42 protein-coding genes and 2 pseudogenes (1 of these 44 running past the window's edge) are annotated in these 57,671 nt (G+C 44.4%); 14 read left to right on the top strand and 30 right to left on the bottom strand.

The window, feature by feature from the left end; all coding sequences use genetic code 11:
• Nucleotides 1-593 (top strand): annotated as a pseudogene (locus tag RMZ42_RS28590) (hypothetical protein); the annotation flags it as partial.
• A 303-nt stretch (nucleotides 594-896) separates the two neighbouring features.
• On the opposite strand, the gene RMZ42_RS28595 reads toward RMZ42_RS28590, so the two are convergent.
• From RMZ42_RS28595 to RMZ42_RS28720, 26 genes are all read right to left on the bottom strand, one after another.
• The gene (locus RMZ42_RS28595; protein ID WP_322674587.1) at nucleotides 897-1,844 is read right to left on the bottom strand and encodes an L-lactate dehydrogenase; all 948 of its coding nucleotides are present in this window, start codon (nucleotides 1,842-1,844) and stop codon (nucleotides 897-899) included.
• A 19-nt stretch (nucleotides 1,845-1,863) separates the two neighbouring features.
• The gene (locus RMZ42_RS28600) at nucleotides 1,864-3,318 is read right to left on the bottom strand and encodes a mercuric reductase (protein ID WP_322674588.1); all 1,455 of its coding nucleotides are present in this window, start codon (nucleotides 3,316-3,318) and stop codon (nucleotides 1,864-1,866) included.
• 159 nt (nucleotides 3,319-3,477) lie between these two features.
• Nucleotides 3,478-3,969 (bottom strand): hypothetical protein, encoded by a 492-nt coding sequence (locus tag RMZ42_RS28605; protein WP_322674589.1) that lies wholly within the window; start codon nucleotides 3,967-3,969, stop codon nucleotides 3,478-3,480.
• Nucleotides 3,970-4,183: 214 nt separating this feature from the next.
• Nucleotides 4,184-4,588 carry a DUF302 domain-containing protein gene (locus RMZ42_RS28610; protein WP_322674590.1) on the bottom strand — a complete coding sequence of 135 codons (405 nt, stop codon included), beginning with the start codon at nucleotides 4,586-4,588 and terminating at the stop codon, nucleotides 4,184-4,186.
• 290 nt (nucleotides 4,589-4,878) lie between these two features.
• Complete coding sequence (locus tag RMZ42_RS28615) at nucleotides 4,879-5,022, bottom strand: hypothetical protein (RefSeq protein ID WP_322674591.1); 144 nt, start codon at nucleotides 5,020-5,022, stop codon at nucleotides 4,879-4,881.
• 366 nt (nucleotides 5,023-5,388) lie between these two features.
• Entirely contained in the window at nucleotides 5,389-5,784 is a 396-nt protein-coding gene (locus tag RMZ42_RS28620; RefSeq protein WP_322674592.1) for a DUF6130 family protein, read from the bottom strand.
• Between the two features lie 82 nt (nucleotides 5,785-5,866).
• A complete protein-coding gene (locus RMZ42_RS28625; protein WP_322674593.1) occupies nucleotides 5,867-6,895 on the bottom strand; it encodes an alpha/beta hydrolase in 1,029 nt (342 codons plus the stop codon).
• A 235-nt stretch (nucleotides 6,896-7,130) separates the two neighbouring features.
• Nucleotides 7,131-8,036 (bottom strand): alpha/beta hydrolase, encoded by a 906-nt coding sequence (locus RMZ42_RS28630; protein ID WP_322674594.1) that lies wholly within the window; start codon nucleotides 8,034-8,036, stop codon nucleotides 7,131-7,133.
• Nucleotides 8,037-8,288: 252 nt separating this feature from the next.
• Nucleotides 8,289-9,728 carry a SidA/IucD/PvdA family monooxygenase gene (locus RMZ42_RS28635; RefSeq protein ID WP_322674595.1) on the bottom strand — a complete coding sequence of 480 codons (1,440 nt, stop codon included), beginning with the start codon at nucleotides 9,726-9,728 and terminating at the stop codon, nucleotides 8,289-8,291.
• A gap of 437 nt (nucleotides 9,729-10,165) precedes the next feature.
• Nucleotides 10,166-11,035 carry an alpha/beta hydrolase gene (locus RMZ42_RS28640; RefSeq protein ID WP_322674596.1) on the bottom strand — a complete coding sequence of 290 codons (870 nt, stop codon included), beginning with the start codon at nucleotides 11,033-11,035 and terminating at the stop codon, nucleotides 10,166-10,168.
• 38 nt (nucleotides 11,036-11,073) lie between these two features.
• Nucleotides 11,074-11,823, bottom strand: a complete 750-nt coding sequence (locus RMZ42_RS28645; protein ID WP_322674597.1) for a glucose 1-dehydrogenase — start codon at nucleotides 11,821-11,823, stop codon at nucleotides 11,074-11,076.
• A 41-nt stretch (nucleotides 11,824-11,864) separates the two neighbouring features.
• Nucleotides 11,865-11,993, bottom strand: a complete 129-nt coding sequence (locus tag RMZ42_RS28650; protein ID WP_322674598.1) for a hypothetical protein — start codon at nucleotides 11,991-11,993, stop codon at nucleotides 11,865-11,867.
• 31 nt (nucleotides 11,994-12,024) lie between these two features.
• Nucleotides 12,025-12,486 carry a cupin domain-containing protein gene (locus tag RMZ42_RS28655; protein ID WP_322674599.1) on the bottom strand — a complete coding sequence of 154 codons (462 nt, stop codon included), beginning with the start codon at nucleotides 12,484-12,486 and terminating at the stop codon, nucleotides 12,025-12,027.
• A 123-nt stretch (nucleotides 12,487-12,609) separates the two neighbouring features.
• Nucleotides 12,610-14,187 (bottom strand): GMC family oxidoreductase, encoded by a 1,578-nt coding sequence (locus RMZ42_RS28660; protein ID WP_322674600.1) that lies wholly within the window; start codon nucleotides 14,185-14,187, stop codon nucleotides 12,610-12,612.
• A 145-nt stretch (nucleotides 14,188-14,332) separates the two neighbouring features.
• A complete protein-coding gene (locus tag RMZ42_RS28665; RefSeq protein ID WP_322674601.1) occupies nucleotides 14,333-15,145 on the bottom strand; it encodes an alpha/beta hydrolase in 813 nt (270 codons plus the stop codon).
• A gap of 114 nt (nucleotides 15,146-15,259) precedes the next feature.
• On the bottom strand, nucleotides 15,260-15,817 hold the full coding sequence (locus tag RMZ42_RS28670; protein WP_322674602.1) for a DsbA family protein: 558 nt from the start codon (nucleotides 15,815-15,817) through the stop codon (nucleotides 15,260-15,262).
• Nucleotides 15,818-16,104: 287 nt separating this feature from the next.
• The gene (locus RMZ42_RS28675) at nucleotides 16,105-16,386 is read right to left on the bottom strand and encodes a hypothetical protein (protein WP_322674603.1); all 282 of its coding nucleotides are present in this window, start codon (nucleotides 16,384-16,386) and stop codon (nucleotides 16,105-16,107) included.
• Between the two features lie 271 nt (nucleotides 16,387-16,657).
• The gene (locus RMZ42_RS28680) at nucleotides 16,658-17,287 is read right to left on the bottom strand and encodes a response regulator transcription factor (RefSeq protein ID WP_322674604.1); all 630 of its coding nucleotides are present in this window, start codon (nucleotides 17,285-17,287) and stop codon (nucleotides 16,658-16,660) included.
• A gap of 12 nt (nucleotides 17,288-17,299) precedes the next feature.
• Nucleotides 17,300-20,074, bottom strand: a complete 2,775-nt coding sequence (locus RMZ42_RS28685) for a PAS domain-containing protein (protein ID WP_322674605.1) — start codon at nucleotides 20,072-20,074, stop codon at nucleotides 17,300-17,302.
• Between the two features lie 274 nt (nucleotides 20,075-20,348).
• Entirely contained in the window at nucleotides 20,349-20,954 is a 606-nt protein-coding gene (locus tag RMZ42_RS28690; RefSeq protein ID WP_322674606.1) for a DsbA family protein, read from the bottom strand.
• Between the two features lie 251 nt (nucleotides 20,955-21,205).
• Entirely contained in the window at nucleotides 21,206-21,835 is a 630-nt protein-coding gene (locus tag RMZ42_RS28695) for a response regulator transcription factor (protein WP_322674607.1), read from the bottom strand.
• 6 nt (nucleotides 21,836-21,841) lie between these two features.
• Entirely contained in the window at nucleotides 21,842-28,750 is a 6,909-nt protein-coding gene (locus tag RMZ42_RS28700) for a protein kinase domain-containing protein (RefSeq protein WP_322674608.1), read from the bottom strand.
• A gap of 122 nt (nucleotides 28,751-28,872) precedes the next feature.
• A complete protein-coding gene (locus RMZ42_RS28705; protein ID WP_322674609.1) occupies nucleotides 28,873-29,112 on the bottom strand; it encodes a hypothetical protein in 240 nt (79 codons plus the stop codon).
• Between the two features lie 343 nt (nucleotides 29,113-29,455).
• Nucleotides 29,456-30,358 (bottom strand): phytanoyl-CoA dioxygenase family protein, encoded by a 903-nt coding sequence (locus RMZ42_RS28710; RefSeq protein ID WP_322674610.1) that lies wholly within the window; start codon nucleotides 30,356-30,358, stop codon nucleotides 29,456-29,458.
• Nucleotides 30,359-30,716: 358 nt separating this feature from the next.
• Nucleotides 30,717-31,007 (bottom strand): HNH endonuclease, encoded by a 291-nt coding sequence (locus RMZ42_RS28715; RefSeq protein ID WP_322674611.1) that lies wholly within the window; start codon nucleotides 31,005-31,007, stop codon nucleotides 30,717-30,719.
• Nucleotides 31,008-31,516: 509 nt separating this feature from the next.
• The gene (locus RMZ42_RS28720) at nucleotides 31,517-32,413 is read right to left on the bottom strand and encodes an SDR family oxidoreductase (RefSeq protein ID WP_322674612.1); all 897 of its coding nucleotides are present in this window, start codon (nucleotides 32,411-32,413) and stop codon (nucleotides 31,517-31,519) included.
• A 484-nt stretch (nucleotides 32,414-32,897) separates the two neighbouring features.
• Between RMZ42_RS28720 and aroF the strand changes: the two genes are divergently transcribed.
• The 12 genes from aroF (at nucleotide 32,898) to RMZ42_RS28780 (ending at nucleotide 48,473) form a co-directional block, all read left to right on the top strand.
• Complete coding sequence (gene aroF / locus RMZ42_RS28725) at nucleotides 32,898-34,007, top strand: 3-deoxy-7-phosphoheptulonate synthase (RefSeq protein WP_322674613.1); 1,110 nt, start codon at nucleotides 32,898-32,900, stop codon at nucleotides 34,005-34,007.
• 58 nt (nucleotides 34,008-34,065) lie between these two features.
• The gene (locus RMZ42_RS28730; protein ID WP_322674614.1) at nucleotides 34,066-35,763 is read left to right on the top strand and encodes an aromatic amino acid ammonia-lyase; all 1,698 of its coding nucleotides are present in this window, start codon (nucleotides 34,066-34,068) and stop codon (nucleotides 35,761-35,763) included.
• A gap of 65 nt (nucleotides 35,764-35,828) precedes the next feature.
• Nucleotides 35,829-37,265 (top strand): cytochrome P450, encoded by a 1,437-nt coding sequence (locus RMZ42_RS28735; protein ID WP_322674615.1) that lies wholly within the window; start codon nucleotides 35,829-35,831, stop codon nucleotides 37,263-37,265.
• A gap of 47 nt (nucleotides 37,266-37,312) precedes the next feature.
• A complete protein-coding gene (locus tag RMZ42_RS28740) occupies nucleotides 37,313-38,833 on the top strand; it encodes a long-chain fatty acid--CoA ligase (protein WP_322674616.1) in 1,521 nt (506 codons plus the stop codon).
• 60 nt (nucleotides 38,834-38,893) lie between these two features.
• Nucleotides 38,894-40,750, top strand: coding sequence for a ScyA-related TPP-binding enzyme (locus RMZ42_RS28745; RefSeq protein ID WP_322674617.1), 1,857 nt, complete (start codon nucleotides 38,894-38,896; stop codon nucleotides 40,748-40,750).
• Between the two features lie 408 nt (nucleotides 40,751-41,158).
• Complete coding sequence (locus RMZ42_RS28750) at nucleotides 41,159-42,304, top strand: 3-oxoacyl-ACP synthase III family protein (protein ID WP_322674618.1); 1,146 nt, start codon at nucleotides 41,159-41,161, stop codon at nucleotides 42,302-42,304.
• A gap of 175 nt (nucleotides 42,305-42,479) precedes the next feature.
• Complete coding sequence (locus RMZ42_RS28755) at nucleotides 42,480-43,133, top strand: PEP-CTERM sorting domain-containing protein (protein ID WP_322674619.1); 654 nt, start codon at nucleotides 42,480-42,482, stop codon at nucleotides 43,131-43,133.
• A gap of 64 nt (nucleotides 43,134-43,197) precedes the next feature.
• Nucleotides 43,198-43,830, top strand: a complete 633-nt coding sequence (locus tag RMZ42_RS28760; protein ID WP_322674620.1) for a hypothetical protein — start codon at nucleotides 43,198-43,200, stop codon at nucleotides 43,828-43,830.
• Nucleotides 43,831-44,223: 393 nt separating this feature from the next.
• Nucleotides 44,224-44,661, top strand: coding sequence for a chorismate mutase (aroH, locus tag RMZ42_RS28765; RefSeq protein ID WP_322674621.1), 438 nt, complete (start codon nucleotides 44,224-44,226; stop codon nucleotides 44,659-44,661).
• Nucleotides 44,662-44,727: 66 nt separating this feature from the next.
• Nucleotides 44,728-45,963: a bifunctional chorismate mutase/prephenate dehydrogenase gene (gene tyrA / locus RMZ42_RS28770; RefSeq protein WP_322674622.1), complete on the top strand. Its 1,236-nt coding sequence runs from the start codon at nucleotides 44,728-44,730 to the stop codon at nucleotides 45,961-45,963.
• A gap of 119 nt (nucleotides 45,964-46,082) precedes the next feature.
• The gene (locus RMZ42_RS28775) at nucleotides 46,083-47,816 is read left to right on the top strand and encodes a multicopper oxidase family protein (protein ID WP_322674623.1); all 1,734 of its coding nucleotides are present in this window, start codon (nucleotides 46,083-46,085) and stop codon (nucleotides 47,814-47,816) included.
• Nucleotides 47,817-47,918: 102 nt separating this feature from the next.
• Nucleotides 47,919-48,473: a hypothetical protein gene (locus RMZ42_RS28780; RefSeq protein ID WP_322674624.1), complete on the top strand. Its 555-nt coding sequence runs from the start codon at nucleotides 47,919-47,921 to the stop codon at nucleotides 48,471-48,473.
• Nucleotides 48,474-48,695: 222 nt separating this feature from the next.
• Here the strand turns inward: RMZ42_RS28780 and RMZ42_RS34830 are convergent.
• From RMZ42_RS34830 to RMZ42_RS28805, 4 genes and pseudogenes are all read right to left on the bottom strand, one after another.
• Nucleotides 48,696-48,894 (bottom strand): annotated as a pseudogene (locus tag RMZ42_RS34830) (transposase); the annotation flags it as partial.
• Between the two features lie 44 nt (nucleotides 48,895-48,938).
• Nucleotides 48,939-50,666 carry a ShlB/FhaC/HecB family hemolysin secretion/activation protein gene (locus RMZ42_RS28795; protein WP_322674625.1) on the bottom strand — a complete coding sequence of 576 codons (1,728 nt, stop codon included), beginning with the start codon at nucleotides 50,664-50,666 and terminating at the stop codon, nucleotides 48,939-48,941.
• 356 nt (nucleotides 50,667-51,022) lie between these two features.
• Nucleotides 51,023-51,601 carry a hypothetical protein gene (locus RMZ42_RS28800; protein ID WP_322674626.1) on the bottom strand — a complete coding sequence of 193 codons (579 nt, stop codon included), beginning with the start codon at nucleotides 51,599-51,601 and terminating at the stop codon, nucleotides 51,023-51,025.
• Nucleotides 51,602-51,852: 251 nt separating this feature from the next.
• Nucleotides 51,853-56,727: a filamentous hemagglutinin N-terminal domain-containing protein gene (locus RMZ42_RS28805; protein WP_322674627.1), complete on the bottom strand. Its 4,875-nt coding sequence runs from the start codon at nucleotides 56,725-56,727 to the stop codon at nucleotides 51,853-51,855.
• Nucleotides 56,728-57,145: 418 nt separating this feature from the next.
• On the opposite strand from RMZ42_RS28805, the gene RMZ42_RS28810 reads away from it, so the two are divergent.
• A protein-coding gene (locus RMZ42_RS28810) for a CHAT domain-containing protein (RefSeq protein ID WP_322674628.1) crosses the window boundary here: on the top strand, nucleotides 57,146-57,671 show its 5' end (the start). It continues 2,345 nt past the right edge of the window; 526 of the gene's 2,871 nt are visible here — the first part of the coding sequence; it begins with the start codon at nucleotides 57,146-57,148; its stop codon lies beyond the right edge, outside the window.

Here is a 57,671-nt window from a genome sequence, read left to right on the forward strand (position 1 = left end):
ATGGAGCGTTTATATCCAAATTTAACCTAGCAAAGTTGGCTTGGCAGACTACTAGTACCCTTGGTTATCGAGAGTGGGGCCTGTTGTTTTTTGGAGGAGGGCTGTTTTCGTGGCTAGCACTGGAGTCGATGATTATGCAGCGCCTCTACTTGTTAGAAGCATTGCCTAAACCACTACGTCCAACGCTGGGCATTCAACTTGCCCCCCCTGCCGTTGGCTGTGTTGCTTATTTGAGTATCACCAGTGGTCAACCCGATGCCTTTGCTCAGTTTCTCTTCGGCTATGGACTGTTGCAAGGACTGATTCTACTGCGGCTGCTACCGTGGTTGTTTCAACAACCCTTTACAGCTACCTACTGGGCATTCACCCTCGGCATTGCCGCCTTGTCGCTGGCATCCTTGCGCCTTGTTGAACGCGGCATGACTGGAATGATGCAAGAATTGGCACTACTGCTATTCATTGGCGCAAATATTGCGATCGAGCAGTATTGCTCTAGGGACAGTGTGGCTCTTGCTGCGGGGCAAATTACTAAGCTAACGATCGTTCATTTTCCAGAACATATTGGGAGTAGAACTTATGGCTGCAACAACTAAGCAAAATGACACTAAATCGTTCGTTTACTCAACTCGAATTTGCTGTATTCCTGTAACGTGAGTTCGACAAGCCCTTTTTTGACCTCTCCCCCAACCCCTCTCCGACATGGAGAGGGGAGCCAAAACTCTAATTTCTCGTTGCTCCTCTCTTTCCCCGTGGGAGAGGGAGGTTGGGAGGGAGAGGTTCATCGAACTCACGTTCCTGTAGAAATCCGATAAGTTCAAAGGTTCGGTTCGTGACAGCTAATTGCGAACCAACCCCCTTTTCCACATCCCGTGAAAAGTCAGGGGTTCAATTTGATTTTAATTATGCAAAAAATTATAGGCTTCATTGAGTTTGTTGGCTGATTCTTCTAATAAGCGTTGTTCCTGAGCATTTCTTGATAACAGCAGTTGGCGCTCAATACCTGTTGAGCCAATGATACATGGAAGTCCAAAAACAACTTCACGGCCAACTCCATAGTTAGAATCTGCTCTGGCCGATACTGGAAATATCTGCTTTTCATCTCGCAGGATGGTATCAACTAACTGACAAACTACTGTTGATATACCATAGCTTGTATTTCCTTTGCGTTCAAAAATGTTATGGCCTCGTTTACGAGTTAACTGTGCGTACTCTTGCTGAATTTGTTCTAGCGTTGCTCCTTGTGGTATGGGAAATTCAGTTAACAAAATTCCCCCAATAAATGCACTAGACCAAACGACAAATTGACTGTCTCCATGCTCTCCAATCACATAAGCATGAATGTCTTGTTTTGCAACATTCAGTTGCTTTCCAAGTTGATATCTCAGTCTAGCAGTATCAAGAACGGTTCCTGAACCGAAAATTAGGTTTTCTGCTCTGCTGGAAGTAGCGATTGCAATCCGCGTTAGTACATCCACTGGATTGCTAATGATAATTACGATTGAGTTTGGTGCAACTCGATCCAATTCTTTGATTGTCAAACGTATAATCTCTGCATTGTCGCTCAATGTATCTAATCGCGTCTGTCCAAGTTTCGGCTGCACCCCAGCAGTCACAACAATGATATCTGAATCAGCTAAGTCTTCATACTGATTTGATGGTATGATTTCCATCTCTTTAAGTAGGGGAATGCTGTCTTCAATGTCCCATACTTGTCCTTCAGCTTTTGATAAGGTTCGGTCAAAAAGAACAACCCTTACACATCTACCGAGTAGAACTAAAGCATTTGCAACGTCTGCACCTACATTACCTGCACCAATAATACCGACTTTAGATGTTTTACTCATGATGCTATATCTACTTTTTTCAAGAGTGAAATGTCGTTTGTTTGGTAAATCCTTGGGTCTGCAATTGCTGTCTCCTTACAACTTGGAAAACAATATATTTATTTAATCCTTCGGTCATCGTGGGATGAGTCAAAATACCATCGCGCAGAACGGTGTAGGGCATCTGAGCTTGCATTACCATCTGCACTGTTGAAATCACTTCACCTGCTTCATGACACAACAGGGAACACCCTAAAATACGACCTGTATCTGCATCCACGATCGCCTTCAGAAGTCCATCGGTTTGACCGAGTGTTCTTGCTCTAGGAACGGCTGACGCATTGATTTTCGCCACGCGGATAGCATATCCTTGTTGCTGTGCTTCAGTTTCAGTCAAACCTACATGAGCCAGTTCTGGCTCGATGAATAGACACGATGGAAGCAATCGATCGCCTGTACTCCGGTTGCTCCCATCAATTAAATTAGCTTTGATAATGCGATAATCGTCGAGCGATATATGGGTGTATTGCGGGCCGCCATTAATATCGCCTAACGCCCAAATCCCCGGTATGTTCGTCTCTAAGCGATCGTTAACTTGAATAAACCCGCGTGTATCGGTTGCCACACCAGCAGCAGCTAAATTTAAGCTCTCGGTATTGGGCGCACGACCAATGGCGACGAGCAAATGCGACCCTTTGAGGGTGATTTCACGATCGCCAACTTGGATTTGCAGGATGGTTTCATTACCAGTGCGATCGATCTTCAACACCTTCGCCTTCAGCAAGAATTCAATACCATCTCGTTCCAGTAATGTTTGAACTGCGATCGCTATATCTGGATCTTGCGGTGACAGGATTTGCTCACTTTGTCCAATGACAGTAACGCCACAGCCAAAGCGCCGAAACATCTGGGCAAACTCTAAACCAATATAGCCACTACCGAGAACGATCAGGTGTTCGGGCAGGTATTCTAGCTCCATAATCGACTCACTCGTTAAAAACTCAACTTCTGTGAGTCCGGGAATGGATGGAATTAACGGTCGTGTGCCTGTATTAATAAATAAGCGTTCGGCAGTAAGTAAGCGATTGTTCCCCTCAGTCGTCGTTACTTCAATTGTTTTGGGAGCAACAAACCTTGCTTCGCCAATAATCAAGTTGTGATCAAGAGCCGTTTCTAAATTGTGCAAGTTTATTTCACGCATCCCTTGCACAACTGATCGTTTTCGTTGGATCACCTCTGCTAAATTAACGCTGGGTGTATTGGTTTTAACCCCATAAGCGGCACTTTTTCGCACTGTGTTTGCTACATTGGCACTCGCCACCATAGTTTTAGTAGGAATGCAGGCAATATTAATGCACCCGCCACCAATCATATTTAAGCTGCGTTCAACCAGAGCGGTTTTACGCCCGTCAGCGACTAGCGCTGGTGCTAGTGTTTTACCCGCTTTGCCGCCGCCGATAATAATGTCGTCGTAGTGTTGAGCGTTCACTTCCATATCCTTTGAGTTTGATAGGTGAATACGATTTCTAGAAGGTGTTATGAATTTCAGAAAAAACTGACTAAGAGGGTTTTAGCGATAATGTATTTGGCAAGCGTAACTCAAGATGCTTGCCCCAGATGGGTTGACAAAAAGATATAACACCTGCTAGAGGATTCAACTTTTTCTACAAGCTTGCTTCATCAAGATACGGTTGTTTTTATACACCTCTAAAGTTCCAGACTGCGGGTTATCCAACGTGCCATCCCACACCCAGTATTGATAAATTCCACTCCGAAACTTATACACTCGAACACCTTCTGTCGCTTGGCTAGTTCCTTTGCCCAAACTTAAATTACCGTTGGGACTAGTGGCGCGATAAAGTAGTTCACCTGAAGTATAATTCTGCCAAATATTTACGTTGTAGCCGCCCCGGCATTTCGTACTTAGGACGATGCCAGCAGTAGAATCAGCAGAAGCTTTTAAGGAAAAATTAGCTAAGATACTGATTGGCAGAGCAAGAAGTAAGACAGATTTTTTCATGAGTGTTACAAAATTAATGAGTTTGACATTCTTACCTACCAAATCCCAGAAAACCCCTTTTTCGCTCAAGACATCGTTTTGCGGATTCATGACGACTACTGCGATGTCATTCTTGTTAATGTTCATGGTTTTTCTTGTTGTTTTTCACCGTTCTCTTTCTTAAAAACTACCCACGATATGCAGCGTTTTTCCAGTGATTCCAAATCAGAATATCTTGGTTGCCAGGGCGATCGCGGTGGGCGAATTATCTAGCAGTAGTCACCCCAGTTCAGACTTTGACACCACTGCTTAAATACTGTTTCAAAAACGCCAAAGTGCGATCGCGTGCTAATTCTGCAACTTATTTGCGATCGGCGGAACTAAGTGCTTGATTGATTAAAGGTGCAATGATAGCGATATTTTTCACCAACTCATCCGAGAGAGAAAATCGCTGTTTTAAGTAATTAGGATCGTTGTAACTCACCCAAACCTTGCTGTCAGTCGCTTCCCATGCCAGTACTTTCAGGGGTAAATCCAGGGCGATCGTTGGTTCTGCCACCATGAGGGAAGTTCCGGCTTTCGGGTTGCCAAACAGCAACAACTGTGTAGGACACAGGCTTAGTCCGACTTTTTCGGCTTCAGCCTGTTGATCGATGCGGGCAAAAATGGTGATGCCTTTTACTTGAAGGACGGCTTCTAATCGATCAATGGTTACAGGCACTGAATATTGACTAAGCTGGCTAATGATGCCGTTGTTTGCATTCATAGCAGTGGATTTCTTGTAGGATAAAAACTGGGTGATATGGTCGTTGGGCTTTTCAAAGATTGAGGTCTGACAATCCGGGGCGATCGTCAGGACGACGACCCAGTATCGAATGGCACTAAGAAAAGATGAAACAAGCGCCAGGGCAGGGTGTAGGGGGTAGGGTGTTGGGTGTAGTGTTAAGAAAATTGAATTTTAGTGCATCAAATAGAACAACATCTTTTTCCAACCCTTAACCCCACACCCTACACCCTATACCCAAAAGCCAGTAATATCAAGGGTTTACGCTTATCTTAGTGCCATTCGACCCAGTATCCAGTGGTATTTGCGATCGCGTAGCGTCTCCTAATGCCTCCAGCACGCTTGCGCGAACGGAGAATCGCTTTGGTGAATTGGTAGGTCGTTGATGCTGGCAATACGCCATCGCATGAATCCATAGATTTCAAGTTGGTGGAGTACACAAACTAAGTCTCAAAGCCAGGTATGAACCCTGTTTTACTTCTGGATTCTGAATTCTGCTGTAAGTGCGTGCCGACCGAATTACCTCAAAAGCAGTTTAATACAGATCAATGACTACCACCCGCGATGTGCAGCGCTTCCGCAGAAGCCCCCGTCACAACTGCGATTTTTCCCTCTAGTAGTCTGCCAAGGAAACGCAAGCGTTGTGGTCAGCAGAGGAGCAAAGGGGCAGAGGGGCAGGGGGGAAAGACTTACTGCAATTGTTCTCCCCTGCTCCCACTAGCAAACCTGCTCCCTTGCTTACCTCCACGTAGCAATTTTGGGTTGGTACACTACTAGTTTTTTTATGATGATTTCTTAAGATCGGGTAGCGTGAACTCCACAGTTTCGCTAGTGATTACTTTGTGCGTGGGGTCAGCTAGTTCGATCAGCACCTTGTGTACGCCAGATTCCAGTCCGACCAGGATGATCGTTTCTCCACTGGAATCGACAAAGTGCCACGGCGCATCGTCAACGGTGATGTGGATATGACCGATGCGCGGCGATACTTCGAGGGCACTTTTGCCGAACACCGGCAACACACGCAAATTCTCCGTCCGGTACTGGATAAAGACGCGACCCTGTGCCAATGGTTCGGGAAGCGGTGGATCAACAATCAGCTTGGGTGGTGCTTCGTTTTCAATCGTAATCAACGGTGGTGATCCAATAATGTCCCTAGCGCTCGGTGTGTGGCTGTTCATAGCAGGTAATTACCTGAGAGTAGTTTGTATTACGATCCATTTAAAGGTGAAACGGCGCAGAGTCATCGCTCCAGAGAAGCCATTAACGTTTCTTTGATGCGAGTTCCCAAACCGCTGTTGCGAACGCTTTGGGATCTTCCTGGGGCAGGTTATGACCGACGTTTGGAATGACCCGATGCTGACGTTCGCCGCTAAACTTCGCTGCCGTCGATTTCCCATCGGTTGCTGGCACAACACCATCTGCGTCCCCATCCAGCGTGATCGTCGGCACCGTAATGGTAGGTTGTGCGGCAAGTCGCTGCTCAAGCTCCTCATACATGGGATAGCCGGCAGCAAGTCCAAGGCGATGGCGGTAGGAATGAATGACGACCTCCACATAATCGGGGTTGTCGAAGGCGCTGGCGTGTTGATCGAGCGTTGCCTCATCAAAGTGCCAGTTCGGCGAATTGCGAGTCCAGAGAATCCTCGCAATCTCACGTCTGTTAGCCGTCAATCCGGCACGTCCGCGCTCAGTCTGGAAATAGTATTGGTACCAGATCCCGGATTCGATCGCGGGTGAAAGTGGCAGCCCTGCTTTGGCAATATCCTGGATCAGGTAGCTATTGACGGACACCAGACCTGTGCATCGTTCAGGCCAGAGAGCCGCAACAACGCAAGCGGCTCGTCCACCCCAGTCATAGCCAGCAAGCACAGCACGGTTCAGCTGCAATGCATCCATCAAAGCGATCGCATCGACACCGATCGCGGCTTGCTGCCCGGAGCGTGGTGTGGCGCTGTCAATAAAACGGGTTGATCCATGTCCCCGCAGGTAGGGAACAATGACCCGACATCCACGTGCAGTAAGCATTGGTGCAACGTTAATGTAGCTATCGATAGAATACGGAAACCCATGCAGCAGCAACACCGGAGATCCATCGTTCGGCCCTGCTTCGTAGTAACCGATGTCGAGGACACCCGCTTTGATCTGCTTGATGGGAGTAAACCTAAATTCAGATCGTTTGGGCTTGTCGAAGCTTGCGTGTGCGGTACCCATGAGTGCCATTTCTGTGAAAATGCTTGCTGCCGCCGTTCCCAGAAAGCGGCGGCGGTTCTGTTTAATTGCTTTGAGCATAGGGTTGACTCTTTGGATTGATTAATGAGGAATGAGGCGATTGCACAAAGCACAGTCGCTTTACCCTTTTTTTCCCTACGCTAACTCGGTGAGCAGCAAAGCGATAGAAGCTGTTTACAGACGCACTCACTTTCGTTATGGATGGAAGAAACGAGTCAAATCCTCTTCCCTTCTGCCTCCTGCCTTGGTTCTTAGGAGAGCATCTTTTCCCTTCCCCAAAAACCTCGATCGCATCCTATTGCAGATGTTTCTTCAATTCAGCAGCAGCTTGAACAAACAGAGAGCGGACTTCTGGCAGTTCGGCTAAACCATTGAGCAGTCCAAAGTCATGAATCATGCCGTTGTACTGCACCGTTGTCACCTCTACCCCAGCTTCATCGAGCTTGCGTCCGTAGGCTGTGCCTTCGTCATGCAAAATATCGCTTTCTGCAACCGCAATTAATGCTGGAGGCAAGCCTTTGAGTTGCTCAACCGTCGCTTGTAAGGGAGATGCGTAGATGTCTTTGCGCTTTTCTGGGTCAGGGATGTACAGGTCATACATCCACTTCATCGTGGGTACGGTTAGGTATCGTTTGTCGCCGAATTGATGATAAGAATTCGTTTCAAAATCGGCATCGACGATTGGCCACATCATGATGTGTAGCTTGATGTGTGGCCCTCCGTTTTCTTTCGCCTTCAAAGCAGTGACAGCTGTCATATTTCCGCCGACACTGTTGCCGACCACTGCCAGATTCTTGCCATCTACACCAATCTCCTCACCATGCTCGGCAACCCATTTGGTCGCAGCATAAATCTCATTGATCGCTTGTGGGTACTGAGCATCTGGCGTGCGCGTATAGTTGACAAAGACTCCTGCAAACCCTGAAAGCACAACCAGATCGCGAACCATCCGCTTGTGTGTTGGATAATCACCCAACACCCAACCACCACCATGAATAAAGATGAAAACAGGCAATGTACCTTTGACACCTTCCGGTCGCACGATGTTGAGCGTAATCGAATAACCGTCAGCAGTAATTGTCTTCTCAGACTCTTCAATGCCTGAAAGGTCTACTGGAACGGAAGCCTGTGCATCTACGAGAACTTGACGCGCTTCGAGTGGAGGTAATGTCTCTAGAGGCACACCTCCTGAGTTCAGCACTTTCAAAAATGCCTTCACCCCTTTAGAAAGACGTGGATCATCTGCAACTTCCAAAATCTTTGCTTGTGAATTTACTTGAGCAACCATGACATTCTCCTTTGATAATTAGTAAACAATCTGTTGAAATGACACTGTTAAGTGAATTGGTTTAACAGTGATGCTCGATCGGCAGCGATCGTGAAATGGCGATCGCTTTCTACTGACATCGTTTAAGAGCCAGAATTATTTGTTACTGGTGAAAAAGTTGTTAACCTAGCGCGTCGCTGCCTCGATCGGTTGTTTCCACACCGCAGCAGCATAGAGCGAGTCCTCAAAATCGGGGGCAATATCGCCTGTGATACGTGCCTCATGATGCGCCCAGTCCTTAAAGAACAAGTCGTGACTGATGCGCGATACTATTGCAGGTACGTCGCGGCGGATGCTATGGATGTCACCAACTGGCAATCCGAAGCTGACCAAACCAGCAGGATTAAATACGTGAATGTCTTTCAGATAAGGGGCAGTACCAGGTACTTTTTCTTGGTATTCGTGGGCGCTACCGAGGTAAGGATGTGCCGCCAAACCGTCGTCGCGCAGTCCTTCTGGTGGCTGGTAGCGATCGCGCCAGAGGGCAATATGTTGGGCAAAGTCGGCTAGTTCGGGACGCTTGGTTGGGTCAACGAAGTAACCAGTGCCAGCGATCGCAAAATCAAACTCGAAAACATCATCGTTCACCTGGATGGCAATGCGTTCGCCCAGTTTCCGTGCCGATTTCCAAGGTGCAGATAGATGGATGTGAAAGTTCGGGAAAGCGATCGCTCGCTTAATCGAGTTCGGGGGTGGCGCGGTGCCTGCTTGATGAAAGCGCCAAGCCTGGAGCCAGCGGGCTGCATCGGGTAGTTGGGGATAGTTGTCGTAAGCACCAGGGTAATCCCGTACCCGAAGGACTGACAGAGATGCGATCGCCGATCGCCGTACAAATAGATGTACTGCCTTAGCTCCCGATTCCAGCGCCACACCTGCTGCATCGAAAGCTGAAGCCGCCGCACCCAGCACCGCCACAGTCTTACCGCGCAGTGCTTCAAAATCGATGGCATCGGCGGTATGCGCGTACAACGTGCGGGGTAAGTCAGCCAGTATTGGAGGTATGTTCGGGCCACCCGTGCCAGCCACGCCATTGGCGAAGATAATTTTGCGCGTAGTCTCTACCTGCGGGACACCGTTTACCTCAAGGTGTAGGCGGAAGAAACCTGCGACTGGTTCAATCCGCACCAACTTCGTCTGGTAACGAACCTGGATACCCAGGAAATGCCGATACCAACTGAGGTACTCAGCCCAAGTCACTCGCCCAATGCGATCGATCTTCGCGTAGGCTGCCGCACCGTGCCGCGCTTCGTACCAGGCTTGAAAGGACAATTCTGGGATGCCTAGTTCTGGGCCAGGCAAATGTTTCGGTGTGCGGAGCGTTCTCATCCGCGCTCGCGTCAACCACACGCCTGCATGAGCCTCGTCATCGGCTGCATCGATCTCCGTCACGCGACCGATCCCAGCACGTCGTAGCGCAAATACAAAGGTGCTACCGCTGCCGCTGCCACCTATGATAGTGACATTGTGATCGATGCCAGGGCGATCGGGCACCCAGTTTTCGGGATCGGGACCGAGCAGGCGTAGTGCCTCGCAAGCAGCAAAATCGAAATTGCTCGTTGTTGTCATGTCGATCTCCTCAGATATCGTTGCGATGGATGAAAAAATCGGAATAGTAGACAATTAAGCTGTTACTAGTAGTACGCCAAGGCAACGCAAGCGGGGTAAAGGGGAAGGGTGAAAGGGACTCATGTTTTTTATCCCTTACCATGAGTCCCTTTTCCCTTTACCCAACCTCACAAGCGCATTTTTGGGTTGGCAGACCACTAGGTTCTTATTCGCGAGTTTGGATTCGCTAAAGCGTGTTATGAACAACTGCCAGAAGCTAGAAAAGGGTTCGTGTTGCTACCACATCGTTTAAAGCTAGAAATCCCAGGCTGTTTTCTAACGGTGCTGTATCGATTGCTGCCATGACCAATCCTCCTTAATTTTTCACTAAAAGCCCTTACAAAGGTAGGTATTTTTTATTTTTTTAGAGAATTGGTTTAATCCATCATTTCCACCGCTTAGGTGAGAACAGATTGCAGCCGTGATGTGAGAAATCGATCGATATAGTTTGCGATCGCATCCCCATCTTCTTCCAGGGCAAAATGTCCGGTATCGAGTAGATGGAACTCAACGTCTTTCAAGTCACGCTGGTAGGGATAAGCACCGTCAGCAGGAAAGATGTAGTCGTTCTTGCCCCAAACAATCAGGGTAGGGGGTTGATTTTTGCGAAAATACTCTTGCCATTGGGGATAGAGCGGTGGATTGGTACCATAGCTATACAGCAGTGCCAGTTGAATCTCACCGTTGCCGGGGCGATCGAGGAAATGTTGATCGATAGTCCAGGTATCGGGGCTGATCGCTTCTAGATTGCGAACACCATTGGTATATTGCCACTTCGTTGCTTCCAGGGTGACAAGATATTTGAGCTTTTCAGCATTTTCAGGCGATCGCTCTTGCCAGTATGCCTTAATCGGCTCCCAGAATTCGCGTAGACCTTCCTCGTAAGCATTGCCATTTTGAACAATCAGAGATTGCACGCGCTCTGGATATTTAGCGGCAATCCGATAGCCAATCGGCGCGCCATAATCCATCACATAAAGGCTGTACTTTTTGAGAGCGATCGCAGCAATGAATTTCTCTACAATCTCAGCCAAGCGATCGAACGTGTAGTCAAATTCATTTACAGTTGGCATCGAACTGTTGCCGTAACCGGGATAGTCAAGCGCAACAAGATGGAATTTATCAGCGAGGGCAGGTATAAGATTGCGGAACATGTGAGACGACGTTGGGAAGCCGTGCAATAACAGAATCGTCGGATTATCACGAGAACCAGCTTCACGGTAGAAGATATCTAAACCATTAATCGAAACGGTGCGATATGTAGTCATGGGATTACTCTTTGTAAGCGATCAAAGCCTTTTGAACTTCAAATTTGTGCCATACCGCCATCGACAAACAACTCAATGCCGTTCACAAAGCTGCTGTCATCTGAAGCGAGAAAGACAACGGCTTTGGCAATCTCATCGGGTTTGCCGACTCGTCCCAGTGGGATGGTGCTGGCTTGGCTGTCCACAAATTCTTGCAACTGCTGGTCATTCAGTCCCAAATGATCGTAACCAGGAGTCGGAACCACACCAGGGCTAATGGCATTCACTCGGATCTTCCGTTCTTTGAGGTCGAGTATCCAATTCCGAGCAAACGATCTCACGGCGGCTTTGGTGGCGCTGTAAACACTGAATGCTGGCGTACCTTTTATAGAAGTAATCGAAGCATTCAGGATAATAGAAGCGCCCTCTGGCAACAGTGGCAGCGCCTTTTGTACGGTGAACAGCAAACCTTTGACGTTTACGTTGAATGTTTTGTCAAAGTGTTCCTCAGTGATTGCTCCAAGTGGGGCAATTTGTCCACCGCCAGCATTAGCGAAAATGATATCGAGTTGTCCTTGTTCTTGCTTAATGGTGGCAAACAGGCGATCGAGGTCTGCCAGATTAGAAACATCGCTCTGCACAGCCGTAACATTTTTACCGATGGCTTCTACAGCAGCATCCAGTTCGGCTTGGCGACGACCTGTGATGTAGACATAGGCACCTTCAGCAACAAACTGTTTGGCTGTGGCAAGACCGATACCACTGTTGCCACCCGTGACAAGGGCGATTTTTCCTTCTAGTTTTTTCATTATGCTAATCCTTCGATTGTTGGGTTTAAAGCAGTCAGTTGCTAATAGAGAGCGGAGTCAGAAGGAAGAATGGTCAGTCCGTATTGGGGAGTAAGGGCGATCGTCTTTTGAATATCTGCATCTGTAATTGGGGGTAGGGGTGCAGTGGGATCGTTCGCTGGAGTCTCCACGATGCGAGGCTTATTGAATACTAACTAATCTCTAAGGGATATCTCCAGGTACACCCAGAATTTCGTCGCCAATTTCGGTAGAGATGCGAATGAACAATTCCAAATCAGGTGCCTCATTCTCGTTTAGCGTCCCTGTTGCAGCAATTAGTTGAGCAAAGGCACTGGGGGCAGAAACGACTAACGCACGAGCTGGTCGATCGCCGAGTGTAGCAACAACATGGGGTATGCCCATAGGAATCAGAACACTTTCACCTATGCCTAGCACAACCTTGTTTTTACCAAGCCAGACAGTGTACTCTCCTTGGAGCACATAAAGTTGTTCGGAATAGCGTGTATGGCGATGGGGTGGAGTCTGCATACCAGGAGGAGAATAGCCTTCAATCAGGTCGTATTTACCATCAGTCGTGGTGCGATCGGCGAGGATGGTGAGGCGAGAACCAAGAAGCCAGAACGATTGTGTCATGGAATAGATATTTCTAATGAATTGTGTCATGAATGCTCAAGCTTGCGACTCAAATAAAGCAGGCGTTCATACCGTCAATGCCAGTACGTCATAGAAACCGAGCGCTAAAGCGAAGCGTCCGATAAACTCTTGAAAAAAGAGATTTCCGAACTCCTAAATAGATGAGTGTGTCAGATTTTGAACATTAAGCTTGTTAAGAACACTTTGCGAAGTACGCTCCGCTTTAATTAAATCTGCTGCCTTCTCAGAAATCATGATAGTGGGTGCGTTTGTGTTGCCTGTGGTAATTGTTGGCATGATTGATGCATCAACCACACGAAGACCTTGAATTCCATGTACCCGTAGTTCAGGGTTTACCACTGCCATTGGGTCAATGCCCATTTTGCAAGTGCCAACCGGATGCCATACAGTGCTGCAAGTGTCCCGAATGTAAGCTTCGAGTGCTGCATCAATCTGAATTTGGGAACCCGGAGCAATTTCTTTGCCACGAAACTCATCAAAGGCACTGTTCTGAAACAATTGGCGGATTAATTTCACTCCCTCAACCAACTTCTGCACATCAGCTTGACTTTGTAGATAATTCATCCGTATGGTTGGTGGATCGTTGAAATTAGATGAACGCAAACGAACGCTGCCAACATTTTGGAGACGGGTAAGAGAGACTGCACCTGTAAATCCAAAATCAGCAGGAGTATAACCAGGTGACAAGAATTGAATCGGGCCGAAAAAGAACTGCAAATCGGGTGCAGCCTCCACATTCCCTTTGCTATGCAAAAATAATCCGGCTTCAACTCCATTACTGGTAATGGCAGGGTGTATATCTTGAGTAGCTGCTTGAACGACACAAGTGAGAATGTGATCCTGAAGGTTTTGACCGACACCCGGCAAATCTGCAATCACAGAAATTCCCATCGCTTGCAGATATTCTGCATCCCCAATACCAGAAAGCATTAGCAGTTTGGGCGAATCAAACGTACCCGTACTTAAAATCACTTCTTGGTTGACTCTGACCTGGTGGAGCCTACCTTCATGCAGATATTCTACTCCCACACAGCGAGTGCCTTCAAACAGCAATCGCGTCACCAATGCCCCAGTCGTTACAGTCAAATTGGGACGATGGAAAATGGGTAGAAGAAAAGCAGCAGCAGCACTGTGCCGTTTACCATCTTTGACCGTCAACTGATAAAGTCCTACCCCTTGTTGCTGTACACCATTAAAATCAGGATTGTAGTTGTATCCCATTGATACACAGGCATCTACAAAGCGTTGGGAAACCACAGCAGGGGACATCAAATCGGTAACGCTCAACTCCCCATCAACCCCGTGAAATTCTGACGCGCCTCGCTGCTGCTGCTCCGATTTCTTGAAATAGGGCAAGGCATCAAGGTACGACCAACCGGGATTTCCTAATTCCTGCCAGCGATCGTAATCTTGAGGATTGCCCCGGACATACATCATGAAATTAATCGAACTGCTGCCCCCCAAGACTTTGCCACGGGAACAAAACATTTTGCGGTAATTCAGGTAGGGTTCCGGCTCAGAAACGTAACCCCAATCTACTTCAGAGCCTATTAGGCTAAAGCACTGCGCCGGAATTTGAATTTCTGGTTTTGTAGCTGGGTTGCCCGCTTCGAGGAGTAACACGGTTGTGTCACAGTCTTTGGTTAGACGATTGGCAACCACACAACCAGCCGAACCTGCACCAATTACAATGTAGTCATAATTAGTCATAAAGTTCTCTTCCTCTGTTATCTACAATGGATAAATGGAGTCAAGAATGAACTGATTTAAAGAGCGATCGCTGAAATACTGTTAGTCAATAACTAGGTCTGTTCTATTTATTTGTACTGAGAAACTGCTTCTCTTACAATTGCGATTACTTCACAGCAGTACTTGCTGCTTCAATCACTTTGGCAACCTCTTTTGGATGAGAGATAAAAGGAACATGGCTGGAGTTAACTTCGGTTGTCTTAGCATTAATCCGTTTAGCCATAAATCGTTGAAGTTCAGGGTTGATGGCGCGATCGCTTTGAGTCACGATAAACCAGGAAGGAATCGTTTTCCAAGCAATTTCATTCACTGATTGCTCAAAGGCTGCGCTGGCGATCGGCTTTTGGGTTGCTGCCATCACTCGTGCTTCAGCCTTTGATACGTCCTGGGCAAAAAATTCGTGAAACTTCCCGCGATCTACATAGAGAAAGTTTGCAGCATCAGACACGATCGCCGTACTAATCGGAGGTGCTGCGTACTTTTTATTCAAATCACTCGTCTTTTCACCGACATCTGGTGCGAAAGCATTAACATAAACCAGAGCTTTCACCTGTGAATTGCCAGCCGCCGCACCCGTGATTACATTTCCACCATAAGAATGTCCGACTACAACAACAGAACCCTTTTGAGCATCAATCACCCGCTTCGTCGTTGCCACATCATCAGCAAGCGAGGTGAGCGGAATCTGCACAGCAGTTACTCTATAGCCATCTTTCTCCAACAATGGAATAACGTGTTGCCATGATGTACCATCAGCATAAGCCCCATGAACGAGAACGATCGCAGGTTTAGAGTTGGACGCTTGAGGTAATTCCTTGGAGGTGGCTGATGTTGGATGCATTGATATGACAACGACAACACTTAATGCAAATAACCACAGCAACATTTTTTGAACTTTTTTCCATGTAAAAACTATCATTGCGATCGCCTCTGTATTCTTGCTAAATTGCTGAAATCTCTGGTTCTTGTCGTCGGTATAGAAGTTATGAAATACTCCCTGCTGAAATACTTGTTAGGATAAGCATCAAAAACCTTAATCATTTGCAGCAACAATAGCTGCCATTATCTGCTCAACAGTCCAGCGATCGAGATAGCGAATTCCATTAATAAACAAAGCGGGTGCAGCCTCCACTCCACTTCGTAGTCCACTTTCGATGTCCGTATTGATCCGATTGACATATGCTCCTTTGGATAAATCCTGCAAAAATTGAGAAATATCAAGTCCTAAACGATTGGCATACTCCACTAGATAGCCATTTCCCAATTCCTGTTGATAGATAAACAGCATCTCATGCATTTGCCAAAACTGCCCTTGAGCCGCTGCTGCTTCTGCGGCTTGTGCTGCCCTTTGAGCATGTGGATGAATCTGAATTTGTGGAAAATGACGGAAGATAAAACATAAATAATTCTCCCCTAAAGAAACACTAAGTTGTCGCCCAATGACTTTAATCAGCCTGTCAACATTTGCACTCTCTTGAGATTGATAGTCCCCATACATCACCAACACTACAATCGCATTCAGTACACCTTTTATGCGATCTTGTGTTGAAGGTGGGACGAATAACAAACTGCGATCGCTCTCAAAACTCACTGAGACCTCCGAAAAAGAAAATGCTCATCGCCAGCGATCTCTTCTGAAATCCTTGTACTACCTGAGCTAAAATCTAGTTTTTGGAAAGGTCTAAGTCATTCAGAAGAAAATTAGATGGTGCGTTAACGAAATGTAATAAGGTATACCAGAAACCTCTCTTCAAAGCCTCTTTCTACTTCGAGGAGAGGCTTTGAAATTCCCATTCCCTTGTAGGGAAGGGGGCTAGGGGGGTTAGGTTTCCGAGCCTCAGAAGTTACCAAAAATACTTTTCAAACATCCTCTAAGGCTTAAATACACGACCATGGCCGGCAGCCTGCTAGCAAAGTTTTTTTCTTATCTAGAGCAGCATTTCTATTTTGAGATTGAGTTTGTTTGATGCTGTAATTAATTTTTAGGGCATCGTCTCCTAATGTATTGTGCTTTTTAATCGCTGTGTTTAAGGTAGGTGCATTCAGATTATTCTCTAGAGTCACACCCTGATTGATTTTGGCAATAGCAGAGTTTCCAGAGAAAGCTATTGCGCCAACGATTACGACTCCTAAACCTTTAGCCAAATTCCAAACATGCATAATTGTATTCCGCCTTTTTTACCAATTCTAAATATTCTTTGGCATCAATTAACTAGAGGATTTCGCCGCCAGTGAGCAACTAAACGTTTACATACTTTTGTTGAAGCTTTGGCGGCTTTGTGTACAAATATATGCAATTAACTCTAACTTGTCGTCCTCTAAAAGTTGAAACTTTTGCTCAATAGAGTGATTGATAAATCAGTCCATCTCAAAATGGAAGGTTGCCTCCAACTAAAGTTGGAATCCAAATTTCAACTTGAGTACAACTTATTTACAAATTGACAATCCCACGCTTAACAGCAGTAATCACAGCTTGTGTGCGATCGCTCACGCCCAGTTTGCTTAAAATCCGATTCACATGAGATTTGACGGTACTTTCACCAATAATCAAAACAGTCCCAATTTCCTGATTACCCATTCCTTGTGCCATCAAACGCAACACTTCCAACTCTCGTTCACTCAGTTCTGGATTGCTCATTCGCTGCAATAATTTTGCGCCCACTTCTGGCGGAATGTATTTCTGACCATTATGAATAGCGCGAATCGCATTCAAAAGCTCGCCAGGTTTAGCATCCTTAAGCAGATAGCCTTGAGCGCCCGCCTGTAAACCGCGATAGATATCTTCATCGCCATCGTAGGTTGTGAGTACCGCGATTCGAGCCTGCTTAAATTCAGCACAAATCGCCATAATTGCTTCAACACCTCCCATTTTGGGCATTCGTAAATCCATTAGTGTGACATTAGGTTGGTATTCTCGAAACGCGGCGATCGCCTGCTGTCCATCTTCAGCTTGAGCGATCGCTGTCATTTCTGGATCGCGGTTAATGATGGTTGCTAGACCCTTTCTGACTATGGCATGGTCGTCAACAATCAGCACCCGAATCGTAGTGGATTGGCTCATTGTAATTCTCACTCAAGGGTTGATAGTGACAATAATTTCTGTTCCTTGACCAGGTTGGCTTTGAATCAATAGTTGTGCGCCAATGCGCTCTGCCCGTTCGCTCATTCCTAATAAGCCAAACCCACCGCTCAAAGGAGTGCTACCTACTCCAAAGCCCCTGCCATCGTCTTTAACCCGTAAAATACACTGTGTTTCGTTATACACTAACTCAACCCGAATTTCGGCAGCATCAGCGTATTTAATCGCATTGGTTAATGCTTCCTGCCCAATTCTAAGTAAGTTATTCTCCACTTCGGCTGATAAGGAATAGGCTATACCCTGAGTTTCGCAAATCAGAGCCGTGTCGGTCGTTGCTAGCATTTGAGCCACAATACGATGCAAGGCACTCTCTAAATTACCTTCTTCTAGTAGCCGCGGACGGAGTGCTGACACGGATCGCCGTGTCCCTGCTAGCCCAGCGCGTGCTAGTTCCTCAATCATTTCCAGATGTACTTGGGTTGCTTCCGGGTCATCCGCCAGCACTTGTGTTACTGCTCCAACTTGAAGCAGAATACCTGTGAAAGATTGAGCTAGTGTATCATGAATTTCTCGCGCCATCCGGTTGCGTTCTTCTAAGATAGAAGTGTGTTCAGCTCGTTTACGATCGCTAATATCTGTCATGAGACTGTAGAAACCTCTTATCTGAGCATTGTCATCGAAATCAGGAATAAAGGTGGCGCTGATGCACCGCTTATCATCCAAAAAAGGGATTTCTGCTTCTAGAGGGACAGTTTGCCCTGCAAACACCCGATCAATATACGGCTCAATCCGTTCATAAACCGCCTCACCGAGCAGTTGACGAACAGGGTTGCCCAAAATTTGATCGCGGCTACGGTTGAACCAAACCTCGTATGTATGGTTGATAAATTGAAAGCAGCAATTGGCATCGACGTAGCTAATCAAAACGGGTAGAGCGTCGGCAATCAGTCGTAATTCCTGCTCCTGTAAGCGAAGCTCGTCGTAGACACCGCGTAGCTCTGCTTCGCTTGCCTGCAATGCTGTCGTTCGTTGGGCAACTTGTTGCTCTAGGGTGCGATTGTATTCTGCTAAAAGCTTCTCTGCTTGTTTACGTTCGGTGATGTCTTGAAAGGCTGCGATCGCATACAGAATGTTGCCAGACTCATCAAAAATTGGAGTTCCCCAACTTTCGATCGGAATGATGCGATTCCCCTGATGAATTTCGATATCATCCACACTGCCCTGTTCGCCGTTTAGCGCTCGCCTAATCATCAGTTGTTCGGTTGGGTAGGGGCGATCGGTTCCTGCCACATAGAGTTGATAGACCTCGGCAATTTGCTCTGGGGTGACAGACGGCAGCACGCCCTTGCCCAAGAGTTGGATTGCCTTCTGATTTGCGTAATAAGGGCGGCCTGTTGCATCCATAACTACAATTCCTACCGGAACCGACTCTAAAATTTTCTGGAGGCGGGTTTCACTTTGGGCGAGGGTCTGGTTTAAAGACTGCATTTTGGCAAATGCGATTTGAAGCTGCTGTGCCATCTGGTTGAACGATCGAGCCAGTTCGCCCAAATCGCCCGATCGCTCAATTTCTACCGTCTGATCCCATGCACCGTCTGCTAGCGCTTTTGCCGATTGACTGACGCTGACAATCGGTTTAGCGATCCATCGGGCAATCAAAATGCAGATCGCAATGCCAAGCAGCAAAGCCGCAATACAAAGCAGAATCGTCGTGTGGATGCTTTGATTAATCTTGGCCATGAAATCGGATTCAGGCAACACCGTGACAATCAGCCAATCCAGCCCACGATTATCTTTGAATGGCACCACCTGAAGCAACTGCCGCCTGCCATCGAACTTAAAATCAAGCTGTTCCGTAGTCTGAATCTGCCACAAATCGCTGAAATGCTCGCGCAAATAGGCAGCAGTAGCTCGCACGGTAGGGTTACGGCTCTCAACTGCGGACAATCGATTTGCTGCCGCCCCACTACTAATAATCGCCTCTCCGGTGGAGGTGGCAACCAGTTGCCCCGATCGCTCTAGAATAAAGGCGATGCCTGTCTTGCCAATTTGCAGGCTAGCCAAAAAAAGGCTCATCTCATTAGGCAGAAATACATCGGTGGCACAGACTCCCAACAGCGATCGATCGGCAGTGCTATAGACAGGCGTACTGGCGGTGATCGTTGGCAACTGGCTAGCAAAGTCGGCATAAATTCCACTCCAGATTGGTTCGCCTGCCGTCACTGCTGCTTTATACCAGGGACGAACCCGCGCATCGAAAGCTTTGTTGCCTTGACTGATTAACTGGTCTCGCTGACCATTGCGATCGAGGCTGTAGCCGTAGAGTTGACGATCTGTAGCAACATTACTCGACCGCAGTTCAATTGAGCGATCGCCAGGGCTACGTCGCACTCCTAGAAGAGAACCTTTGCGATCGCCACAGTAGATATCACTCACCATTGGATAAATCTGAATTTGCTGCCAGAGGGGAAACTCACCTTTGACTGCGCTAGGGTCAATTTTTCCCTGAGCGAAGGTGCTGGCATTGAGCCGATTGATGTTATGGGGTATCTCGGTATAGGTTTGTAGTTTGCCTTCGATCCGGTTTGTCAGTTCGCGCCGCAGTTGACTGGCGAGATCGTTGATGGCTTCCTGTCTATTTTGGAAGGAAAAATACCCCACTAAGCCGACTGTCACCAAAGTTTGCAGCACAAACGGCACAATCAAAACCGTCTGCAATGGCACCGTTCTGGAAACTTGAGCTACAACTTGCTTGAGAAGACTGCTCATCAATCAGATTCCTCATTTACGGCAGTTCGCGCACGTTAGTCCATTTATTGACTGAAGAAAGGCAGAGGGCAGGAGGCAGGAGGAAGAAATACAATTTTTGCCCTCAGCAATCAAGGGACACAAGCCCCTAAATTTATTTATGAAAAAATAAATAAATTTGTATAACGAGTGGCGCAGCGCATATTTACTGTGTCAAAAGTTAAATCCCATAAATAAATTTAGGGGGATTCCCTTCTGCCCTCTGCCTTCGTACTTCTGCCTTCTTAAGAAAATACTAGCCATGAGAAGCTCCAACGATCGCAACAAGTAGCGGCTCAAGCTCTAAAGCGTCTCTATAACGCACACCATTGATAAATAAAGCCGGAGTGCTAACTACCCCACTATCCATTCCGCTAGCAATGTCTTGATTGATGCGATCGACATGCACTTTTTGGGCAATGTCTCGAATAAACTGAGTTACATCAAGCCCTAAATTGTCAGCGTATTCTGCTAAATACCCATCTTCTAGCTCTTGCTGATGCTTCGATAGCATCTCGTGCATCTGCCAAAACTGCCCTTGTGCTGCTGCTGCTTCTGTTGCTGCTGCTGCTTTTTGAGCTTGAGGATGGATTTGAGGTTGAGGAAAATGTCGGAATACAAAGCATAGAAAATCTCTCCCGAATAAGGTCGCCTCAAGCTGGCGTTGAATTGCCTGAATTGAGGTATAAAGTTCACTACATTGGGGACACTGATAATCCCCATACTCAACAAGCACAACGCGAGCATTCAACGATCCTTGTCGATGGTCTTGCTCAGAAGGAGGTACAACTAATTGATTGCGCTCTGCTTCGCAGTTACCGCAAGGGTCGCCAGGTGTGTCGTCAGGAATAACATCGCTCATTCTAAATCTTTGAGGAAAAGAGATTCATCGTGTGCCCTCTGAAATTTCTTTCCTTCAAGCCTATAATCGTTTGTATGAGTTTAATGTATGAGACTTGCTTAGACTTGTCGTCAATTCAGAGTCTGTATTTTAATCAACAAAATGATTGAGGATGAGTCAATTTGAGGGAGTAAAACGAATCAAACTCAGGTTTGATTGCCTCAGAGACTAAAATATGATATTTAACCCAGGCAGAAGTACCATCTTTGCTTTCATAAGCTAGCAATTCCGCGTTTCAACGCAATAATGGCTGCCTGGGTACGATCTTTGACATCTAGCTTGCTTAAAATTCGGTTGATATGAGTCTTCACCGTACTTTCACTAATATTGAGAGCAGTGCTAATTTCCTGGTTGCTCATGCCCTGTCCAACTAACTGGAGAACTTCTAACTCACGATCGCTCAGTTCTGGAGCAGTCATCCGTTGGACTAGCTTGGCAGCCACGTTGAGGGGAATATACTGTTGTCCCCTGCTCACTGTCCGAATTGCTATCAATAATTCCTCTGGCTCAGAGTCCTTCAGTAAATAACCCTTTGCCCCGGCTCGTAATCCTCGATAAATCTCTTCATCGGTGTCATACGTGGTCAGCACAATAATTCGGGCATTGGAAAACTCATTGCAAATAAGCGTAATCGCCTGAACACCTCCCATATCGGGCATCCGTAAATCCATCAAAGTCACATCAGGTTGCTGTTGCTGAAAAACTGCGATCGCCTCATGCCCATTTCGCCCCTGACCAACAATGATAATATCTGGAGCCTCCTCTAACATTCCGATCAAGCCCTGGCGGACAACAGGATGATCGTCCACAACCAGAACGCGAATGCTACTAGGCTGATTCATGCTGACTTACCCTCGATTAATAGATACCATAATTTCTGTCCCTTGCTCTAAGTCACTTTGAATCTTTAATTCAGCGCTAATGCGTTCAGCCCGTTCTGCCATCCCCAGTAGACCAAAGCCATTCTGTATTGCCTGGTTTTCTACATTAAATCCCTGCCCATCGTCTTTAATTCGCAAGCTGCATTGGGTCGGTTCATAGATCAGTTCAATGTGGATTTCACGTGCTTTAGCATGTTTGATTGCATTTGTCAAAGCTTCCTGCCCAATCCGAAACAGATTATTTTCCAGATCGGAGGATAGGGGATAGGGCGTACCCATGACTTCGTAGACGATTTGGGTTGCGATCGAGGAGTCTAATTGAGCAGTAAGATGGCTTAAGGCATCCTGTAAGTTACTGCTCTCTAAAAGGTATGGGCGGTGTAGTGCCTCTACTGAACGACGTGCCTCCGCAAGCCCAGAACGGGCTAAGTCGAGGATCTGAGTCAGGAGAGTTTGCGCTTTTTCTGGGTCTGCCGTTACCTTATTGGCGGCAGAGCGAGCATGAATGATAATACCTGTAAACGCTTGGGCTAAAGTGTCGTGAATTTCCCGCGCCATGTGATTGCGTTCTTCTAGAATCGAGGCTTCTTCAGCTCGTTTGCGATCGCTGATATCTCTTGCCAGCCAAATGACAGAATGTTCTGAGATGGGCGAGATGCGAGTTGCAAACCAGGTTTTCCACCCTCCCACGATCGAGCTATACTCAACCGTTAGGGGCTGCTGAGTGCTTAATGCTTGCCGAATACAGCCAAGAAATGTATCGGCTTGCGATCGCTCAAAAATCTCGGAAAATGTTCGACCCACCTGTTCGTCAATCGGGTTAGATAATTTCTCTGACTCGATCAGGCTTGCTCTCAAAATCCGCCCTTCTGCATTTACTACCAAGAGCGGATCGGGCATTGCACAAAAGAGCGCCCGAAGTTCTGCTTCGGAGGCTTGCAACGCTTCTTCTGCCTGTTTGCGTCTAATTCCTAATGCAATCTCACGGGCTGAAAACTCCAACGCCTCAAAGTTGGACGACGGAATGGGATGTCGAGTAAACATCGCTATCACGCCAACAAGCTGCTCATCCAGCAGTATCGGATAGCCCGCAAATGCCACCATGCCTTCTCGTTTTGCCCATTCTTTATCAATGGATGATTCATCAAACACATTGTTAGTCAACAGAGGACAGCGTTCCTGAGCAATTTGTCCAACTTTGACGCTACCTACAGGAATTCGACTGTATTCACCGTCAAGACGGGTATACATCCCCGCACTGGCTTGTAACTCCAAAACATTATTGTCTTTATTTAGCGTCCAAATCCGAGCAAATGCCGCATTAAAGTGCTTAACAACGGCTTGGGCACAGCGATGCAGTATCAAGGGCAAACTAGCACTTTGAGCCAAGGCACTATCCACATCGGCGCGAAAATCGGAGAGGATTGCCTGTTCCCGAAATTGAGCCTCGGACTGACGCAACACTTCTTCTGCTTGTTTGCGTTCGCTAATATCTGTCATGAGACTGTAGAAGCCTCTCACTTGAGCATTGTCATCGAAATCAGGGATCAAGGTCACGTTGAGGCATCGCTTCCCAAGCCCAAAAGGGATCTCTGTTTCTAGAGATACCGTTTGCCCTGCAAACACCTGATTAATGTACGGCTCAATTCGTTGATAAACCGCCTCACCGAGAAGTTGGCGAACAGGGTTGCCCAAAATTTCATCGCGGCTACGGTTAAACCAGACTTCATAGGTATGGTTGATGAATTGATAACATCGATTGGCATCTACATAGCTGATCAGAACTGGTAGAGCATTGGCAATCAGTCGTAATTCCTGTTCCCGATGGCGCAATTCTGCTTCACTTTGCTGTAAAGCTGCCGTTCGTTGGGCTACTTGTTGCTCCAGGGTACGATTGTAATTGGCTAAGAGACGTTCGGTTTGTTTACGCTCTGTGATGTCTTGAAAGGCTGCGATCGCATAAACCACATTGCCCTGTTCGTCAAAGACTGGAGTTCCCCATGCCTCAGATGAAATAGTTGCGTTGTTTTGGCGAATATCTATATCGTCAGTCTTGGTGCGTTCGCCACTCAACGCCCGGATAATTGGCAGTCTCTCTGACGGATAGATTTGATCCGTTCCCGTCATGTAAAATTGATAAATTTCTGAAAGTTGTTCCGGTGTCGCAGCAGGATCAACGCCTTTACCCATAAGCTCAATTCCCCGCTCATTGACATAGTAAGGGCGACCTGTCGCGTCAATAATGCCAATTCCCACTGGAATCGCTTCTAAAAATTGAGTCATTTGACTTTCGCTAGCCCGGAGCTTTGAGTAGAGTCTAGCATTTTCAATCGCGATCGCTGCTTGAGTAGAAAGTAGATTCAGAACTTGCGATCGCGTAGCGTTTCCGTTGGCGCAGCCTCCCGCAGTGAAAGAGACTCGCTCTGGTGTAAATGCTCCAGCCGCTAATTTATTTTCTAGATACAACACGCCCACTAGCTTACCTTGATTGAGCAGAGGCAGACATAAAATTGATTGAGTTTGATTCTGTTGAATATATGGCTCATTAATAAAATTACCTTCACGAGTAGCATCATTTAAGATGACAGATTCATGAGTACGAATAACATAATTAATAATTGATTCAGGTAGATGATTTGCAGGTGGGATAGATTGCAGCACTTGTGTAACATAGATATTCTCACCCTCCTTAAGTTCACTAGACGCTTCAATCACCCATTTTCCTGAGTTTTCTAAAATCAAAAATCCTGTTTGTGCGCCAGCATTTTCGATTAATATCTTCATCAAGGAACGGAGCAGCCGATCTAGTTCAATTTCGCTCGAAATCGCCTGAGTTGCCTTCATTACTGCCGTTAAATCAAAAGCGATGTGTGAGGTATTAGAAGTGGTTTCAGCAGTAGTGCAGATTGGTGTGAAAGCCACGCTCGACTGTTCAGGAAATAGCTGCGGATAGCGAGTTTCTAAATCTTTGACTTTCGCAGTTGCTCCCCACCGTTTATAGCAGTAGTGAGCTTCTTTCATGTAGGTTTGGGCGATCTTTTGCCGACCTCGCACTAGATAATGTTTAGCAGCTAACTCGTATGCTAACGCTTCTTCCTGGATATATTCATTTTCCCTGGCTCCTTGAATTGCTTGTTCATAGAATTCCTCTGCTTCAAACCACTGACTTAGAACTCGTGCAGTCTCTGCTTGCACCAGATGATATTTATGCAAACAATTCATTGGCGCATACTGTGCCCATTGCTTCATTTTCTCCTGACTAACCGTAACTTTTTTGATGAGTTCCTCTTGCACTTGAGTGCTGCTTTCAGAGTATATGGCGAGTCTTGCCAGCGCATCATATAGATAGTAAAAAGGGGCAACAGGTGTGCCTGTTATTCGGATTAAATAACGTTCTGCTATGGTTGAGTTTTCAACTGCCTGAGCGTATTCAGAAAATAGGTAACACAGGATAAGTTTATTGAAATAGACATCAAAGGTTGACGTTCCATCATTTGCTGTTTCATGTTGTGGCAATCCACTTTCTTCATTGTAGAATTCGCCAACTAGGCGAGTTAGGCTGACCGAAAAGCCCATCAAATTTGCGATCGCCTGCTGATATATTTGGTTCCAGGTTAGCGCCGTTTTCTGTTTGATTTGACGAATTGCTTCATTGTATTTCGTCATCTCGCGCTCAACTTCTACGAGTTCCTTTCCAACTGCGTAGGATTGGAAGCAATAACAATGAGCACAATAAGCAGCAAACTCTAAATCTCCAACTTCTAAACCTCTTTGGTAGGCTTCTAGCAAGGGCTGGATTGTGTTTTTAATATGCTTTTTCCAATGAATAATAAAGTTATTCACAATGAGTAATGTTCTAGCTCTGAGAGAATGAACATTAAGGTGTGACAATAGATTTAGCGCAAGTTGTCCAAACTCGTACCCAATCTCAATGTTCCCACTCGTTCCACAAAGAATTAATCCGTAAAAAGCATAGGCAAAGGGAGATACAACAGCATTCCCAGATTGAATAGATAAGTTTACTTGTTTAGACACAAGCAGAGGCATCAAATCAGGAGCCGCAACATAGGCAGCGATCGTGATGCTTGATAAGATTCGCATCGCCGCCAACTTGTCCGTTTCGGTCATTTCCGGCAAATGGAGCAAGTCCTCGATTGGCTTTTCGCCAATGAGTGATGTGATCGCGTCTAGCTCAAGCTGAATGTCTGACTGAGTTGGCGTTTCAGGAAAACTGATTCCCAGTTGCTGCAAAACTTGCAATCCAGTGTTGATTGCTTCTAATAGCTGGTTCTGCGCGATGTCAGTTTGAATTTTGACTTCGTAAACTTTCACGATGTCGAGAACCCTTTTAGCTGCTTGCAGAACGATCGCTGCCCAGGATTCTACCTGCTCAAATTCGCCACACAAATACGCGACTTCTGTTGTTTGGGTATATAACTCTAAGGTCAGCTCATAGTTAGTTTGCCAACTGGAGTCTGCTAGCCATGCTCTACCTCTGGCTAAATAGTTTTGAGCCACACTATAGGCGATCGCAGCTTTTGCTTTCTGTCCTGTGATTAAATTTAATCTAGCAATTTCATTGCGTTCTAGTCGATCTGTGACAAGCTCAATTCCATGATTAAGATGATCGACAATTTCAAACAGTCGGTCTGATAGTCTCTCTAGCAAAGTTTTTTGGAGGAGATTGCGACCAATTTGTAAATGAACAATTTGTTTTTGCGACTCATCGATTAAGGTGTATGAGGCTTGTTGCACGCGATCGTGCAAGAACTTATACTCTTGAATTAACAAGTTTTCATCTAATTCAGATAGTGGTTGAATTAATCCAACTTGTATAGCTGCTAGTAAATCTTGAAAAACCGTTTCAGGTGGTCGATCGCAAACAATCGACAACGTATCTAAATTAAATTCAGCACCGATACAAGCTGCTAACTGGAGAATTTGCTGTGTATTCTCTGGCAGTTTCTTCAACTTGTGAAGCATCAACTCCACAACATTATCAGTGATATCTTGGGCTTGGATTTGAGCTATGTTCCACTGCCAGCTTAAGCCTTCAGCATAAAAGGTCAATAAATTTTCGCTACGCAGCATTCTCAAAAATTCACTGACAAAGAACGGATTACCCTCAGTTTTACGCAAAACTAACTCAGCTAATGGACGAACGGTGTCTGCATTCCGATGTAGCGTCTCGGCAATCAACTGATTCAACGGCTCAAGCGTTAAGGGTGCTAAGATAATTTCCTGAAGTACTGCCCCTTGTTTTCGCAGTCTCTCTAGCATTAATGCTAATGGATGCGTTGGATTTACTTCATTATCTCGATAAGCTCCAATTAAAAATAATGATTGGGCTTGCTCATCCAGCAGCATCAACTCAATTAAATTCAGCGTTGCTGAGTCTATCCATTGCAAATCATCTAAGAAGATCGCCAGAGGATGTGATTCTGAACAAAACACCCGCACGAACTGCCCAAAGATTCTGTGAAAGCGATTTTGAGCTTCAGTTGCTCCCACTTCTGGTAAAGGCGACTGCTTGCCGATAATTAATTCAACTTCTGGGATGATATCAATGATGATTTGTGCGTTGTTTCCCAAAGCTGTAAGTAAGAGCGATCGCCACTGTTGCACTTGTTCGTCTGGTTCACTGAGCAATTGCTGTACCAATTTTTGCAGAGCATCTGCGATCGCACTGTAGGGAATATTGCGCCCAAATTGATCGAATTTACCAGAGATAAAATAGCCGCGCTTTTGGGTAATTGGTTTATAGATTTCTTGCACTAACGCAGATTTACCTACTCCCGCATAGCCAGATACCAACATCATTTCGACTTGGAATTTTGATTTGCCTCTTTGTTCGCTTTGTGAAGTTGTTTCTGAATTGTTTGGTAAAGAAGCAACGCGATTTGACTCTGGACAGGCTACACGATCAAACGCCGCCAGTAACATTGCAACTTCCTTATCCCGTCCATACAGTTTTTGGGGAATTTGAAACTGACCCGAAACGTCTTGAAGCGCCAGTTGAATGCTAGAGATTTGACCGATTTCTGCTAATTGTTCAGCACAGATTTCTAAATCCGCTTTGATGCCCCAGGCACTTTGATAGCGATTTTCAGCATTTTTTGCCATCAGTTTGAGAATGATATCTGAAACTGGCTTGGGAATTGTTGTATTTATTTCATGAGGCGGAATAGGATGTTTGGCAATATGACAATGGACTAGCTCCAGCACATCTGTGGTGGAAAATGGTAGTTGTCCGGTGAGCAGTTCGTAAAATGTCACACCAAGGGAGTAAAAATCGGTGCGGTAATCGAGTAAACGGTTCATCCGCCCGGTTTGCTCTGGAGATAGGTATGCGAGTGTCCCTTCTAAAACATGAGGACTTTTGAAAGTCGGATTCGTGCGGTTAAATTGGGTGGCAATTCCAAAGTCAATAATTTTGACAACACCAGTATCCAGATTGAGAACTATATTTCCAGGGTTGATATCTTTATGAATGACACTGGCTGCATGGATTCTGCCTAGAATCTCGGTGAGGGCGATCGCAGCACCGAGAAAAGTGGATAAGGGCATGGGGCAGAAGATATCTGGGCGCTTGTGCATCCATTTCTCTAGGGACTCTCCCCCAAAATCTTCTAAGATAATCACCAGAGTGCGTTGATAATCCTGCTGACTGTATGCCTTCACCACTCCCTCCACTGTGAGGGAACGGGTAATTTTATATTCCTGTCTGTAGCGGGTTAGTTCTTGGGGAGAAGGATAATCAAGCTTGAGCATTTTTACGGCGATCCCTACTCCATCGTCTCTGATGCCCCGATAAACTAGAGAGTTAGAACTTTCATATATCTTGTTTTGAATGGCAATACCAGGTAGAGCAATCATAGAGCAACTCTTGAGAGTATGATCTGGCATAACTTAAACTATACAGCAATTCTTATTCTGAGAATTATTACTTGCTGTTTGCTCCCATCGAGAATAAGTTTGATGAAATAAGAGATTGATAACTAAACTTTAATTTTTGACTTCAAAACATTCAACAATTTTTCTTCCAACGCCGTCAAATAAGCCCGATTCAGCTTTCCTAACGACTCCAAAAACTTCTGTACCGATTCCTCCAGCCCACTAGAATACACCCGATTGATGCGTAGGCGTAGCCCGCCGCAGGCATCGCAATTACCAACGTCAGTGATGATAGCTCCAGCGATCGCAGTTAAGATTATGGGAATTCTCCACAATGGCTTCATGTTGCAACAATAATTGTTGCAATATTAAGAAATCACAATTTTAACCGCACTGAACATTTATTAGCGATTGTTTTTTCAACTTATGTAAATAACTGAACATTGCTACAATCAAGGCATTTACGCGTCCGCAGCTTTTCACCTTCCCCCCACCCAGCCCCATCAGCCCGGAAATACACGTAATTTTTATATAGGACTCATATTTGATTGCGTGAAAAAAACTCAGTACAGCTTTATTCCTTCTTCCCAGTCCCCAGTCCCCAGTCCCTAGTCCCTACGATTAATTCAGAAATCAAATCAGATTGCTATATGCTAACAATGTGTTTTAACCTGAACTGGGGTGATGTTAAGACTCCCCCATGATGAGTCCCTCAATCGTATGCGCTTGTACGATAGGTTCTAGTTCATCGACGATTCGGCAGGCGAAGTGCTTTCGCTGTTCTGCGGGTATAGTTTTGTAATAAGCACGAGTGAACTGGAGATCGTGCCGCTTTGCGTTTTGGGCATCTGGAGCATCCACACCAAGCACTAGCGTCGGGCGGGATTTTTGGGATTGGTTGGCAGTACCCCGATGAATGGTCAGCGCTGACCGGACAGATATATCTCCACGCTTTGGGAGCTTCCTGACAGCACGCTCCTGGTATCGGTCGTAGAGAGATTTTGGCGGAAACATTTCGTGTTTGAAGCCGATTGGCCGATCCCACTGGGTACCGAGTGCTATCTCGAACGGCCCCATGTCCTCTTCGACATCCACGGTGGTTAAGTTGAAGGCAAGCGAGTTGAGCCTGCGTCCTGTCAGAGTGGCTTCGGGTGCGGGAAAGTCGCGGTGCCAGGGCTGATTCATGGAGCCAGTCAGAGGCACGTCAAACCCAATCTCTACGATTTTGTAGTCCTCTCCAAGGACTGCGGTTGACACTGCCACTACCCAAGGATGTGTGACCAGATCGAGAAATCCCCCGATCCTCTCCGGGTGAATCTCTACGTAGTATCGGTTGGGCCCGCGCCCCACTGCTCCTCCCGGACGCGCAAGCGCTTCAGAGAAGAGAACCTCAATATCCTCACCAAGGCGATCTGCCCAGGTCGGCTCGAATGCGCCTTTCAACCCAACGATCCCATCGCCGTAGAGTCCGCCCATGACGGCGGCAGTATCATACTGCTCAAAGAGCGCGGTTGGGGGAATCTCTTCTGTTTTCTGGGCTTGGACGGTATTCGTGTAATCAAAAATAACTTCGCGTGCGGCGGTATTCATCCTAATCCCCTTCTGAAAGAATTTTGAAAAAAGCACATAACAGGGGTCATTTTGGGCGAGATGATAGCAATATAGTTCTGCTGCCTAACTACAATAACCCCAAGAACTAATAATAAATTGGGGTAGAAGGTGCGTAATTGGGCTATAAAATCTAAATAAAAGGATTTTGGACGATAATATCCAAAAAATGCTCTAGTTTTTAACCGAAAAATTGTAAATAAAGTTAATAAATACTTTTGCTGTTGTCGTCATACATACGCAAGATTTATACTTTAGTGTCATTTTTAAGGTTTCTGTTTCTTTTCTATAGCTTCAGTGCATGGTGATGTAACACAGAACACACTATCCACCTTACTTTTTAGCGATGGACTGAAACTCGCTTACCAGGGTCTTGTTTTTTTACCCAAACCAAGAATTTTTGCATTTGCGGCTCACTTTTGAGCTTGTCTAGTGTGTTGAGTTCAAGGGCCAGCAGCTTATTATCGAATAAAACATGAATCTGTCGATGGCAGGCAGAACAGATATTTGCTGTTGGGCCTGGGTCTTGTTTTTTGCGTTTGGTATTTTGTCGTGGAATTAAGTGATGGACAGTTAAATATTCCATCTCTCTTTGACACAGTTGGCATTGCTTGTGTTGATTATTTGGCACCTGATGAATGATAAAACTCTATCTAATATCATAGCGATTACTAAACTAGGGCTAATCGGCTCAACATAAAACTGCCCTGGAGTTATCCAGAGCAGTTTTTGATAGAAGTAAATTATATGGGAGACAATTAATCTTGTCCCCGGTTTATCCATAATAGATACCGTTATATAATACTATTCACCTCAAGTTTCGTGCTTTATGCAAAAAACGAATAATCTTCAAGTTGGCATTACAAAGATTAGAAGTCAGCATCAGCCAGCGTATCACAGATGGCATCCGCTTCTCTACTGTCCACCTCTGATTTTCCTCAACTGGGCTAGGACTTGCAGATAGGGAGCGATCGCACTTGGTGTCGGCTCACTCCCCAAAATTAACGCCGCAGCTTGCAGGGCCGCCATAAGCCGGTGGCGATCGCAGTTAACCAACCAGAATTAATTTGAAGGTTTTCCCTATTTTCAAGATCGGTGACTCTTATAAAAGTTCTCCTAGAGTCGTTTCAACATTTTGAACTAGGCAATCCCGATGCCGCCTGTTACACCATAAACTTCTCCGGTGATGTAGCTGCCTTCTTGGGAAGCAAGCAACACATACACAGGAGCAATTTCCACAGGTTGCCCAGGTCTTCCGAGCGGAACTTCAGAACCAAATTTCTCGATCTTCTCCTGGGTCTGACCACCACTCGGCTGTAGCGGAGTCCAGAATGGACCGGGTGCGACTGCATTAACGCGCACTCCTTTCTCGATCATCTGTTTGGCGAGAGATTTGCTGAAATTCTCAATGCCGGCTTTGGTCATCGCATAGTCAAGCAGACTCGCTGAAGGTTGATATGCCTGAATCGAAGTGGTGTTAATAATTGATGCTCCGGGTTTAAGATGTGGAACGGCAGCTTTGGTAATCCAAAATAGCGCGTAGAGGTTTGTCTTCATCACTTTATCGAAATGCTCAGTTGTGATGTCGCTAATTGATGGGTAAGATGTCTGTGCGCCAGCATTGTTCACCAGAATATCTAAACCGTTCAAAGATTGCACTGCATCTGTCACCAGCTTTTGGCAAAAATGCTCGTCGGTGATGTCACCCGGAAGCGCAACTGCTTTGCGCCCTGATTGTTCAATCAATTGGATGACTTCTTGAGCATCAGCCTCTTCGCTCTTAAGATAGCCGATCGCGACATCAGCACCTTCTCGCGCAAATGCGATCGCAACAGCACGCCCGATACCAGAATCGGCTCCGGTGACTAATGCCTTCCGACCTGCAAGTTTTCCACATCCAATGTAGCTCTGCTCACCGTGATCCGGTTGGGGCTGCATCTTTTGAGCAAGTCCTGGTACGGGCTGTGGTTGTTGAGGAAAGGGCGGAGCGGGATATTGCTGCCGGGGGTCTTGCATCTCTAATCGATCGTCTTTCATCACTTAGTTGTTTTGATAGTTTTTGCAATTCAAGACTCAAGTATCAAGCATTAAGGAGAACGATTCCTCACCCTTTGAGCAGAATAATCTTCCAGAGTATGTAAGACTTAGGCGCGGGCTTGCTCGATGCGCTTGTATTGGGCTAGAGGTAACATCAACTGCTGGAAATCCCTTTCCTCCAACGAGTGAATCTGACCAATCATATCGGTTAGTTGACTCTACAAAGCACAAAAAGTCTTATTTTTCGGGTAAAAATTGCAGAAAAGCTGTCAATGCACTTTTCTGCATGTTCCAGGTGGAGAAACTGCACCTAAAGCAGCAGAAAAGGTTGCTGTGTTACATGAAGTTCTCAGATATTGTGTAAGTCATTGGCAACAGTAAAACTACTGAACGCCATTATTTCCTGGTTTTTAAGCTAAGTAATTACACAACTTCAGATTTGTACAAGTTAATTGCATACATATTTTAGAAGGATGTTGAAACGATGATTATTGTCATGAAATCCGGTTCTCCTCGACAAGAAATTGACTCATTGCTCACAGAACTTTCACGCTGGAATGTTGTCCCAGAAATCTCTGTAGGTAAACACAAAGTAGCTATTGGTTTAATTGGTGATACGGCAGAAATCGACGTGCGCCAAGTGCAAAATTTAAGCCCTTTTATTGAGCAAGTGCTACGGATAAAGAAGCCATTCAAACGCACTAGTTTAGAGTTTCGTCATGGTGAACCCAGTGAAGTAAAGGTGTTTACACCCTCTGAAACCATAACCTTTGGTCAAAACCATCCTCTAGTTGTAATTGCAGGCCCCTGTTCTGTAGAAAGCGAAGAAATGATTGTAGAAACTGCACTGAAAGTCAAAGCCGCAGGTGCAAAGTTTCTCAGAGGAGGTGCTTACAAACCTAGAACTTCACCTTATGCTTTCCAAGGACATGGAGAAAGTGCCTTGGACTGGTTAGCAACAGCTAAATCGGTTTCTGGCTTGGGCATTATTACCGAGGTAATGGATGCGGCTGAATTGGAAATAATTTCATCAGTTGCAGATATTTTGCAAATTGGCGCACGCAATATGCAAAACTTTTCTCTTTTGAAAAAAGTCGGTGCAACCAATAAACCTGTGTTCCTCAAACGTGGTTTGTCAGCCACTATTGAAGATTGGCTGATGTCAGCAGAGTATATTTTGGCAGCAGGAAATCCCAATGTGATTTTGTGCGAACGAGGCATTAGAACTTTTGATCGGGAATATACACGCAACACGTTAGATATATCTGCAATTCCGGTTTTGCGTAATTTAACTCACCTTCCAATTGCGATCGATCCTAGCCACGCTACTGGTAAATCGGAATTGGTGACATCAATGGCGCTGGCTGCGATCGCGGCTGGTTGTGATTCGCTAATGGTTGAGGTTCACCCTAACCCTCAAAAAGCCCTTTCAGATGGGCCTCAATCGCTCAATTTTCCTAACTTTGAGCAATTTATGAAAGAAATCACTCCTCTGGGCAAATTCTTTGGTCGTTGGCAAGAACCAAGATACACAAACAGTAAAGTCACTCAATCGCAGACATCTTTAGTAAATTGGAAGATTGGGGTTCTTTAAGAATTGTTAGCTCGTCAGCCAAGATTGAAAACTTTAGTCACAACAAACTCTAGAAAACATGAATACAGTTAGCTTAAGTACAAACACTGGGCAGAAAACAGCTTTTTCTTTTGTCCCTAGTTCTGATGATGCTGTAGTCGTAGGCGATCGCAATCTCACTGTTGAAGAAGTAATTAGTGTAGCGCGTTATGGCAAACAGGTACGTTTAACTGACGATCCAGAAAAACTGGGTAATATTCAAGCATCCTGCGATTATATTCGTAATGCCGTTGAATCTGGTGAACCTATTTATGGGGTGACAACTGGTTTTGGTGGTATGGCAAACGTGGTAATTTCTCCTGAATCTGCGACTTTACTACAAAATAATTTGATGTGGTATCACAAAGTAGGTGCAGGTAAAAAAATACCTCTAGTTGATGTTCGGGCTGCCATGCTGCTACGTGTGAATTCTCACATTAGTGGTGCATCGGGGATTCGTTTAGAAATCCTCAAGCGGATGTTGATATTTCTGAATGCTGGTGTTACACCTCATGTCTGCGAATTTGGTTCCATTGGTGCTAGTGGTGATTTAACACCCTTAGCATATATTACCGGAGCATTGATTGGTTTAAATTCCAGTTACACCGTTGACTTTAACGGTGAAGAAATAAATGCCCTAACAGCACTCAAAAAGCTGAATTTAGAGCCATTGCACCTACTTCCTAAAGAAGGGTTAGCAATGATGAATGGTACTTCAGTCATGACAGGTATCGCCGCTAATTGCGTCTACGACACCAAAAATCTTTTAGGATTGTCAATGGCTGCCCACGCCTTAGCTATTCAAGGTTTAAATGGGACTAATCAATCATTTCACCCATTTATCCATAAACTCAAACCACATTCAGGACAAAAATGGGCTGCTAGCCAAATGCTCAACCTGTTAGAAGGTTCACAGTTAGTTAGAGACGAGTTAAATGGCGCTCACAACTATCGCGGCGAACATCCGATTCAAGATCGTTATTCACTGCGTTGTTTGCCTCAATATATGGGGCCAATTGTCGATGGTTTTGACCAAATTAAAAAACAAATTGAGGTAGAAATTAACTCTGTAACTGACAACCCACTTATCGATGTAGAAAACCAAGCAAGTTATCATGGCGGTAATTTCTTAGGGCAGTACATTGGTGTAGGCATGGATCAATTGCGTTATTACATCGGGTTGTTAGCTAAACACTTGGATGTCCAAATAGCGTACTTGGTTGCACCAGAATTTAACAATGGGCTATCTCCATCTTTAGTTGGTAACACAGATCGAGTTGTAAACATGGGATTGAAGGGATTGCAAATTACTGGCAACTCGATTATGCCTCTGTTAACCTTCTATGGAAATTCTATAGCCGATCGTTTTCCCACTCACGCAGAACAATATAACCAAAATATCAACAGCCAAGGTTTTGCTTCCGCAAATTTAGCACGTCAATCAGTAGAAATCTTTCAACAATATATAGCGATCGCTTTGATGTTTGGTGTGCAATCGGTTGATTTACGCACATACAAAACTGTTGGACATTATGATGCCCGCGTCACCCTCTCGCCAGCAACCAGAAATTTATATCTAGCAATCCGTGATGTCGTCGGACAAGCGCCTTCTGCCGACAGACCTTACATCTGGAATGACCACGAACAAGCCCTAGACGAACACATCGCCAAAATTGCCAGTGATATCGCCAATGGTGGACAGATTGTGCAAGCAGTTAAGGAGCTTTTGTTGACCTGAAACTCCTAAGTCTTAATCTGTTACGAACGGTGATGATTTTTTCTAATTAAATTGGAGAGAATACAATGATCAAACAAAGCATCTACCAAAATGCACGTAAAAAACCTCCTGGCCCACCCGGTTTTCCGATTATTGGTTGCTTTCTCCAAATGTCAACAAATCCGCTGCAATTCCTCACCAATTCAGCGCGTGAGTATGGTGGCGTTGTCCATCTGGGGTCAATCGGCCCGCAACAACTTTACTTGATTGCCGATCCCGATTCTATAAAATATGTCCTGCAAGAAAATCCTCAGAACTATACAAAAGGTGAAAATTTCCAGGACATAAAACTAGTAATTGGTGAAGGCTTGGTAATTAGCGAGGGTGATTCATGGCGTTCCCAGCGTCGCCTCATGCAACCATCTTTTCACCGCCAGCAAATCGCCGCGATGGTCAATGACATGACCCAGCTTACCGCCGAGATGGTAGAACGCTGGCAAAAAATTCCACCCGGTGCAACTCTCGATATCTCTGCGGAAATGCTCGTGCTGACACAGAAGATTCTTCTGAAGACGACTTTGAGTATCGATGCTGATAGTGACACCAGCGAACTAATTCAGGCTTGGAATATTATCTACAAGTTCCTTAGCGATCGCTTATGGGCTATCATCAAGCCACCTATTAGCTTCCCCACGCCAAAAAACCGCCAGTTTAAACAAGCAATTAACACCCTCCGCACAGTTGCTAACAACATTATTCAGCAACGCAAACAAGGCAATCATACTACTCATGACATACTTTCAATGTTCATGAGTACTCAGGATGAATCTGGTAAGGGATTGAGCGATCGGCAATTACACGATCAGATAGTTGGACTCTTCTCAGCTGGATTTGAAACCTCAGCTGTAACACTTGGCTGGATTTGGTATTTGCTTTCTAAATATCCCACCATAGAACGCCAATTACAGGCAGAACTGACTACGGTATTGGCTGGAAGAACCCCAACTTTTGAGGATTTACCGCAGCTTAAATATACCAAAATGGTTGTCCAAGAAGCCATGCGACTTTATCCGGGTGCTTGGGTTTATGCCCGCAACAACTTAGCTGACGATTCCATTGGCGGCTATGATATCCCAGCTAATTCCATGCTTTTGATTAGTCCCTTTGTCACGCACCGCCTCCCTACTTTTTGGGATAATCCTGAAGGCTTTGATCCTGAACGATTCACACCAGAACGCTCTGTTGATCGTCCCCGTTATGCATACTTTCCTTTCGGCGGCGGCCAACGTCAATGCTTAGGTGACATCTTTGCATTAACAGAAATTCAGTTGATTGTGGCAATGGTGTGTCAACGTTTCCGCCTCAATCTACTGCCTGAACATCCAGTTGAGCCGCAGCCATTGCTAACTCTGCAAACTCAAAAAGGCATCATGATGACATTGCAGCCACGAACGGAACTTGATAACGTCAGTCAGCTAAATACTCAAAAGACATTATTAACACTGAATTCTTCTGAGCAATGACTGTCGAAGTAGACAAAGGTAATGAAGTTAAGTGAGTCTTTTTAGCCATGAATATTGCCCATCATATCGAGCGGGGTTATCAACTATATCCTGATAAAATCGCGCTGATATTTGAAGAGAAATCTTTTACTTACAAACAGCTTAACCAACTAGCAAATCGTCTAGCTAACAGTTTAAATGGATTAGGAATTAAAAAAGGCGATCGCGTAGTTTTGTTTTTGCCAAATATTCCAGAATTTATCATTTCTTATCTTGGTGTTCTCAAAATTGGTGCGGTTGTTGTCTCAGTCAACGTCATGCTGAAAAGCAATGAAGTTAGCTATATTCTCAATGATTGTGCTGCTAAGGCAATCATTACCACAGAGTCACTCGTTGAAAATGTACCAGAGGCAGATTTACCAGAACTGCAACACATTTTGATTGCAGAAGGTAGCGCCAAAAAGGGAATTACTTTAGCAAAACTGATGGAAAGTGCTTCTGGTAATGCAGATGCTATTGAAATAGATCGCCATACTCCTGCTAGCATTGTCTATACGTCGGGAACAACAGGTTTTCCTAAAGGAGCGACCCTTTCTCACGGCAACATAATTTCTAATATGTATTCGCAAAACCGTTGTTGTGGAATGCAATCAGATGACCGATTAGTACTTTACTTACCGTTATTTCATTGCTTTGGTCAAAATGCTATTCTCAATGCAGCATTAAACGTGTGTGCCACAATTATCCTGAAACGTCGATTTGATCTTGAGCAAATACTCAACGCGATCGCTACTCATCAAGTAACAATGTTTTTTGGAGTACCAACGGTATTTATCAATCTTCTAAATAGTAATTTATCTGGTTACAACCTCAATAGTGTTCGTTACTACTTTTCAGCCGCCGCACCAATGCCAATTGAAGTTGCCCAAACTTGGCGAGATAAGTATGGGAAAGTCATTAATGAAGGATATGGCTTAACTGAAACATCACCATGTGCGTCTTATAATCACGATTTGAAATACAAACTCGGTTCCATTGGCGCTCCAATTGAGAATGTAGAAATGAAAGTTATTGACGATAATGGTAATCAGGTAGAGCTTGGTGAATTGGGTCAGATAGTAATTCGAGGGCCTAACGTCATGCTTGGTTATTGGAATCGCCCATTTGAGACTGCGGAAGTAATTAAAAATGGCTGGTTCCATACTGGTGACATTGGTAGGATAGATGAAGACGGTTTTTTCTACATCGTTGACCGCATGAAAGACATGATTAATGTGTCTGGATTTAAGGTGTACCCGACTGAAGTTGAAAATGTGATTTATCAACATTCATTTGTTGCCGAGGTAGCTGTATATGGCGTTAAGGATGCTATCAAAGGTGAGATAGTTCAAGCAAATATTATCTTGAAGCAGGGGAAGATAATTAGCGAAGAACAAATCCTCAAATTTTGCTCTGAAAGAATGGCAAAATACAAACTTCCTTGTGCTATTAATTTTGTAAATTACCTGCCAAAGAACCCAACAGGGAAAGTTCTAAAACGAGTTTTACGCCAGCAATCAAGCTCTCAATTAGTTGCTGTTAATAACTAAATCTAGCTTGAGCTAAGTCATCAATCAAGCTAAAAAATCAATAAACAGGAATCATTGGCAATGGTGAATACTAAGTATATCAACAAAAAAGCTAATTCTCCTCAAGCTTTGGGAACAAAAATTAACCCTTCATCTAATCAAATTTCATTTGAAACTTCAACTGGCTCTTCTATTTTTTCTCCTGCATCGCTGAATGAAAAATTTCCAGAGTCAGAATTAAATCCTACGGTTGCAGAGGCTCTAGTTAAGATTCTGGAAAATTTGGGAGTTAACTATGCATTTGGTGTTTCAGGAGGCGGTATTGGGCCATTATGGGCAACATTAAACCGTAGTAGCATCGAATTGCTTCACTTTCGCCATGAATCAGGTGCAGCTTTTGCCGCTACCGAGGCTTATTTTGCCAGCGATCGCCCCGTCGTGGTATTCACTACTACAGGCCCTGGTATCACTAATGCTCTGACTGGGCTTTTTGCTGCCCGCGGGGAAGGAGCAAAAGTAATTTTCTTGTCGGCTGCAACCTCAACTGGAAATCGCGGTCGGGGAGCTTGTCAAGAAACCAGCGCCCACACAATGCCTTTCTCAGGAATTTTTACTTCAGGCCCACTATTCAATTACGCAACCATATTAGAGTCTGGAGATCAACTGCCAGAAATTTCTCGCAGACTTGCCCAAGGTTTAGCACAACCAGGCAGCTTTGTAGCCCATATTAGTGTTCCAACGCCAATACAGACGACGCCATTAAAAGTACAGTTACCTCAGCCAGCATTTTCTCAATCTGTACCAACTGCGAGTGAAGAAGCGATCGCTAAATCTGTAAAACTATTATCTGAAGAATCCTTTGCCATCTGGGTTGGCTTCGGGGCGCGACACGCCGCCGAGGAAATCCGCCAGTTGGCACAAAAAACCGGGGCGGCGGTAATGACATCACCTCGCGCCAAAGGGATTTTTCCAGAACATCATCCCCAATTTATCGGTGTCACAGGCTTTAGCGGACATTTATCAGTCCTGACATATATGCAAGAGCAACGACCGCAACGCATATTAGTGTTGGGAACGCGCCTTGGTGAACCTACCTCATTTTGGAGTCCGGCGATGATTCCAAGTAATGGATTCATTCATGTTGATATCGATCCGCAAGTTCCAGGAGTAGCTTATCCATCAGTAGAGACTGTTGCTGTCCACTCAGAAATCAAAGCATTCCTCAAAGCGATATTAAAACAGTTGCCGGAACGTCTTAATTGGTTTCCTAATTCCTCACTACCCCGTCCTGAAATTTACACCAATGCTCCCCGCAACAATGGTTTAGTGCGCCCCGAAGTACTGATGGATGCAATTCAACGGCTGATTATTGAGGGTAGCGATGCCTCAATCTTAGCTGAAGCGGGTAACTCCTTTGCTTGGGCAACTCACTTGTTGCGATTTAAGCAACCAGGTCGTTACCGGATTAGTACTGGTTTTGGCTCTATGGGTCATGCTACTACCGGGGTAGTAGGTACAGCATTAGGGCGAAAAGGTAAAGCCGTTGCTATTGTTGGCGACGGAGCAATGCTGATGAACAACGAAGTCAGCACGGCAGTGAGATTTGAGGTTCCATCTGTCTGGATTATCCTCAACGATGGACGTTACAATATGTGCGCCCAAGGAATGGCATTGCAGGGGTTAAGCGGCGAAGTTCCCATAGATACAGAAATACCGAGTACTGATTTTGCTGCGATCGCTAGAGCTATGGGAGCTGACGGTATCTGTGTTAATACTGAATCAGATTTGGAAGCGGCGCTACAAAAAGCACTTTTATCTACTGTTCCATTCATTGTTGATGTGAAAATTGACCCAACGCGACCCGCACCTATTGGAGGCCGCATTCAAAGTTTGATTAAGCAAGGAGCCATAGAAGCTAAAACGGTTATTGGTCATTAGTCATTGGTCATTAGTCGAATGGCACGCTTGTTAACGCCAAACCCATTACCTATAAGGCTTTTGGGTGTGGGGTGTGGCTGAGTGGGTGTAGTGAAGAAGGAAAATATTTATGTTCATACTCGATATTTTGTTTTCTTAATTTTCCCCGAACCTGCAACCCTACCCCCAACACCCTGCCTACACGAGCTTTCAGCTTTACAAGCGTGCCATTCGGTCATTAGTCATTAGTACCAATGATTAATAACTATATAGCGTTTCCAAATCATACAAGGTATATCATAGCCCCCTCATCGCTTGCGGGGAGGGGGTTGGGGGTGGGGTTCTTTTACCTCACTCAACTGAGAATCGTATCAGTATTTTCCACTTTCATCGTGTAACACCAAAAACAAAATCAAAAGGATATTTGTCATGACAACATTAGAACCAGTAGGTATTCGTGCAGTTTCAGTTAACTTTCCTAGCATCATCCGTACAAACAATTACTACAGAGAGAATTTTCCAAAGATGGTTGCTGAGGCTGAACAAAAAACTCTAGCGAAACTGTTTGTACCCGACCAGTCTCCAGCCACTAGTGATGATGATATCTGGTCACAAGAGGTAACACCATATATGTCAGACCCTTTCCGTGGTACTGTCGAACGAAGGGTCTTAGCTCCCGATGAGACTTCGCTCTCACTAGAGTATCGCGCCGCTCTCGATGCCCTCGAAGCCGCAAAGCTATCTCCTGAAGACATCGATCTCATGCTCGTTACTTCACTATTTCCAGAGCAAATCACACCTGGTAATGCTGCTTTTCTGGCTGGAAAATTGGGACTACAAGCTGCGGCGTGGAATATAGAATCAACTTGCACTTCAGTATTAGTTTCGCTTCAAACGGCCTGTTCTTTAGTGCAAACGGGACAGTATCAGAATGTGTTAGTGGTCGTCTCAACTACATATTCGCGCTATACTGACGAAAATGATACTTTAGCATTTTTATCAGGCGATGGTGCTGGAGCCTTTGTAGTTGGTAAACTGAAAGCAAACCAAGGTATTCTCGGTACGAAAATTGCCAATACTGCTGCTACCTGCGGTGCTTTCTATAATGAATTCACCACCGATGAACATGGCAACGTCAAAATGTTTATCCGAGGTGGCAAGGGTGCAAGCAAGATGTTTAACGAGACAACAGTGAAGTTTATTCGTCTATGTTGCCACGGTGCGATCGCTGATGCTGGACTCACCTTAGATCAAATCAACTTTTTTGTCTTTAATACACCCAGTGCTTGGTATTCACGAGTTTGCACCCGCGCTCTCGGTATTGAACCAGAGCGTACACTCAACATTAATCCCCTATATGCCAATATTGGGCCAACCTTTCCCGTTGCGAATCTCTACCATGCCGCCCATGCAGGTAAAATTCGTGAAAACGATCTAGTTCTCGTCTACACAATGGGTTCGTCATCTAATGCTGGTGGCTGTGTAATGCGCTGGGGCGATGTCGCGCTAGGCCCTGCTCCTGCTCCATCAGTCAGCTTTTCTCAACAAGAGGATAGAATTTTGATTCGTCAATAGGATTCTTGACTTTTATAGAGACGTGATTAATTGCGTCTCTACACTGCATACATCTAAACAGCAAAATACATACATCTTTGAAAGGAGTTTTGTGATGGAGATTACAGAGTCAACGGCACAAGTCCTGACCATCAGAAACTAATTGGGCAATCAATGTTTTTTAGAGGTAATAAAAATGGCTTTATTGAATAAATTATCGCTTTCGGCTATTTCAAGTGCAGCAGCGTTACTTGCGTCAGTAACATTAAACATAAATACTGCTGAAGCTGCCCTGTTTAAATTTACTTTCGAGGCCGAGGGAGCAAATGGTTACTTTATCTATGATGATTCAGCTAAGAAGCTAGAACCTCTCGGAGAGAACTTTCCTCTTGCTGAGTATGATGGCTCAGTGGAACAATATTCGATTAATGCAGGGGGTGTTGTTACCGAGGGAACAAAAGGATCGCAGCAAGATATACATCATGAGGCCAGAAATATTGTTTATCTTAGCCGTGCTGGTAATTTAGGCTACGATGGTGGCGTTGATGACTTTATTCTTTACGTTCCTCCGGCTGCCAGTGGGCGGCAATACGGTTTGTCAATTCGCTTTAGTTACCCAGAGGGAATCTTTTCAGATTCTGTTGCCATCCGCACGAGTGTATCTGACACCGCTAGACTCAGAGTTTACCCATACTGGGATTTCCCTAATACGACGGGAGACTACACATTTCAAGGAACTGTTAAAACAAAAATTGAACAGATTCCTGAACCTGCATCAGTGTCTGCATTACTGGGAGTAAGTGCTTGGTTTATTTTCCGTCGTCAGCGCCGACAACTATTATCTGCATAAGATTAGTTCACCGAGCTATTAAAAAATTTAATTTGGCAATCAATCTTTTTTAAAGGTAAGAGAAATGGCTCTATTTGATAAATTCTCACTTCCTGTTATTTCAAGTGCAGCAGCATTCCTCGTATCGATAATATTAAATATAGACACTGCTCAAGCAGCTTTGTATCGATTCAGCTTTGAAGGTGAGGGAGTGAACGGTTACTTTACTTACGATGACACTACCATAGGAACTCCAGATTCACCGAAGTCTACCCTATATTTTGAAGGGGGATATGATTATAAATTTGATTTGGGGGAGAAGGGAGTTTTTCAAGGAACCGTTGGCAATCCGATTGTTTTTTTACCCCGTCAAGAAGATGGTCTTACATCACCTGATACCGACGATTTTATTTGGGAAGTACGCGCTTCTCAACGGCAGCCAGCGTCTGAGTTTGCTTTGCTGAACTATTTTCATTATCCAAAGGGTACATTTGGGGAATCTACCGCCATCCGAACAACAGTTCCAAGTACTGCAATTCTTGATGTCTATCCAAATGCGGACTTTCCTAATTCAATAGGCAATCTACTGTATACAGGAACTGTCCAAACCCGAATTGAAAGGGTTTTTGAACCTGGATTGTTGCCTGCATTATTAGGGGTAGGCGCTTACTTTATCTTCTGTCGTCGTCAGCGCCAAGGAAAACTAATTGATATCTAAGACTGACGCTGGTTTAGTTAACTTTTAGCCCAATCTAGATTGCTCCTCTTTCATCACCTTTGGTTAAACTTTCTATTGTTAAACAATCGTTATATCTAAAGAATGAAAGAGGGTTACAAATAGTTTTATTGTTTTTTAACTCTTTAATCTCAATAATCTCTCTAGAATTTTTTCAGAATATATCATCTAGACCTGATATATATCGCATCAAAACTATAATAGGCGATCGCACTCTTCAAAGCAGCACATAGCTATTGGTATTAAGAAATAGCAAATATCAATAAAAATTAGACTAAAAATCCGAAAAAAAGCTCCAATTATTTTGGGTTGAAAGAGTAGCTAACTAAAACTTTGTGTTGAGATAAAAATTAAGTCTTTAAGGGTTAAATCAACATGGATAAGTTCACATTGCTTACACATACATACCAACAAAATCACATATCAGCGTCACTTGGAGAATGGCAGGTGCGAGGACTCCGGGGTGCAACTACAGTTAGCCAAAACTCAGCACAAGCGATCGCTGAGGCTGTAGATGAGTTATTGAATGCTTTAGAAGCAAACAATCCTTTAGATCCTGCTGAAATCGTTAGTGTCACCTTTTCAGCAACTCCTGATTTAAATGCAATGTTTCCAGCAGCGGTGGCGCGTCAACGTCCAGGTTGGGATCGAGTTCCTCTATTGGATGTCCAGCAAATGCAGGTAAACGGTAGCCTGAAATGCTGTATTCGGGTGCTAATTCACTTTAATACCCCTATGGCTCAAAATGCATTACGCCCGATCTATTTGCGTGGCGCTGCACAGTTACGCCCAGATATAGCGAGATGCAGTTAAGCGTAAGCGTAGACTGTCGCAGACATCGCTATCTCTGAAAAAATAATCATCTATTGAAGAGGTCTTATGCTTCCAGAAAAGCTGAAACAAATTGACCAACAACTGATTGATTTACTAGGTAAAAGAATTGCAGTTTTAGCTGAATCACAATCTATATCTTTAGAAGAACAAATTACTAATTTTGCATTCTCCTTAGTGCAGGCTGGTGTTCCAGAGTCAATGTGGAAAAACCTGGTTACAGGTTGTACCTCTGCTGCTAATGCATTTTCGCCTCCAGCAAATACCAAACCACGACGGGTTACTCTAGTTGGTGGACGCGGTATGATGGGGTACTTTTTTCAGCAGAAATTATCAGCCACCGGCCACTACATCAGTATTCTCGACCAGGGGGACTGGGAACAAGCAGAATCACTACTAAAAAAAGCAGATTTAGTTTTAGTTTGTGTTCCTATTGAATATACAATAGATGTGATACATAAACTTGCTAAATACCTCTCTCCAACTACTGCTTTAGCTGATATTGCTAGTATTAAAACTCCAATATTACAGACTATGCTTGAGCAGCATAGTGGGCCTGTAATGAGCTTACATCCAATGTTTGGCCCAGGGATAAAATCCTTCTTGTGCCAAAAGGTGGTAGTCTGTTCTGGTCGTGGAGACGATGCATTTCAATGGCTTTTGGATTTAATTGAACATGATGGTGGTAAACTGATTGTGTCAACACCAGAAGAACACGATGAAATGATGATTGCTGTTCAAGCAATCCGTAATTTTACAACGTTTAGTCTTGGTGTTTTCCTAGCAGAACAAAACATTGACATCCATCGTAGCTTAGATTTTTCTAGCCCAGTTTTTCGTCTAGAAATGGACATAGTTGGCCGCTTGTTCAGTCAGTCTGCACCTCTGGTAGTAGATATTATGCTTGCGACATCAGAGCGTCGAGAAGCTATTGGGCAGCTAGCGATCGCTTATAATCGGTTGGCGCAATTAGTTATTCAAAACGATCGAGATAGTTTAATTCAGGAGTTCAAAGCAACCCATAGCTTTTTGGCAGAAGAAATGCACTCTGCTGTAGAAGAAAGTACTTATGTAATTGACTCCTTGAGTACACTCTTAGCAGCTAAAGATGTCGAACAAAAACAACTATGTTTTAGTAAACATACGATGCCTTCTCTACGAGAGGCTTCTCTTTCAGAGACGCTAACGCGAACGCCAACGGCGGGCGTAGCGATCGCTAATCAACCTATAGCACCACGAGCCGAGGTTCTTTCTCATGGAAGAACTATTGAATCCAAAGGGTAGAGCGCATTCGCGCAGCGTCTCGTAAGAGTTGGACACAAAGAAATCAGAGTTTCAAAGAGTTCTTGCGTAAGTCCAATTCCTTGTAGACTCAATGCTAATTTTTACAACCAAAATCAAAAATGTTAACTAGAAAGCAATTTTTAACGATGAGTGCAGGTTTAGGAGCCGGAGTTCTGCTCCCCGAACTACTTAAAGGAAAGAGAACCTATGCAGCCTCGCCCTCACTTTCAAAATTTACCGAGTCTCTGCCCATTTCATACCCAATTTCACCGCCTAGTACCTTAGATATTGCGCCAGGTACACACTCGTTCCACAGCAGCTTAGGGTCTTCTACCACCTGGGGTTACGGCGGATTGTCTTATCTTGGCCCCACTTTCGAGGTAGCAAGGGGAACGCCCGTTAGGATTCAGGCATTCAATAAACTTGGCACTCATCCATTAGCTAGGTCAGTAGATACAAACTTGCATGGTGTCAATGCATCCGACATAACTAATCCCCGAACAATCATCCACTTACACGGCAGCAATACCGAACCTGACAGCGACGGTTATCCAGAAGATACATATCTGCCTGGACAGAGCAATGTGTACAACTACAACAACAATCAAGAGGCAGGAACACTCTGGTATCATGACCATTCCCTTGGCATGACCGCTTTGAACCTCCAAGCCGGTTTAGCTGGAATGTATCTGATTAGGGATGATGACGATCCCATTGGTGGCAATGGCCCCCTTGGTATCCCTGCTGGAGCGCCTTATGAAATACCGTTGGTGCTGCAAGATCATTCCTTCGATTCCAATGGTTCGATGTCCTTTCCAGCGACATGGAAAACTGAGTTTTACGCTGATGTTGCTGTCGTCAACGGCAAGGTTTGGCCAAACCTCAATGTTGACCGAACTTTGTACCGCTTCCGCATCGTCAACGCCTCAAACTCCCGATTCTTCAGATTAAGGCTGTCGTCAAATCAGCAACTAATTCAAATTGGCAGTGACGGAGGATTCCTAAACGCTCCAGTATATTTGTCTAAGCTACTGCTAGGGCCTGGTGAACGAGCAGACGTACTCATCGATTTTTCTCAAAGCCTGCCAGGAGACAAGATTGTATTGCAAAACGACGCTGCTGCACCGTATCCCAAAGGTTTAGCTACGGTAATTGCTCAGGGTTTCTTTAAAATGCCAGAAGTTATGCAGTTTACAGTGAATCAGGGTGCTGCCGTTCCTAAAGCTATTCCCACAAGGCTGCGAGTAAACAATCCATTAATCACAAAAATTGCTACGAAACCAGTCAAAGAGCGCAACCTGGTTCTAATAGATATTTTGGACTCTAATTTTAAAGTCTTAGCCATGATACTCAACGCCGTTTACTGGCATGAGGCAGCCAACCACCCAGAATTGAGAGAGCAACCACAAGTAGACACAGTAGAGCAGTGGAACTTTATCAATCTTCAGCCATATGCCCACACAATGCACCTGCATCTAGTACCATTTCAAATCCTCAACCGACAATCAATCAATGATAGTGCGTACTCAGCAGCATACAGAGCTACTGGCCCGCGTAAAGTACTCATGCACAATGCACCAGGTGGGGATACAGTGCCTTATGGTTATCCACCACTCGACCCTACCCCCTATTTAAAAGGTTCAGCAAAACCGCCAGCAGCGAACGAGGCTGGTTGGAAAGATACTGTAGTAGTCAATCCGTTTGAGGTGGTTCGTGTGATAGTTCCTTTTGGTGCTAAAGCCGCAGCAAACTTACCTTTTGGCAATTCATTCACTGGACGATTTGTGTGGCACTGCCACATGCTGAATCACGAGGATAACGACATGATGCTACCTTTTGACGTTCTACCGTAGCTTCGTATGTGTTGAGAAGAGAATCAAAGATGGGGTTCTTTAGGAATAAGTCATTAACCAAAGACGATCTTAATAGTGATTTGAAATAAAAGGGGAAATGGAATGAATTTTGACAAAAAACTTGCAGCTACTTTTACTGGCACGATCTGTTTTCTAACGGCTATGATGGCTCCTGTTTCGGCTGCCATGTTTAATTTTTACTACTCTGGTACAAGTGTACTGAACCCAAATGACAATGTTATAGCCAGTGGAACATTAACAACTAGCCCTTACCATTCCGCCACAAATAGTTATGAGATTATAGATATTACTGGCATTAGAAATGGCGATCCAATAGAATCTTTATTATCTCCAGGTTCATTTCTTGACAATGACAATCTCTTACTAGCTGATTCTCCAGCATTGAGTGAATTTGGATTTGCTTACACCGCAGGAAAAGTGTCATATAATGTTTTTAACACTTATGACTATTTAGAAGTTGGATATCAAGGTTCCTATACAGGTTATCCCTTCAGTTCTTTTTCTATAACACCTATACCTGAGTCTTCTTTAATGTTGGGAATACTAAGTGTAACTGTTTTAGTAGCTATCAACAAAATAAACGGTAGGCTCGTTCTTAAAAAACTCAATCATTCCAATGGAGGCATTGCTAATTAACAGATATTTTTAAAAGTCGATCGCCGGTAATCCTCGACATATAAGAACGTTTTATGGGGTAGTAGAACTACAGCTAAAAATTCGGCGATGTCAAAATAAGTCATGTCTGCGGTACAAAAAAGCATATCGACCAGAGCAAGAAGGGTCACTCGCTCTACCACAAAACGAATTTGGTTTGGATGTGATTGCTTATATAGGAGCGTCTACGACGGGCTACGCCTACGCAACGGTGGACTGCTCATCTTTGCCTAATTCTGTTCGTAGTTGTTGGCGAACTTGGTCGTGCATTTGTTGCCAGATGCCAAAGCGATCGCCATTTCTGAAAATAGCCATACACAGTGGTGTAGGGTGGAAGATCATGGGGTAGCATTTCCCATTGGCATCCGGTTCTTTGCACATAAAATATGGCATTGATAATTTGGCATAACAAGTACTGAAGAACCATATATGCAAACTGCTGTAATATTAAAACGGCTGATAGCGCACTGAAAAACTAAAGCCATTATCTTGCAGGGAAGTACCGCGATCGCTTGTGCCTATAAATGGTATACCATAGTCTGCACGCAATACCAAACCGTTAAAAGGTTGCCAATTTAAGCCCAAACCCAGGCTAGCAATGGTTTGTGGGTCAGGATTGCTAGCGCGATTGTTCCAAGTTGTGCCGATGTCAAAAAAGGGTATTAGCTGTAAAGTTTGCACATTTGATGTTAGGGGAATACGAACTTCCACACCTCCAACTACCCCATTATCAGCAACAAGTTGATTTTGACTATAACCGCGCACTGTATCAACTCCGCCAATGCTGATTTTTTCCAGCGAAAGTAAGGAATCAGGAGTAAGTTGAGTGTTAACTTTGGCCAGCATCAAAATGCGGGGAGATAGCCGTTGCACCCATTGAAATTGTCCTACCCAAGAGAAAAAACGCCCATCAGTACCACTATCGTTGATAGTTGCGTCAATTGCATCGATGCCAAAACTAAATTGCGATCGCGCCGCTAAAACACTGTTAGCATTACGTTGTAACCAATCTTGAGAAAAGCGAATTACCGTAACTCTTGATTCCCCATCTTCGGGGCCTTCAGTAAAGGAGAAGGGGATATCATTGAGTATATAAGTTTGACTGCGCCGTAAATCGAATGCTAACGATAGAGCAAATTCATTGTTTGGTGTGTGGGTTAGCGGTTGACGGACGTTAAAAGAAAGGGTTTCGGCTTGGCTGCGGATATTTAAGTCACGAAATTCGCTTTCAATAATCCGGCTAGTACTGTTGCTATAGCGGACACCAATAGTTCCATCTAAGGCGTTAAAGGGAATAGAATAACTGATATCATAAATGTCTAAACCTTCACTACCAGCATATTCAGCATTGAATTTATCCCCAAACCCTAAAAAATTATCGTGAGCAATAAAAACACTTCCTTGTTCTGAACCAACGCTAGGTGATTGGTTATTGGCAAAGTTCACCCCAAGGTGGAATGGTGGCGATTCAGTAATTGTCACCTGTAAAATATTGCTAGCTGGGGTGCTACCTGCGGTTAACTCGGCATTGACTCGCTCAATCACCGGATCGAGTTGTAATAATTGCAGCGCTTCTTCGATGCGTTTTTGATTTAAAGGCTTATTTGTAAAGCGTTTAATCCGGGAACGCACGTATGAAGTTTGTAATCTTTGCAATCCTAAAATGGAAATTCCTTCGAGTTCGCCTTCCACAACTTGGATTTGCACAACACCGCTAGCGATATTTTGATTGTTGGGAATAAATGCACCACTGGTGATATAGCCCTTTTTAACATAGAGTTCAGTGATTTGCGATCGCAGTTGCAATAACTGCTCAAATGTGATGTTTTTATTTTCTAAGGGCTGTTTTAATTTGATGATTTCATCTTTTAAAACAGAATAGCCTGTGACTTGAATTTCTTTGACAAAAAAACTTTCACCGCTAGGAAAGATGTTATCAGGTAGATTTTCCTGTGGGGGTGATGGGAGTACGGGAACAGTTGGTGTCGCTGGTGTGGGTGGAAGTGTTGGTGTCGGTGATGGTTGGGGTAGAGTTTCTTCGACTTTCCCCGGTGTATCGGGGGGAATTGTGACTCCTGGCGGGGGTGTCGATTGTGCAAATACTGCAAGTGGAGTGATGCTGATGCAGGTAAGTAATATGAAAAAAAGTTTTGGAAAACGAAAGTATGAACTCATTGTTTATATATGATTTGAAAGGGCGATCGTTTGTCATTGATAAGGTTTTTAGATATACTTACATTTCGTAACATACTTCTTTTTATTTCCACCAATTGACTTAGCGATCGCATTACTAATTAGATATTTATCAAGTATTATTACTTAATTAAAATACCATAGTATTTTGCTTGATGATTGCATAAAGATGAAATCATCAAGCTCTGATTTGGTCATTCTAATATTTAGAATTTAGGTATTGATAAATAAGACAATAAATGCAGTATGAAAAGAATACGCAATAACGCAAGCGCTGACTTGTCAGTGTAGCTTTTCACCGGGGAACTTGAAAGCCAGATAATTTACGCTATGTTTATTTAATATTGAGACACTATTCTTTCTATATCTACAGCCGAACATTGCCTTCGCTCATCGCAAGTATATGCTGTTAGTGAACCATCAGGCTCAACAGAAAACAAAAAATTATCAGCAGCATAACTAGGGTGTCTTCTGGAAGTCCCAGCATAGACTGGGTTATATCCCAATAAAACTAATCCTTGAGGAGAAGACTTGAGGCTAATGTTCTGGTCTACACCCTGCTTCTGATTTATACTAGGGTCAAAATATCTAGTTCTCATCACTCCAGAATATCCCTCCATCACCAACACGCTTTGATAAACGATTCCATCAATGCTATATCTGAGCTTCCAACTTCCGTAAATTGGAGAATTTGCATCTAAGAGTTGCGCGATGACCTTCGGCGCAGCAAAGCCGATCGCATATGATGAAGGTTGAGAAACATCTGGCGTTTGTACTAAGGCATTTCTTGCATCTACTGACTTGATACCAAACAATCCAATTCCAGCTACTAAAATTGCAATGGAAGTAGTTTGTCTGAAATTCGGTAATGTCAAAGATGTTGCTAAAACTGTGTTGTGAACTAGTTCAGAAAACATAATCAACCTCTAATCTGAGTTAAAAAATAACGACAATTTCATCAGCAATGGTTGATAAATTGATGATTTTTGTTGTTTTTCGATTTATTAACCGTTTCTTTAATACTCAGATTAAGGGATATGACTAAGTAATGCATTCACCTTTTATGCATATATAGTTGCATGATTTGGATGGTGCGATCGCATGATTGTGCGTCCCATTTTGCAGAAAACTGCATATAGAATTTTCTCAATATGTACAATATTTCTATTTAACAACTTCGGCTCAAAATTAATTGCCCATTTGGTAATCGATACAATCCTTGTGGTTCAATTATTGGGTCGCCTTTTTTCCAAGGACGTGGTGTTGGTTCCACACTACGTACATCACCAGTTGTGTAGGCTGAAGTTAACACATCTCCCGGAGTATAGCGTAAAGCACCAGAACCTGTAATGTGAAAAGAGTTTTCTTGTCGTTTAGTGCTGCGTGAAATGCAGCTATTGGCAATGAGTGCGTTGGTGTCAATGACGTTTGGTGATAATCCGGTGAAGCTGTTTTGAATCGAACTGTTATCGGGTGTATTAATATTTGTTACACCGGAAACGCCTAATTCCGAACTGGCAGTGATATCACTTTTTTCGGTTAGTTTTGGACGCGATTCGATACCGAAGATACCTTGCGAGTTGATTTGGATGTTTCCACCAGTTCCGGTAAAGGCGTTAGCGCTGATATCGCTGTTTTCTTCGGGGACAGCAATGATAAATTTCGAGTTGATATTGATGTCACCGCCATCCCCACCTAATTCTTCTGTGCCTGCGTTGGTAGAGATTTGAGCGCCACGACGGAGTAAGAGTAAGTCGCTGTTGACATTGATATTACCACCGTTACCTGATGCAGATTCAGCGTTGAGTTTACCTTGGTTGTCTAAGGTAATTTTGGGTGAGTTGATTTCGATATCGCCTGTGATTCCTGAACCTGTGGAACTGACAAATAAGCCACTGTTAGCACCAATATTTACTACGTTGTCAGGAAAATTAGTAATGCGATCGCTGTAACTAGGATCAATATCACTAATTATTACTTTATCAGTAGCATTGACAGTAATTTTACCTGCACGTCCATTGCTTGAGGTAGTAGTGGTGAGTTGTCCGCCGTTGAGTGCTTCAAACACACTTGCATTTACCGTAATATCGCCACCCTTTTGATTATTTATAGTGCGTGCATCTAGTAAAGCGCCGTCAGATACACTAAAAATATTGGTGTTTACGGTGATATCGCCACCTTCGCCTGTGGAAGTAGAATCAGCAAATGTGAATAAAGCACTAGAAAATCCTGTCTCCTGACTAGTTCCAGAAACAGTTATCGCATCTTTTGCACGCACCGTTACATTCCCTGCATTTCCCTGTCCATAAGTTGAGGCAACAAGTTGAGCGCCATTTCGTAATGAGAAGTCAGCAGAATCGATGGTAATGTTACCCCCATTCCCAACTGTTCCTGTGTCCACCGAGCTGAAAATCGCACTGGTAAAACCGTTTTTCTCCCCAGCAATATCAACAGCACCTGTTACCCAAACATTGACATTGCCAGCATCTCCCTGCCCTGCTGGTTGGTTAGCAGATGCTCTAAGAGTAGCAGTTAGCAGTTGAGCGCTATCAGTGACTGAAAGTGTTGTAGCATTGATATTGATATTGCCTCCTTTACCTACGCCTCCTGCTTCTACCGTGCTGAAAATATCAGCATTTGCAAGGGAAATAGCATCTTTTGCACCCACTGTCACATTCCCTGCATTTCCCTCTCCAGAAGTTGAGGCAGAAAGTTCAGCGCTATCACTTAGAGATAATGAACCAGAATCGATAAAAATATTACCGCCATTGCCAACAGTACCCCTCTCCACATTGCTACGAATCCCACTGGGAAAATCGTTTTTCTCTCCAGCAATATCAACAGCACCTGTTACCAAAACATTGACATTGCCAGCATTACCTCTTCCTGCTGGCTGGGTATCAGATGCACCACGAGTAGCAGTTAGTAGTTGAGCGCCATCAGTGAGTGACAGGGTGGCTGCATTGATGTCAATATTGCCACCCTGACCTACACCTCCTGCTTGTACGGCGCTGAAAATATCAGCATTTGCAAGGGAAATAGCATCTTTTGCACCCACTGTCACATTCCCTGCATTTCCCTCTCCAGAAGTTGAGGCAGAAAGTTCAGCGCTATCACTTAGAGATAATGAACCAGAATCGATAAAAATGTTACCCCCATTGCCAACAGTCCCCATTTCCACATTGCTGCGAATCCCACTGGGAAAACCGTTTTTCTCCCCAGCAATATCAACAGCACCTGTTACCAAAACATTGACATTGCCCGCATTACCTCTTCCTGCTGGCTGGGTATCAGATGCACCACGAGTAATAGTTAGCAGTTGAGCGCCATCAGTAAGTGACAGTGTTGCTGCATTGATGTCGATATTGCCTCCTTTACCTACGCCTCCTGCTGACACGGTGCTGAGGATGTAAGCGTTACCTGCAAGGTCAACAGCATTTTTTGCACCCACTGTCACATTCCCTGCATTCCCTTGTCCATAAGTTGAGGCTTCAAGTTCAGCGCCATTGGTCAGAGAAACTCTCTGAGCTGTGATAGTAATATCTCCTCCAGAGCGTTTCCCTGTAAATTCCGGTGAAGGTATTGCGAAGGGCCCGACAACGCTATATGCTCCACTAGAAATATTATTACTTCCTACTCCATCGAAGGAAATTGTATTTCCGGCTTCAATAGTGATACTTCCTGCATTACCTTGTCCAAAGGTTGCAGGAACTATCACAGAACCATTGCTGACAAAAACAGAGTCATCAGCATTAATTTGAATATTTCCGGCGTTACCTTTGCCAAGAGTGCTTGTAGCTATTAGAGCGCCATCTTGTAGAGAAAGCGATCGCGTTCTAATATTGATATTAGCCCCATTTCCTATACCTAAAGGACCAACAACACTAAGTACTCCACTGTTAGTTCCTGAAAATGAAAGTTTGTCTTTTGCCAAGATAATGACATTCCCTGCATTTCCCTGTCCCAAAATTGAGGCAGAAAGTTTAGCGTCATCAGTGAGGGAAAGGGAACTACCTCTGATGTTGATACCTCCACTGTTACCTACACCTCCCATTTCCACATCACTGAAGATGTCACCACCTGCAAGGGAAACAGTATCTTTTGCACCCACTGTCACATTCCCTGCATTTCCCTGTCCAGCAGTTGAGGCTTCAAGTTGAGCGCCATCACTTAGAGAGAATGAACCAGAATCGATAAAAATGTTACCCCCATTCCCAACAGTCCCTGTTTCCACATTGCTACGAATTCCACTCTTGAAATCGTTTTTCTCTCCAGCAATATCAACAGCACCTGTTACTAAAACATTGACATTCCCCGCATCCCCTCTTCCTGCTGGTTGAGTAGCAGATGCTTCACGAGTAGCAGTTAGCAGTTGAGCGCCATCAGTCAGTGACAGTATTGCTGCATTGATGTCGATATTGCCTCCTTTCCCTACGCCTCCTGCTTCCACGGTGCTGAAAATGTCACCATTTGCAAGGGAAATAGCATCTTTTGCACCCACTGTCACATTCCCTGCATTTCCCACTCCTGAAGTTGAGGCATTAAGTTTAGCGCCATCACTTAGAGAGAATGAACCAGAATCGATAAAAATGTTGCCCCCATTGCCAACAGTCCCTGTTTCCACATTGCTACGAATCCCACTAGGAAAATCGTTTTTCTCCCCAGCAATATTAACAGCACCTGTTACCAAAACATTGACATTGCCTGCATCCCCCCGTCCTGCTGGCTGGGTATCAGATGCACCACGAGTAATAGTTAGCAGTTGAGCGCCATCAGTAAGTGACAGTGTTGCTGCATTGATGTCGATATTGCCTCCTTTACCTACGCCTCCTGCTTCCACGGTGCTGAAAATGTAAGCGTTACCTGCAAGGGAAATAGCATCTTTTGCACCCACTGTCACATTCCCCGCATTTCCCTGTCCATAAGTTGAAGCAGAAAGTCGAGCGTCATCACTTAGAGAGAATGAACCAGCATCGATAGTAATGTTACCACCATTGCCTTTTGAATCTTCACGCACAAGATTGCGAATCCTACTCCCGGAGTCAGCAACTTTGATTTCTCCCGTAGCATTAAGGGTAATATCCCCCGCAGTCGCCTCTGGTTTCCCCAAACCTTCAGCGATACCAGCATTCAGCTGACTCCCTCTCAAAATATTTATGTTGCGGGCATTAATCGCAATATCACCGCCACCAGCAGCTTCTACATACACAAACGCTTGATTGGTAAGTGATACATCTGCACGAGTCACATCAAGAGGAAATTTCAAGCTGAGATTATCCTCATTAAAAAAAAGATTGACATTTCCAGGTGCTGCTAACCCTCCTAATTCAACTCTGCCACCATAAGCATTTAATTCCCCGCCATCCATGCTGACATTACCGCCCACTAGCAGCAAACTTTTACCATCTGCTACTCGTAAACCAGATGCATTAAAACCTGCTGGGTCTGTTCCGGCTCGTGCAATTGAGTTATTTTGAATTCCTGCACCTTGATTAATCTGATTAAAGAACAACGCCGAAGGATTTACCGTCAACAATGGTGGTGCTTGAGGATTGGTGGCACTGAAAATACCCTGATTGCCAAACTGCACTCCATTGGCTGTTGTCCCGACAAAACTCCCCTGCACATCTAACCGCGCATTCTGCCCAAATAAAATTCCATTGGGATTAATCAAAAACAAATTTGCTGCACCAGCAACTCCCAATGTCCCGAAAATATTCGATGCGTTCCCACCTGTTACCCGCGTCAATATATTTTCTATTCCAGTGGGGTTAGCAAAATACACTCGTTGCCCATTTTCGATATTAAACTCGCTGAAACTATGAAAAAGATTGCTGCCACGTGTTGCACCACCCTCAATTTCGTCGCTTACTGCGCCATTAATTATCAGATTTTGCTTGAGTTGAGAAGCTTCTGCACCCAGAGTATTATCGGGCGTGATTTGTGCATGGGCGGGCATTGCTTGGCTGAATGCAGTGGATATTAGGCATAAAGAAAGAATGCTTTTAATGCTGGCTTTTTGAGGATGATATGGTTGATTCATAAATAATTTACCTTGGATAAATTAGATAAAATCCACAATCAGGTAAACAGCAAGGTAATGCATTTACCTTTTATGCAAATATAATTACATGATTCTGTATAGTGCGAGCGCACAATTTATGCTTGCATATAATGCATCTAAAATGTGCTTAGTCTGAGGCTAAGACAACTAAGCCTAACCCAAAATCAAGTATTTTAAGTTTTGTCTATTTAGCTTGCACTTTTAGTCACCAAATGCAAGGAAATTTGCATAAAACTGCACACTTTCTCAAAACTCAGTTTTCGATTACTATTTCTGGTAATTTAAAAATAAAATTCATACAAGTATTTCCTTTATCAATTAATTGTAATCAAAAAAGCTGTATAAAAGATAACTTTTTAAAATTCAATACCAGATCCAGACATTGCTAAATTAAAATATGAAATCCCCAAAACAATATCTTAAACTCTTACTTTCTAAACCTTTACGACCACCATTCGCTTTTCGCTTCTCCCAAAGAAAGAAGTTTCGAGCAGCAGATTCCGCCACTCGATTTTTTTTATCTGCAAGGCAAATTCGTCTCTTCACCCAGCATTACCAAAAACTAAATCGCCATCGATTGATTAAAGTATTATTTTTGGCAAGTCTCGTAATTTGTTTATTGTTTGGACAAGTTGTATCTGCACAAACTCCAAATGTCACTGCACTAATTGAACAAGGAATTAAAGACTATAATGCCAGAAATTTTGTTAATGCCATAAAAAATTGGCAAGAGGCATTAAATCAGGATAAAAATAATCCGTCAGTTACAGCAGTTGTGAATGAAAACTTGGCTCGTGCTTACCAACAAATAGGAGAAAATAAAGCAGCGATCGCATCCCTATCGGCAGCAATTAATGACTATAGCACGGTAGAAAATATCCAGCAAGTGGGACGGATGAAGTCAGAACTTGCCCAAGTTTACA

Source organism: Nostoc sp. DedQUE05 (genome assembly GCF_034530955.1).
In the GTDB taxonomy this organism is placed as follows: Bacteria; Cyanobacteriota; Cyanobacteriia; order Cyanobacteriales; family Nostocaceae; genus Nostoc.

Coding starts and splice junctions, on each gene's coding strand:
- RMZ42_RS28595 (WP_322674587.1), bottom strand. CDS start 1,844: ATGAGTAAAACATCTAAAGTCGGTATTATTGGTGCAGGTAATGTAGGT.
- RMZ42_RS28600 (WP_322674588.1), bottom strand. CDS start 3,318: ATGGAAGTGAACGCTCAACACTACGACGACATTATTATCGGCGGCGGC.
- RMZ42_RS28605 (WP_322674589.1), bottom strand. CDS start 3,969: ATGAACATTAACAAGAATGACATCGCAGTAGTCGTCATGAATCCGCAA.
- RMZ42_RS28610 (WP_322674590.1), bottom strand. CDS start 4,588: ATGAATGCAAACAACGGCATCATTAGCCAGCTTAGTCAATATTCAGTG.
- RMZ42_RS28615 (WP_322674591.1), bottom strand. CDS start 5,022: ATGGATTCATGCGATGGCGTATTGCCAGCATCAACGACCTACCAATTC.
- RMZ42_RS28620 (WP_322674592.1), bottom strand. CDS start 5,784: ATGAACAGCCACACACCGAGCGCTAGGGACATTATTGGATCACCACCG.
- RMZ42_RS28625 (WP_322674593.1), bottom strand. CDS start 6,895: ATGCTCAAAGCAATTAAACAGAACCGCCGCCGCTTTCTGGGAACGGCG.
- RMZ42_RS28635 (WP_322674595.1), bottom strand. CDS start 9,728: ATGACAACAACGAGCAATTTCGATTTTGCTGCTTGCGAGGCACTACGC.
- RMZ42_RS28640 (WP_322674596.1), bottom strand. CDS start 11,035: ATGACTACATATCGCACCGTTTCGATTAATGGTTTAGATATCTTCTAC.
- RMZ42_RS28645 (WP_322674597.1), bottom strand. CDS start 11,823: ATGAAAAAACTAGAAGGAAAAATCGCCCTTGTCACGGGTGGCAACAGT.
- RMZ42_RS28655 (WP_322674599.1), bottom strand. CDS start 12,486: ATGACACAATTCATTAGAAATATCTATTCCATGACACAATCGTTCTGG.
- RMZ42_RS28660 (WP_322674600.1), bottom strand. CDS start 14,187: ATGACTAATTATGACTACATTGTAATTGGTGCAGGTTCGGCTGGTTGT.
- RMZ42_RS28665 (WP_322674601.1), bottom strand. CDS start 15,145: ATGATAGTTTTTACATGGAAAAAAGTTCAAAAAATGTTGCTGTGGTTA.
- RMZ42_RS28675 (WP_322674603.1), bottom strand. CDS start 16,386: ATGCATGTTTGGAATTTGGCTAAAGGTTTAGGAGTCGTAATCGTTGGC.
- RMZ42_RS28680 (WP_322674604.1), bottom strand. CDS start 17,287: ATGAGCCAATCCACTACGATTCGGGTGCTGATTGTTGACGACCATGCC.
- RMZ42_RS28685 (WP_322674605.1), bottom strand. CDS start 20,074: ATGAGCAGTCTTCTCAAGCAAGTTGTAGCTCAAGTTTCCAGAACGGTG.
- RMZ42_RS28690 (WP_322674606.1), bottom strand. CDS start 20,954: ATGAGCGATGTTATTCCTGACGACACACCTGGCGACCCTTGCGGTAAC.
- RMZ42_RS28695 (WP_322674607.1), bottom strand. CDS start 21,835: ATGAATCAGCCTAGTAGCATTCGCGTTCTGGTTGTGGACGATCATCCT.
- RMZ42_RS28700 (WP_322674608.1), bottom strand. CDS start 28,750: ATGATTGCTCTACCTGGTATTGCCATTCAAAACAAGATATATGAAAGT.
- RMZ42_RS28705 (WP_322674609.1), bottom strand. CDS start 29,112: ATGAAGCCATTGTGGAGAATTCCCATAATCTTAACTGCGATCGCTGGA.
- RMZ42_RS28710 (WP_322674610.1), bottom strand. CDS start 30,358: ATGAATACCGCCGCACGCGAAGTTATTTTTGATTACACGAATACCGTC.
- RMZ42_RS28720 (WP_322674612.1), bottom strand. CDS start 32,413: ATGAAAGACGATCGATTAGAGATGCAAGACCCCCGGCAGCAATATCCC.
- aroF (WP_322674613.1), top strand. CDS start 32,898: ATGATTATTGTCATGAAATCCGGTTCTCCTCGACAAGAAATTGACTCA.
- RMZ42_RS28730 (WP_322674614.1), top strand. CDS start 34,066: ATGAATACAGTTAGCTTAAGTACAAACACTGGGCAGAAAACAGCTTTT.
- RMZ42_RS28735 (WP_322674615.1), top strand. CDS start 35,829: ATGATCAAACAAAGCATCTACCAAAATGCACGTAAAAAACCTCCTGGC.
- RMZ42_RS28740 (WP_322674616.1), top strand. CDS start 37,313: ATGAATATTGCCCATCATATCGAGCGGGGTTATCAACTATATCCTGAT.
- RMZ42_RS28745 (WP_322674617.1), top strand. CDS start 38,894: ATGGTGAATACTAAGTATATCAACAAAAAAGCTAATTCTCCTCAAGCT.
- RMZ42_RS28750 (WP_322674618.1), top strand. CDS start 41,159: ATGACAACATTAGAACCAGTAGGTATTCGTGCAGTTTCAGTTAACTTT.
- RMZ42_RS28755 (WP_322674619.1), top strand. CDS start 42,480: ATGGCTTTATTGAATAAATTATCGCTTTCGGCTATTTCAAGTGCAGCA.
- RMZ42_RS28760 (WP_322674620.1), top strand. CDS start 43,198: ATGGCTCTATTTGATAAATTCTCACTTCCTGTTATTTCAAGTGCAGCA.
- aroH (WP_322674621.1), top strand. CDS start 44,224: ATGGATAAGTTCACATTGCTTACACATACATACCAACAAAATCACATA.
- tyrA (WP_322674622.1), top strand. CDS start 44,728: ATGCTTCCAGAAAAGCTGAAACAAATTGACCAACAACTGATTGATTTA.
- RMZ42_RS28775 (WP_322674623.1), top strand. CDS start 46,083: ATGTTAACTAGAAAGCAATTTTTAACGATGAGTGCAGGTTTAGGAGCC.
- RMZ42_RS28780 (WP_322674624.1), top strand. CDS start 47,919: ATGAATTTTGACAAAAAACTTGCAGCTACTTTTACTGGCACGATCTGT.
- RMZ42_RS28795 (WP_322674625.1), bottom strand. CDS start 50,666: ATGAGTTCATACTTTCGTTTTCCAAAACTTTTTTTCATATTACTTACC.
- RMZ42_RS28800 (WP_322674626.1), bottom strand. CDS start 51,601: ATGTTTTCTGAACTAGTTCACAACACAGTTTTAGCAACATCTTTGACA.
- RMZ42_RS28805 (WP_322674627.1), bottom strand. CDS start 56,727: ATGAATCAACCATATCATCCTCAAAAAGCCAGCATTAAAAGCATTCTT.